General features: G+C 43.9%; 51 protein-coding genes and 1 tRNA gene (1 of these 52 running past the window's edge). 12 read left to right on the forward strand and 40 right to left on the reverse strand.

The window, feature by feature from the left end:
• A partial coding sequence (locus R7E42_RS01885) for a retention module-containing protein (protein WP_318072287.1) occupies positions 1–2,939 on the reverse strand: 2,939 nt, incomplete at its 3' end.
• Between the two features lie 861 nt (positions 2,940–3,800).
• Between R7E42_RS01885 and R7E42_RS01890 the strand changes: the two genes are divergently transcribed.
• Positions 3,801–4,052, forward strand: a complete 252-nt coding sequence (locus tag R7E42_RS01890; protein ID WP_005376619.1) for a YgjV family protein — start codon at positions 3,801–3,803, stop codon at positions 4,050–4,052.
• Between the two features lie 88 nt (positions 4,053–4,140).
• Here R7E42_RS01890 and R7E42_RS01895 read toward each other — a convergent pair whose 3' ends face one another.
• Positions 4,141–4,422, reverse strand: coding sequence for a DUF2218 domain-containing protein (locus R7E42_RS01895; protein ID WP_005376622.1), 282 nt, complete (start codon positions 4,420–4,422; stop codon positions 4,141–4,143).
• Positions 4,423–4,463: 41 nt separating this feature from the next.
• The gene (locus R7E42_RS01900) at positions 4,464–6,470 is read right to left on the reverse strand and encodes a TonB-dependent siderophore receptor (protein WP_318072288.1); all 2,007 of its coding nucleotides are present in this window, start codon (positions 6,468–6,470) and stop codon (positions 4,464–4,466) included.
• Between the two features lie 116 nt (positions 6,471–6,586).
• On the opposite strand from R7E42_RS01900, the gene R7E42_RS01905 reads away from it, so the two are divergent.
• Together R7E42_RS01905 and cueR are read left to right on the forward strand one after the other, a co-directional pair.
• Positions 6,587–7,555: a helix-turn-helix domain-containing protein gene (locus tag R7E42_RS01905; protein ID WP_053307613.1), complete on the forward strand. Its 969-nt coding sequence runs from the start codon at positions 6,587–6,589 to the stop codon at positions 7,553–7,555.
• An 87-nt stretch (positions 7,556–7,642) separates the two neighbouring features.
• Positions 7,643–8,029, forward strand: a complete 387-nt coding sequence (gene cueR, locus R7E42_RS01910) for a Cu(I)-responsive transcriptional regulator (RefSeq protein ID WP_005376627.1) — start codon at positions 7,643–7,645, stop codon at positions 8,027–8,029.
• Positions 8,030–8,071: 42 nt separating this feature from the next.
• Here the strand turns inward: cueR and vctC are convergent, their stop codons facing one another.
• From vctC to rbsD, 13 genes are all read right to left on the reverse strand, one after another.
• Positions 8,072–8,827, reverse strand: coding sequence for an iron chelate ABC transporter ATP-binding protein VctC (gene vctC / locus R7E42_RS01915; protein ID WP_017635379.1), 756 nt, complete (start codon positions 8,825–8,827; stop codon positions 8,072–8,074).
• A 2-nt stretch (positions 8,828–8,829) separates the two neighbouring features.
• Positions 8,830–9,780: an iron chelate uptake ABC transporter permease subunit VctG gene (gene vctG / locus R7E42_RS01920; protein ID WP_005376631.1), complete on the reverse strand. Its 951-nt coding sequence runs from the start codon at positions 9,778–9,780 to the stop codon at positions 8,830–8,832.
• Entirely contained in the window at positions 9,773–10,708 is a 936-nt protein-coding gene (gene vctD / locus R7E42_RS01925) for an ABC transporter permease (protein WP_213899165.1), read from the reverse strand. Before vctD ends, vctG begins: the two co-directional genes overlap by 8 nt.
• Before the next feature lie 22 nt (positions 10,709–10,730).
• Positions 10,731–11,639 carry a siderophore ABC transporter substrate-binding protein gene (locus R7E42_RS01930; RefSeq protein WP_005376635.1) on the reverse strand — a complete coding sequence of 303 codons (909 nt, stop codon included), beginning with the start codon at positions 11,637–11,639 and terminating at the stop codon, positions 10,731–10,733.
• Between the two features lie 163 nt (positions 11,640–11,802).
• A complete protein-coding gene (locus R7E42_RS01935) occupies positions 11,803–12,483 on the reverse strand; it encodes a Crp/Fnr family transcriptional regulator (protein ID WP_318072289.1) in 681 nt (226 codons plus the stop codon).
• 134 nt (positions 12,484–12,617) lie between these two features.
• Positions 12,618–13,349 (reverse strand): nucleoside phosphorylase, encoded by a 732-nt coding sequence (locus tag R7E42_RS01940; RefSeq protein ID WP_171344892.1) that lies wholly within the window; start codon positions 13,347–13,349, stop codon positions 12,618–12,620.
• Positions 13,350–13,359: 10 nt separating this feature from the next.
• Positions 13,360–14,091, reverse strand: a complete 732-nt coding sequence (gene pnuC / locus R7E42_RS01945; RefSeq protein WP_025767870.1) for a nicotinamide riboside transporter PnuC — start codon at positions 14,089–14,091, stop codon at positions 13,360–13,362.
• A 499-nt stretch (positions 14,092–14,590) separates the two neighbouring features.
• Positions 14,591–15,613: a substrate-binding domain-containing protein gene (locus R7E42_RS01950; protein ID WP_025767871.1), complete on the reverse strand. Its 1,023-nt coding sequence runs from the start codon at positions 15,611–15,613 to the stop codon at positions 14,591–14,593.
• 35 nt (positions 15,614–15,648) lie between these two features.
• Positions 15,649–16,566, reverse strand: coding sequence for a ribokinase (rbsK, locus tag R7E42_RS01955; RefSeq protein WP_047101385.1), 918 nt, complete (start codon positions 16,564–16,566; stop codon positions 15,649–15,651).
• A 223-nt stretch (positions 16,567–16,789) separates the two neighbouring features.
• Positions 16,790–17,668, reverse strand: a complete 879-nt coding sequence (gene rbsB, locus R7E42_RS01960) for a ribose ABC transporter substrate-binding protein RbsB (protein WP_005373143.1) — start codon at positions 17,666–17,668, stop codon at positions 16,790–16,792.
• 85 nt (positions 17,669–17,753) lie between these two features.
• A complete protein-coding gene (gene rbsC / locus R7E42_RS01965; RefSeq protein WP_318072290.1) occupies positions 17,754–18,737 on the reverse strand; it encodes a ribose ABC transporter permease in 984 nt (327 codons plus the stop codon).
• Complete coding sequence (gene rbsA / locus R7E42_RS01970) at positions 18,734–20,239, reverse strand: ribose ABC transporter ATP-binding protein RbsA (RefSeq protein ID WP_005373147.1); 1,506 nt, start codon at positions 20,237–20,239, stop codon at positions 18,734–18,736. The genes rbsC and rbsA overlap by 4 nt, the downstream gene beginning before the upstream one ends.
• Before the next feature lie 23 nt (positions 20,240–20,262).
• A complete protein-coding gene (gene rbsD / locus R7E42_RS01975) occupies positions 20,263–20,682 on the reverse strand; it encodes a D-ribose pyranase (RefSeq protein ID WP_005382620.1) in 420 nt (139 codons plus the stop codon).
• Between the two features lie 473 nt (positions 20,683–21,155).
• Between rbsD and R7E42_RS01980 the strand changes: the two genes are divergently transcribed.
• Positions 21,156–23,516: an EAL domain-containing protein gene (locus R7E42_RS01980; protein ID WP_318072291.1), complete on the forward strand. Its 2,361-nt coding sequence runs from the start codon at positions 21,156–21,158 to the stop codon at positions 23,514–23,516.
• Between the two features lie 139 nt (positions 23,517–23,655).
• On the opposite strand, the gene R7E42_RS01985 is transcribed toward R7E42_RS01980, so the two are convergent.
• Positions 23,656–24,231 (reverse strand): imm11 family protein, encoded by a 576-nt coding sequence (locus tag R7E42_RS01985; RefSeq protein ID WP_053349404.1) that lies wholly within the window; start codon positions 24,229–24,231, stop codon positions 23,656–23,658.
• A gap of 863 nt (positions 24,232–25,094) precedes the next feature.
• Here R7E42_RS01985 and R7E42_RS01990 point away from each other — a divergent pair.
• The 3 genes from R7E42_RS01990 (at position 25,095) to R7E42_RS02000 (ending at position 26,931) form a co-directional block, all read left to right on the forward strand.
• Positions 25,095–25,736, forward strand: coding sequence for a murein L,D-transpeptidase catalytic domain family protein (locus tag R7E42_RS01990; RefSeq protein ID WP_033906463.1), 642 nt, complete (start codon positions 25,095–25,097; stop codon positions 25,734–25,736).
• 326 nt (positions 25,737–26,062) lie between these two features.
• Positions 26,063–26,521, forward strand: a complete 459-nt coding sequence (locus tag R7E42_RS01995) for a hypothetical protein (protein WP_017633653.1) — start codon at positions 26,063–26,065, stop codon at positions 26,519–26,521.
• Positions 26,522–26,607: 86 nt separating this feature from the next.
• Positions 26,608–26,931 carry a hypothetical protein gene (locus tag R7E42_RS02000; RefSeq protein WP_042522561.1) on the forward strand — a complete coding sequence of 108 codons (324 nt, stop codon included), beginning with the start codon at positions 26,608–26,610 and terminating at the stop codon, positions 26,929–26,931.
• 125 nt (positions 26,932–27,056) lie between these two features.
• Here R7E42_RS02000 and R7E42_RS02005 read toward each other — a convergent pair whose 3' ends face one another.
• From R7E42_RS02005 to R7E42_RS02015, 3 genes are all read right to left on the reverse strand, one after another.
• On the reverse strand, positions 27,057–27,737 hold the full coding sequence (locus R7E42_RS02005) for a DedA family protein (protein WP_151515654.1): 681 nt from the start codon (positions 27,735–27,737) through the stop codon (positions 27,057–27,059).
• 51 nt (positions 27,738–27,788) lie between these two features.
• Positions 27,789–28,169 (reverse strand): hypothetical protein, encoded by a 381-nt coding sequence (locus tag R7E42_RS02010; RefSeq protein WP_225478221.1) that lies wholly within the window; start codon positions 28,167–28,169, stop codon positions 27,789–27,791.
• 144 nt (positions 28,170–28,313) lie between these two features.
• A complete protein-coding gene (locus R7E42_RS02015) occupies positions 28,314–28,832 on the reverse strand; it encodes a DUF4136 domain-containing protein (protein ID WP_005382627.1) in 519 nt (172 codons plus the stop codon).
• 371 nt (positions 28,833–29,203) lie between these two features.
• Between R7E42_RS02015 and R7E42_RS02020 the strand changes: the two genes are divergently transcribed.
• Positions 29,204–29,278, forward strand: a tRNA-Gly gene (locus R7E42_RS02020).
• Positions 29,279–29,294: 16 nt separating this feature from the next.
• Here R7E42_RS02020 and R7E42_RS02025 read toward each other — a convergent pair.
• Both R7E42_RS02025 and R7E42_RS02030 read right to left on the reverse strand, forming a co-directional pair.
• Complete coding sequence (locus R7E42_RS02025) at positions 29,295–30,152, reverse strand: sterol desaturase family protein (RefSeq protein WP_005373167.1); 858 nt, start codon at positions 30,150–30,152, stop codon at positions 29,295–29,297.
• A gap of 7 nt (positions 30,153–30,159) precedes the next feature.
• Positions 30,160–31,170, reverse strand: a complete 1,011-nt coding sequence (locus R7E42_RS02030; protein WP_053307607.1) for a DUF2804 domain-containing protein — start codon at positions 31,168–31,170, stop codon at positions 30,160–30,162.
• Between the two features lie 305 nt (positions 31,171–31,475).
• On the opposite strand from R7E42_RS02030, the gene gdhA reads away from it, so the two are divergent.
• The gene (gdhA, locus tag R7E42_RS02035) at positions 31,476–32,828 is read left to right on the forward strand and encodes an NADP-specific glutamate dehydrogenase (protein ID WP_005373174.1); all 1,353 of its coding nucleotides are present in this window, start codon (positions 31,476–31,478) and stop codon (positions 32,826–32,828) included.
• A gap of 76 nt (positions 32,829–32,904) precedes the next feature.
• Here gdhA and R7E42_RS02040 read toward each other — a convergent pair whose 3' ends face one another.
• From R7E42_RS02040 to R7E42_RS02050, 3 genes are all read right to left on the reverse strand, one after another.
• Positions 32,905–33,372 (reverse strand): OsmC family protein, encoded by a 468-nt coding sequence (locus tag R7E42_RS02040; protein ID WP_017820322.1) that lies wholly within the window; start codon positions 33,370–33,372, stop codon positions 32,905–32,907.
• A 99-nt stretch (positions 33,373–33,471) separates the two neighbouring features.
• A complete protein-coding gene (locus R7E42_RS02045) occupies positions 33,472–35,829 on the reverse strand; it encodes an ATP-binding protein (protein ID WP_318072292.1) in 2,358 nt (785 codons plus the stop codon).
• Positions 35,822–36,790: a cytochrome-c peroxidase gene (locus tag R7E42_RS02050; protein WP_017820324.1), complete on the reverse strand. Its 969-nt coding sequence runs from the start codon at positions 36,788–36,790 to the stop codon at positions 35,822–35,824. Before R7E42_RS02050 ends, R7E42_RS02045 begins: the two co-directional genes overlap by 8 nt.
• 498 nt (positions 36,791–37,288) lie before the next feature.
• Here R7E42_RS02050 and R7E42_RS02055 point away from each other — a divergent pair, with 498 nt between their 5' ends.
• Together R7E42_RS02055 and R7E42_RS02060 are read left to right on the forward strand one after the other, a co-directional pair.
• Positions 37,289–38,665, forward strand: a complete 1,377-nt coding sequence (locus tag R7E42_RS02055) for a nodulation protein NfeD (RefSeq protein WP_318072293.1) — start codon at positions 37,289–37,291, stop codon at positions 38,663–38,665.
• A gap of 10 nt (positions 38,666–38,675) precedes the next feature.
• A complete protein-coding gene (locus R7E42_RS02060) occupies positions 38,676–39,458 on the forward strand; it encodes a slipin family protein (protein ID WP_005382637.1) in 783 nt (260 codons plus the stop codon).
• A 41-nt stretch (positions 39,459–39,499) separates the two neighbouring features.
• Here R7E42_RS02060 and R7E42_RS02065 read toward each other — a convergent pair whose 3' ends face one another.
• Complete coding sequence (locus R7E42_RS02065; RefSeq protein WP_206954252.1) at positions 39,500–39,934, reverse strand: globin; 435 nt, start codon at positions 39,932–39,934, stop codon at positions 39,500–39,502.
• Positions 39,935–40,177: 243 nt separating this feature from the next.
• Between R7E42_RS02065 and R7E42_RS02070 the strand changes: the two genes are divergently transcribed.
• Positions 40,178–40,834 carry an NAD(P)H-dependent oxidoreductase gene (locus R7E42_RS02070; protein ID WP_064354707.1) on the forward strand — a complete coding sequence of 219 codons (657 nt, stop codon included), beginning with the start codon at positions 40,178–40,180 and terminating at the stop codon, positions 40,832–40,834.
• 96 nt (positions 40,835–40,930) lie between these two features.
• On the opposite strand, the gene choV is transcribed toward R7E42_RS02070, so the two are convergent.
• From choV to R7E42_RS02140, 14 genes are all read right to left on the reverse strand, one after another.
• Positions 40,931–42,109, reverse strand: a complete 1,179-nt coding sequence (gene choV / locus R7E42_RS02075; protein ID WP_042523602.1) for a choline ABC transporter ATP-binding protein — start codon at positions 42,107–42,109, stop codon at positions 40,931–40,933.
• Between the two features lie 2 nt (positions 42,110–42,111).
• Positions 42,112–42,954: a choline ABC transporter permease subunit gene (gene choW / locus R7E42_RS02080; protein WP_005392552.1), complete on the reverse strand. Its 843-nt coding sequence runs from the start codon at positions 42,952–42,954 to the stop codon at positions 42,112–42,114.
• A gap of 75 nt (positions 42,955–43,029) precedes the next feature.
• Entirely contained in the window at positions 43,030–43,968 is a 939-nt protein-coding gene (locus R7E42_RS02085; protein ID WP_005382646.1) for a choline ABC transporter substrate-binding protein, read from the reverse strand.
• Between the two features lie 36 nt (positions 43,969–44,004).
• Positions 44,005–45,720 (reverse strand): choline dehydrogenase, encoded by a 1,716-nt coding sequence (gene betA / locus R7E42_RS02090; protein WP_005373209.1) that lies wholly within the window; start codon positions 45,718–45,720, stop codon positions 44,005–44,007.
• A gap of 180 nt (positions 45,721–45,900) precedes the next feature.
• Complete coding sequence (gene betB / locus R7E42_RS02095; protein ID WP_206970150.1) at positions 45,901–47,361, reverse strand: betaine-aldehyde dehydrogenase; 1,461 nt, start codon at positions 47,359–47,361, stop codon at positions 45,901–45,903.
• Positions 47,362–47,379: 18 nt separating this feature from the next.
• A complete protein-coding gene (betI, locus tag R7E42_RS02100; RefSeq protein WP_017820329.1) occupies positions 47,380–47,979 on the reverse strand; it encodes a transcriptional regulator BetI in 600 nt (199 codons plus the stop codon).
• A 605-nt stretch (positions 47,980–48,584) separates the two neighbouring features.
• Positions 48,585–50,606 carry a tetratricopeptide repeat-containing diguanylate cyclase gene (locus tag R7E42_RS02105; protein ID WP_031812775.1) on the reverse strand — a complete coding sequence of 674 codons (2,022 nt, stop codon included), beginning with the start codon at positions 50,604–50,606 and terminating at the stop codon, positions 48,585–48,587.
• A 462-nt stretch (positions 50,607–51,068) separates the two neighbouring features.
• Positions 51,069–51,827 (reverse strand): SDR family oxidoreductase, encoded by a 759-nt coding sequence (locus R7E42_RS02110; protein ID WP_005373217.1) that lies wholly within the window; start codon positions 51,825–51,827, stop codon positions 51,069–51,071.
• Between the two features lie 9 nt (positions 51,828–51,836).
• A complete protein-coding gene (gene mmsB, locus R7E42_RS02115) occupies positions 51,837–52,733 on the reverse strand; it encodes a 3-hydroxyisobutyrate dehydrogenase (RefSeq protein WP_171343167.1) in 897 nt (298 codons plus the stop codon).
• 19 nt (positions 52,734–52,752) lie between these two features.
• On the reverse strand, positions 52,753–53,883 hold the full coding sequence (locus tag R7E42_RS02120) for an enoyl-CoA hydratase/isomerase family protein (protein ID WP_318072294.1): 1,131 nt from the start codon (positions 53,881–53,883) through the stop codon (positions 52,753–52,755).
• A gap of 10 nt (positions 53,884–53,893) precedes the next feature.
• A complete protein-coding gene (locus R7E42_RS02125; RefSeq protein WP_017633670.1) occupies positions 53,894–54,670 on the reverse strand; it encodes an enoyl-CoA hydratase in 777 nt (258 codons plus the stop codon).
• Between the two features lie 49 nt (positions 54,671–54,719).
• On the reverse strand, positions 54,720–55,874 hold the full coding sequence (locus R7E42_RS02130; RefSeq protein WP_149150630.1) for an acyl-CoA dehydrogenase family protein: 1,155 nt from the start codon (positions 55,872–55,874) through the stop codon (positions 54,720–54,722).
• A gap of 93 nt (positions 55,875–55,967) precedes the next feature.
• Positions 55,968–57,461 carry a CoA-acylating methylmalonate-semialdehyde dehydrogenase gene (locus R7E42_RS02135; RefSeq protein ID WP_053304725.1) on the reverse strand — a complete coding sequence of 498 codons (1,494 nt, stop codon included), beginning with the start codon at positions 57,459–57,461 and terminating at the stop codon, positions 55,968–55,970.
• 70 nt (positions 57,462–57,531) lie between these two features.
• A protein-coding gene (locus tag R7E42_RS02140) for a thiolase family protein (protein WP_046264876.1) crosses the window boundary here: on the reverse strand, positions 57,532–57,671 show its 3' portion. Its footprint extends 1,039 nt past the window's final position; the window shows 140 of its 1,179 coding nt (coding positions 1,040–1,179); its start codon lies beyond the right edge, outside the window; it ends in the stop codon at positions 57,532–57,534.

Here is a 57,671-nt window from a genome sequence, read left to right on the forward strand (position 1 = left end):
AGGCCAGCTACTGGTGTTGCAGACGCGTCAAGCTGATAGCTCACCACTCGGTCAGAGCCTTGTGTGGTGGTGAAGTTACCATCAATAGAAATCGGGTCAGTCTGGTCCGAACCAATCGTGCCTAAATCATCTTCATCAACAGTAATCGCATCAACATCGGTAATAGTTGGCTTATCATCCACGATGGTAACAGGCAATACGATTTGACTTGTGTCACCATCAAAGTCTGTAGCAATAACGCTAAAATCAAGGGTTAAGCTGTCGCTATTTGCCGCATGGTCAATTGGACCTTGCAGCTCAAAACTGTACGAGCCGTCGGTATTCAAAATTAATGTGAAAACTGCACTGCCATTTGCCGTTGCGCTGTAGGTGTAACTGCCATCTGCATTTTGCGTTTCGGCAATGGAAACGGTTTGACCTTGAGATTGCAGGCCATTTAAAGAATCAGCGTTTACATCCAACTGATACTGTACGACGCCATCAGAACCTTGAGTCGTCGTGAACTGACCTTCAACCAATGTTGGCTGTGATTGGTCTGAGCCTACCGAACTTAAGTCATCTTCATCGACGTTAAGAGCGACAACGTCATTAATAGTTGGCACATCATCAGTAATGGTAACCGGTAGAACAAGTGAGCTGGTGTCACCGTCAAAGTCCGTTGCGACAATAGTGAAGTCTAGAGTTAAGCTATCGCTACCCACAGCATGATCGATTGGACCTTCAAGGGTAAACGAATAAGTACCGTCAGGGTTAACTTGTAAGGTGAAAATAGCGTCCCCTTCTGCCGTTGCAGAATAGGTAAAGCTGCCATCTAAATTGGTTGTTTCCGTCAGAGAGATAGATCGCCCCTGCGATTCCAACCCATTGAGTGGATCAGTGCCGCTCTCTAATTGATAACTTACAACACGGTCTGAGCCCTGAGTCGTCGTGAAGCTACCTTGCGCGAACACAGAGTCGCTTTGATCGGAGCCAATGCTTGATAAATCGTCTTCATCGACGGCTAGCGCATCAACGCCATCAATCGAAGGAACGTCATCTTGAACTTGAATGACAATTTGCGCAGCTTCTGGTGTGTTCGAACCTTCGGTAATAGAGGAGCGGTCACCATCCGCATCTACCGCGTAAACTGGCAGTGAGAAAGTGAGCGAGTCATCGTTAGCACCCGTATGGTCAAGTTGTTCATACAAGTTGAATTGGTATTCGCCCAATGCAGGTGCATCAATCGCCACATCAAATACGGTAATACGCACACCATCCAGCTCAATGAAGCCTTCGTAAGTACGTACGCCGTTACTCTCGGACGCTAGTTCTAGTTGAACAACCTGCCCTTGAGATTGGAGTTCTCCACCAACATTGAACTCTGTAGGTTCCAACTCATAGTGATCAATGATGTCACTACCGACCGCTGTCGTGATCGCCCCAGTACCACTTGTTACTACCGCGCCTTCCTGTGAACCTTGGTCAACACCCGCCTCGTCTAAAGACAATCCCGTCACGTTCTCAATCACTGGATTATCGCCATCAAGGATGGTCATCGTAAAGGTGTTGCTTGCTGTATCTTGGTCAAAGTCGACGATTGTGGTTGGCAAAGAGAGCTCAATCGTATCTTCACCGTTTGTTTGTTCTAACGGCTTAAATTGCTCAAATTGGTAGGTACCATCAGTATTCAGACTGATGGTTAAGACGGTTTCATTCGAGCCAGCAATGGACAAGGTGATAGTACTGCCGTCTTCAGAGAGTACCGCTTCTGTCGCCTGATTATCACTCAATAGGCCATCGAACTGACTAAGTCCTTCTTGATTAAACGTGACCGTTGCCAATTGATCACTACCAATATCAACAAAGGTGCCAGTGATTGGTGTAGAAGAAGATTCAACGTTTTCAAAAGTAACGTTTTGCGGCGCAGGATCATCGCCATCAATAACGGTTGTCGTAAAATCAATAGGCGCTTGAATGCTGTTCCCACCAATATCTGCGCCAGTAATATCAAAAGCGATATTGATTTGATCACCGACGATAGATACTTGGCCATCAGCGATGGACGCCACATGGTCAATACCCTGGCTAATCGTGGTAACGACCTCTAACTCTAAATCACGGCCTAAAGATGTCGCTTCGATCTCGATACGAAGCACTTCGTTACCACCTTGAGTGCCGATAATGGCATTTTGCGCTTCGTCGTAAACGAACGCTACTGGCTGACCACCAGAGGTAATGTCACTATTTAACTCGGTTAACAAAGACTCTAATGAGGACGTTTCAGGTACAAATGAAGCAGTATCAAGTGCGAGATCCCCTGCTTCAACCAGCACACTAGAAGAAATGGTTTGCGGGTAGCTAGATAGAGAAATTGAGCCTTCTGTTACGCTAGATTGCAGTGACTGCCCACCATCAGCAAAGATCGTGACATTCAAACCGTCATCTTCGTCGCGATCATCTTCTCCGCTGCGAGTCGCAGACGTTTCAAAAAAAGTAGACGCGAGTACTTCCGGGTTATTATATTCAACCGTCACGTAGCCAGCATTAGCCGAGCCTTCAGCACCTGCGCCAGCAGCTGTTGCTTCTAAGATAGCGGTAGGGTCAGCTCCGTCTAAAATAGCTTGCTGGATAGCGGCAATATCGTTGGCGTCGAAGTCAGCACTTCCAATAGCCGTTGGGTCAAAAGTCACCAAGCCATTAACTGGAGATTGTACCAATACTGGTTCTAGTGATTCAGAAGAAGGCAAAGGAAGACAAGCAACACAATTTGCATCGACCAGATAAAGCTCATTATTTATCTGTACGTCGAGAGAAGCATTATTTTCTGTGATAATAATCTCGCCAGGTCTTAACTCATCCCCCGCTTTTATGACCTTAACGTTTCCATCCAGGCCCAAAACCAAAACTTCACCTTTGACAGCATTTACAATCGCGCTCTGCGGTACCGTGTGCGTACTCATCTGACCTCCGCTAATGGCTTACGTTTCCCATTAACCTTTTTAGATAATTTCTTATTAATTTAGTGCGGCATACTGCACACCTTTATGCGATTAAACTAAGTATTGAATCATTAAACAATCGATAAATACCCTACTACCGAGCAACATAAGTAAAACTTACTCGTAGTCACAGAAATGTGACACATGTGCTAACACGTAGATATCGAATAATTATATGAAATTGATACCTTATTCTAATTAAGTGTAGTTGTTTTAAGAAAAGAAGAGAGATGAAATCATTCAGTTAAACGCCAGACTGCCGGTTGCGATCAATAATGGAAGAAAAGCAATGAGAATGTTGTATACACCGGAGCGTGATGACAGCTTAATCAATATCGGTGACGAAAAAAACGTAACGATTAAATATTGAACAACATAAATTGCAGGACAAAATGCAACGATAAAAATGTGGCTTACGATATGAATCCCCGCACACCACGAGTTCGGTTTTGTTCTGATATACAGCAAAAAAAACACGAGCAAGCTAATAATAAAATACATAAACACAGCACTTGAAAATAATTATCATTTTCAATCATATGTAAATATTCCCTTACTTTCAATGGTGTTTGAGCTATTAATGTCATCGTTATTATCAATCAACACAATAAGTAAAATTATCAGTAATTCCAGTCCTAAACGTTTGCGTAATCGCTAACCTTCTCTTAACCTTGATTTGAGGCTTTTATCACGGTTTTTCCATTGATATAGTGCGTCCATACAACAAAAAAAGACCATTCGAGGCATGGAGCTTCCTCATTAATCTCAAGATGAGAAGAATTGGTACCGACAAAATTCGGCAGATTTTAAGAGGGTCAAAAAATGGACATGAATATGGTTGAGATTTTAGGTTATGCAGCTTCAATCATGGTCGCTATTTCGCTAACTATGAAAGATATTGTTAAGCTTCGTATCCTTAACTTTATTGGTTGTGCGCTATTTACTGCTTACGGACTAATGATTGATTCTTGGCCTGTAGTACTAACTAACGGTTTTATAGCTTGCGTTAACATCTACTTCCTAGCAAAAATGCAGCAGGAAAAAAAAAGCCTAGAGCCTGAGAAAGCGCAATAGCATTCAAACAATAAAAGCCCGCAAATCATAAGATTGCGGGCTTTTGCTTTTAACATTCCCTTTCTATCACAGCATCCTTAAACGAGCGCTAACGAACCCAGCTAAGTGCTAATGTTTCTCGACGAGAAAACATGTCCACATGCGATGAAATGATCGCCTTAACCGTATTCAGTTTCTCTTCTGAATCCGCCTCACAGGTTATAGTTAAGCTAGATGCACAAAGGTTAAACTCCGCTTTTCCCGTCGGAAATGTCACCAAACCGCTATTTTCATTCCAAGTAGCAGGAACTTTTCGTCCAAAATGCCGACAAAGCGTCACTAAGTATTTGTCAGCGTGTTCGCTATCTATTCGGGTGCTTTCTTTAATCATGAACTTACTCGTTACTTTGAAACGTCCTATGAAGAACCTTGTTAGAATTGATAAGCTGCAGAGAGCTTGAAGTTGCGACCCGGCTCGTAGTCATCAAGCGTGAAGCCACGTGCAGTACCCGAACGAGACGCATGAGAGCTGTACAACTCGTCAAATACATTATCAATACCAAAGGTCACCGACAGTCCATCAATATCAGACGGCACCCATTGAGCGTATAGATTATGCACATCATAACTTGCTTTCTTTGGCTGACCATCAAAGACGTTGTCTTCCTCTAGAACAAACATTGAGTTCCACCCGAAGATCGTTTCTAAAGCGTCTGACTGGTAATCCAAAGTTAGAGCAATGCTATCACCCATATCAATGCTACGCCCATTGCCCCCAGCAACAGGACCACCAGTATTCTTGTTTTTGGTGTCCGACTTAGAGTAAGAAAGTTTGCTGTTAAACTTGTCGTAACCATAAGAAGCACTTGCCTCAAAGCCTTTAATCTCAACATCACCTAAGTTGTAAATCAGGTAAGTTTGAGTCGCGTTTTGGTACTGATCTGCAATGTAATCATCAATTTCCGTTTGGAATGCCGTAATATTCGCCCCAAAGAAATGCTTATCAAAGGTTTTATCAAAACGAACACCACCCTGCGTGTTCAATCCCGTTTCTGGCTTTAACCCATCCTCTAAAAATGCAACGTCTTGGTAAGCAATAAAGGTTTCCATTAGCTCTGGACCTTTAAATAGAGAACGTGCACTCGCAAACAACGTCCAATCTTGAGTCACCGCCCACTCTGCTGCTAGAGCCCAAGTCACATCATCATAATTACTGGTTCCTGTCTCAGCTTTGCGTTTGTAATCATCAAAGCGCATACCTGCGGTAATAAAGAAGGCATCAGAGAAGAAGAACTGATCTTCTACAAACAGTGCGGTTGAAATCGCCGATTCGTCCATAAACTTACGACTACCGTAGTAACTCGAAGACGTTTTATCCATGTAGTCGAAGCCATAAGTGACTCGATTATCAAACTCACCTAACATAACATCTGACTGGAATTTGCCATTCAAACCAAAGTTTTGGTTTTTGGCGGTGTTCTTTGATAAACGGTTCGAGGGCCAACGAGGGGCCATCACCGTTTCGTCACGTTTAATTTCTGTCTCGGTATTATAAAGAGTGACGTTTCCTTGGTGTTGTTCGCCTCGCAACTCGTAACTCAAGGTAACGGTATCGCGGTCATAATCCGTAGGGATAAGTAACTTGCTCGACAGGCTATTATTTGCACTACCCGACATATCAGGACGCGGACTGTAATCTCCACTGTCTCGGTACATGTCATAAGAGAGCTCAAAACGATGGATGTCATTTAGTTCATACCCCAGCTTAGCCAGAATGTTGTAAACATCACCTGCAGCACCATAGGTTTTATTGCCATCACCATCTTCAAAATCATCACGTGTAACGTAATGGCCATAGACCATCGCATCAATGTTTTCGGACAAAAGTCCGTACAGTGTCAACGAACCTTGTTGGTTGTCGTTGGATGCATAGCCGCCATAAACACGCGCACCAAACTTTTCATCGTAACGAAGTAAGTCACGAGCGTCTTTCGTTTCAAAGTAGACCGAACCGCCTAACCCGTTTTGAGTCACAGAGTTATTACCTACCTGAATGTCCGCAGATTTGAGAATGTCAGGGTTCAACGTCAAGTTACCAATATGATGGAACATACTCGCATGCTGAGAAGCTCCGTCAAGACGAATGTCCAAATCGGTTTCGCTCAAACCACGAATCGTAATACGTTGATTCACAGAGTGTGTTCCACCAACATCTACACCGGGAATATCGCGCAGTAAATCAGACATGTGATCCGCTTGCTTCAGTGACATGTCGTCCGCAAACATCGACTCAGTGTTGCTGGAAACTTTCGTTCCCCATACAACGACCTCTTCAAAATGTGACTCAGTATCTTGAGCTAAAACAGGGGTTGATAGCGCCATTCCCACTGCAAGGCAAAGGCTTGAAAGCTTGATAGGTGAACAAGCAGGGCTTTCCATAACTTAATTCCTAAATATTAATGATAATAATTCTCAGGTATAATAAGCATGAGTTTTATAAATACAAAGGCGATTTGGTTATGCGAAATCGCACAAGTGTTATGAGGAAGTGTCAAATGCAGGAAGTCACAACAAAACGAACTAAAATTGCCAAGATAGCTTTAACCCAAAGACTAGAGGCGACAGAGAAACAATGGATTGTCACGCAAGGCCAACCTTGTCAAACTCAACTGGCCGAAGGTAAGTTCCTATCATATCAGTACAATGATCAAATTTTTGTTCATGGCGGGCGTTGTCTAGAACTTATTGATTCGAATATTGTTTCTACTGCACACGCCTCACTGCTGGTCACTATTCTTTTAGAAGGTAGACTCTCGTTTGGCTACGACGATTTGCAATTTGATTTAGACGCGAGCGACGGCCCTAAGGGTGTAGTGGTGAACTTACTCAAACCTGCAAATTTTCGTCGTTCACTGCTCAAAGATAACCTCATTAATAAGATCAACATATTGGTTAAGCCCCAATGGCTAGAGGCCCGCCTTGAGCAAAATTGTAGCCATCGAGCCTTTTTTAACTCTCATCAGGCGTTTCAACAGTTGGAGCTTAACCAGACGCTATGCGAACTGGCTGAAACGTTAACAAATAGAGAAACACCGCAAGAGTTCCAAGAGAAGCTAGAAGTCGAAAGCTTGATCTATCAAATATTACATCAAGCCACCAAGCAAATTCCTAAGAATTTCAGTGCTAAAAACAGCAGTATTGAACGACACATTGATGGTCGGATTGAGGATATTGTCAGCTATATTGAAACTCACCTTGATCAAGAACTACGCTTGGAAAAGTTGGCGAGCCAATTCTCAATGAGTGTTTCAAACCTGCAGCGCCGATTTAAACAATCACTTAATATGACCATAAACGGCTACATTCGTTTTCGACGTCTTGAGATTGCTAGGCAACATTTGGAACGTGGCCTAGTGACGATAACAGAAGCCGCCTATGAAGCCGGATACCACCACCCTTCTAACTTCACTTATGCCTTCAAAAAGGCATTTGGTGTGCCACCACATGAAGTGATTAAAGAGTAAGGGGACTCTAGGTAACTGACTGTTATTTAGGAGTGTCTTATCCACAACATCGGTATATACTCGCCTTAAACGTTATGGAGGTTAAACATGAATATTGGTGCTGTCGCGAAGCTCACAGGGCTTTCATCTAAGTCGATTCGATTATATGAAGACAAAGGGATCATATCTCCACCAGCGCGTAGCGACTCTGGCTATCGCGAATATTCAGATAATCATATTCAAGAGCTTAACTTGGTATCACGCGCAAAAAGCGCAGGCTTTTCGTTGCAAGAATGCAAAGAGTTCGTACAACTTGCTCATAACCCCAACCGCAAAAGTAGCGAAGTAAAAGCAAGAACCATGGACAAACTGAGAGAGGTTGAAGAAAAAATTGCACACCTCATGGAGATCAAAACGCAACTTGAAGGTTGGGTTTCTTCTTGTCCTGGAGATGCAGAGAGCCGATGCCCAATCATAGACGAGCTCACCAAGTAAGCCCGCCTATCTATTGATCTCGTTAAAAACGAACTAGCTCGCTTAATGATAAGTACACATGCGCTTACCGTTTAACTCTATGATGTTAAATGGCGTTTCGTAGATGTCCTCTAGCGTAGACGCTTGAATAACCTCTTCAACCGCACCACTCGCCACAACCTTGCCTTTCTTAAGCGCCAATATGACATCTGAGTAACACGCCGCGAAATTAATATCATGAATCACGACCACCATGGCTTTATTCATGTCATGGGCTAACTGCTGCACAACTTTCATGATCTGAAGAGAGTGTTTGATATCTAAGTTATTAAGAGGCTCATCAAGAAAGACATAATCTGTATCTTGTGCAATCACCATAGCAATAAATGCAAGCTGTCGCTGACCACCACTTAATTCATCCAAGTATTTGTCTTGAATATCTTGCAAATCTAAGTAGTCGATCGCTTGTTCTATGACCTCATGATCTTCTTTAGTCAGATTTCCTTTAGAGTATGGGAAACGACCAAAAGAGACTAACTCTTTTACGGTAAACCGCATTGTAATCGAGTTAGCTTGGCGAAGTACTGCCAGTTTTTTCGCTAGCTCTTTTGTGTCCCATTCCGCGATTTCCTTGCAATCAATGATAACACTACCGCCATCTCGCTCCGTTAAGCGCGAGGCCATAGATAACAGCGTGCTCTTTCCCGCGCCATTTGGACCGATAATCGATGTTACCTTGCCCTTTTCAAACTGAGTATTGGCCTCGTCTACGACTTTGTTTGAACCGAAAGCCTTCGTTAATTTGTCTATTACTATCATATTTATACAACTTTGTTTTTCAGCAGCAGGTATAAGAAATACGCACCGCCGATAAAGTTAATTACGACACTCAACGTCGTCTCAAAACTGAACACGTTTTCGATTATCCATTGCCCAGCAAGTAATGAACTGATGGATAGAAACGAACATCCGACCAATAGCGTTTTATGTTGGTAACTTCGGAACATTTCTCGGCTTAAGTTGGTCACTAGTAAACCAAAGAACATGATTGGCCCTACCAAAGCCGTAGAAATAGCAATCAAAACCGCCGAGATAATAAACACATTTCTCGTCACTTTAGGTACATCAACACCCAAACTTTTCGCATTGTCTTGGTCGAGCCAAAACACATCTAAAGTGCGATGCATCCTAAACAACAACCAACATGCAAACATCAAAGCCGGAGCACTAAAGTAAACCAAGTTCACTTTGACATTATTGAAACTGGCGTACAGTTTCGACTGAACAATTGCATATGTGTTTGGGTCCATCAGCAAAGAAAAGAATGACGCCGCATTGGAAAATAGCTGACCAAAGATCAAGCCGACCAATAGCAACGTAATCAAGTTCTTGCTGCCTTTTGAAAAGTAAAACCCAAACAGCAGTAGCGAAAACGACACCATTACAATTACTGCAATCGCGAAATTGACGTACAAGTTAAGAACTAAGGTACTCAACCCACCAAAAATCAACACGATCAAAATTTGGGTTAACACATACAGCGCATCAAAACCCATGATACTTGGCGTTAAAATTCGGTTGTGCGTAATGGTTTGAAATACAAGTGAAGACTGAGCAATGGCCACACCCGCTAGCACTATCGCCAATACTTTAGGAACTCTACGAGACAAAAAATATTGGTAGTTGTCAGCCGTTAGCCCAATACCAATAAACAGACACGCGAAAAGAATCGCAATGCCACCTAGCAGCAGGATTTTCGTTGAATCACGCATGTTGCTTACCTCGCAACAACATAGCGATGAATACCACGCCACCCAATATGCTGATCACGATAGAGATTGGCATTTCATGAGGGAAAATAATTAAACGACTCACCAAGTCGCAACACAACACTAAAATGGCCCCATACATGGCCGTAAGCGGAATGTTCTTTTTGAGGTTATCGCCATAAAAGTGACTCACGAGATTCGGTACAATCAGCCCTAAGAATGGCAACTGGCCAACAATCATCACGACACTTGCTGACATGATGGATACCAATAGCACGCCAATCGTCACAACCTGCTGATAATTCAAACCCAAGTTAATCGCGAAATCTTTTCCGATACCTACGGCAGAGATCCTTGCGGCAAAAAGATAGCTGAGGATAACCATTGGTACCGCGATGTACAGCAGTTCAAAATCACCACGCAAGATGTTGGCGAAGTTTGCGACTGTCCAAGCATTCAGACTTTGAAGTGCATCATATTTGTAAGCGATAAACGTAGTCATGGATTGGATGACATTGCCGAAAATAATCCCGACAAGAGGCACAAAAACCACGCTCTTAAATTGAATGCGCTGAATAAAGAAAACAAACGCTAGCGTCCCAAATACCGAGATGCCGAATACGAGCAAAAGGTGATTGTCGTTACCAAAGAAAACCACGCTCAGTACGTAGCCCAGCATGGCACATTCGATCGTACCAGTTGTAGAAGGTGCAGCAAATCGGTTCTGGCTGATTTGCTGCATGACAAGACCCGCAATACTCAAGCCAGCACCAGCAAGCAGTATGGCAAATAAACGTGGTATACGGCTAGTAAAGAAAAGCTCTAATGCTTTCTCATCACCTGAAAAGAGTTGTTGGGGCGTCATGTTTGCCACCCCAACAAATAACGAAACCGTGCTTAAAACCACAAGGGTTAGCAATAACTTCTTCAAAGTTAACCTCTGCTATCTTGGATTACAGTTCAACGGTTTGCTTTATCTCACTGACCATTTTTTCTGTTGCTGTCACACCAGACATCGACAAGTACCACGCGTCCACATCTAAATAAGTGATTTTATGATTTTTATATGCTGCGGTCGCTTTGACTAAGTCGTTATCCATGGATTTACGAATATCGTTATCCGGCGTACCTGTCAGAGAATTACGGTCAACCACGAGAATATTTTTCGGGTTAGCTTCACGAATAAACTCATAAGAAATGACATCTCCGTGAGTGCCCGTTTTCACGTGCTCAACCGTTTCCAAGAAGCCAAAGTCGTTATAAATGACGCCAAATCGCGACTGGGCACCAAACGCGCTGATGTTGTCACCCATGCTTAAAATCGTTAGTGCATCATTTTTGTTCGATTGGTTGTAGTCACGGATTGCTTTGAATTGAGCATCTAGCGCTTCAATTTTCTGCTCTACTTTTTCTTCGATATTGAAGATCTTACCAATATTTCGCCATTGCGCTTGCGTGCCTTCCCAATAGCCTTGGTTCTCTTTCGCCGCAAAAACAACTGTAGGGGCAATTTCACTCAGCTCTTCATATTTCGCAGACGCTCGCGGACCAACCAAAATCAAATCCGGTTTTTGCATGTAGATGGTTTCAAAATCAGGTTCAAACAAACTACCCGCAGAGGTGTAGTTATCTTTGCTGTATTTTGAAAGGTAACTAGGAAGATTAGACGAGTTAGATACTGCAACGGGATCGATACCAAAGTTGTCCAGCGCATCTAGCGGGCCAAAGCCAATCACAACCACACGCTCTGGGGATTGTTCTAGCTCTGTTTGACCCATGTAGTGGTCAATCACAACTTTAGCAGCGAAAGAAGGAGAAACAGTAAATAACGACAGCATAGCCGCACCGACGAATTTTTTCATTTTGTTAAGCCTTAATGAGATCTATTATCATACTCGTTCGCAATATAACGCTACTCTTTAATGCATTCAACAAAATTTAAGGTACTTTACATTAGTTACGTTTACTCAAGACTTAGATATATCAAAGACTTATAAAACCCATCAGTTTCAATACCTGGGCGTATCATTCATGCGCTTCAATAAACGCTTTGAGTGCCAGCTCATCAATAATCTCCAAACCGTTGTCCGTTTTTGTAATCAATCCCTTTTCAATCAAGTCCTTAACTGCACGTCGATAGACTCGGCCTGAGGTGCCAAACCGCTCAGCCTCTTGGTTCACTTTATCAAAACCACCAAGCAACTTATCCGTCTGATTACGGACGAGAAGATCATAGGCAATGTTGTAAGTAATGGGATGCAACAAACGATTAGTGTAGATATCCATGGAGTCTTGATAATCCTCAGCCAATGCTGAAGCGAAGAACACCATCATTTGGGGATGATTTTGCAGTGCTTCGGTTAGTTTTTGGATACAGATAACATCAACCTGCATATGTTCATCTGCTATCACATTCCATTGACAAGGGGTCTGAGTGAAGAACTCCATTTCACCATAAATATGATAGTCGCAGTTAGCTTCCCCTAATTTAAAACGTCGTCCATTTGCGGCCAATATGTTCATCGAGACTCGACCTACTGGCACAACATACAAGTACTGAAGTTGCTCACCTTGGCGGAGAATTGCTTCCCCAGCATCAAAGTAACGCGAATTTATTTGGCATTGATAAATCAAATCGCGAAAGGTGGCACTCTTTTCTTCAAGGTATGTTTTGAAGCGACCAGTCGGATAAGGGCTGATTTTCATTTTCTGCTCTCTCAGAAAAAGTTACGGACAACTATTTAAGGTGGATTGTACCCCGTAACTCCAAATAAAAAAGCGACAGTGACCTGTCGCTTTACATCTATTCTGTTTATGTGACTTACTGAGATAGAGACTGGCTAACGCTGAGCAACCAAGGCTTCTAATGCCGTAATCGCGGCACTCTTCTCACCTTGCATCATTACTTTGGCCTCATCAACGTACTGACCAACCCCTTCTTTCACATCTTGTTGATACAGCACCACGTTGTTTAATATCGAAGCCACATGAAGGCCTCGTAGTCGACCGACCGTAAACAGCGCAGAGGTTTCCATATCTGCACCTAAGATGCCTTTCTTGTTCCAATGTTGGCATATTGCATCCTCGTCATCGGTATAGAAACTGTCGTGAGAACGCACCACACCAAAATGATAATGCACTTTTTGCATCGACAAGTAACGCTCAACTTCCTTTAACAGTGAAAAGCTTGCGTAGGCTGGATAAGACGAATCGACATACGCTTTAGAGCCGCCCTCATCTCTTACCGCGCCTTCGGCAATGATCAACTCGCCAATATGAATGCCTGATTGCATTGCCCCCGCCGATCCAACGCGTACCACATGAGTCACACCGCACTGTTTTAGCTCTTCCACTGCGATGATCATCGATGGCGCACCTATACCTGTACTACACACTGAAACAGGCTTGCCTTTGTAGTTGCCGGTAAACACACGGTACTCGCGGTTTTCCGACACCATTTCTGCATCATCAAATAATGCCGCGATACGATTCGCTCGATCTGGCTCGCCGCATACAATAACGAGGGGAGAGATTTGTGTTTCATCCACTCCGATATGAGGTTGTTTGGCCATTTTTCGTTCCTTACGCAGCAGCGTGCGCTAAGGTTTTATCGCCATTGCGCTTAGCGCTACGAGCCCACTCACGCGTGCCATTGGCAGCGATGAACATAAGAATCGCGTACTGAACAGACATTGCGTAAACACCTTGCGTCGCGTAGATACCCACACTGATAATGTTAATCACAACCCATAGAATCCAGTTTTCGACGTATTTACGTGTCATCAGAATTTGTGCAACAACAGAAAGTACTGTCATGGTTGCATCCCAGAACGGGAACGCGTCAGGCTCAAGCACCGGTTCAGCCAAGCCAGCACCAAAGAGATTCAAGCTATCAACAGCAATGTTTGCTAGCGCAAAGAAAAATGGGTCGATATAGATCGTTAATAATGCGATACATGCAACGCTAATAGAGGCAGTAGTAATAAGTTTCTGTTTATTTAACCAGCGAACTTCCAGCGTTTCACCTTGTGCATTTGGGCGGGTCCACGCATACCAGCCGTAAATGTTCGCACAGAAGAAAAACAATTGAAGAAGCAATAATCCGTATAACTGAATTTGAAAAAAGATAACGGCAAAAAGCGTGACATTCAGCAAACCGAATAAGTAGTTGATGGTTTTTTCTTGGCTGGCAAACCAAATGCAAAGCAGTCCAAAAACGGTACCGAAAGCTTCGATCCAACTCATTGCGTAGCCGTCGCCGATCGGAATGTTAACGAGAGTATTATTAATATCGAGTAAGGCAAAGAGGTCCATAACATGTCCTTTATTATTTTGTTTGGAATACGCTTATATTAGAGCGTGATCCCCAACAAAAAGGAGGACATTTGTCCTCCTCTTGATGCACTCGATCATAATTCAGTTCAATGTTTACTTGAAAGCAATAAATGATGCTATTGAACGATGTTGGAAATAGACGTGCCTATGAATCCAAGCCTAGATAGCGTTTTTTGAATGCAGAAGCTGATGCAAATAAAGCTGACGCCAAAAGTGTAATAATAAAGCCAATTGCGTACTCAAATGCTTCATTAACCAGTAGCTGATAGCAGCTCACAAAAAAAATCAATACAACTGTAATAACATTAACTCGGTGAAACCAAGGGTGTTTTACAGATAACTTAGCGTAACCTTTTGATAACATTTAACTAATCCGCCAGACAACAATTAATAGTTTTATTTATAATCAACGACGATAGTAAGGCTTTATCGTATAAAGAGAAACGACTTTTTTAATTTTTTAGCTCAACATCACACGTCATTCAGTGACGTTTGACTTTAACCTCTTGACGCTTTTTCGTTCCACTAGAGTCGGTTCTAATTGTACGACCTGTGCCTCTGTTGACTTTTCATCCAACTTTCGGACAAGAGTCTCAACGGCAGCCTGCCCCAAACGGTACTTAGGCTGATGAATGGTAGTTAGCGATGGCGACATAAATTTCGCGATATGGATGTCATCGTAACCAATAATGGACAGGTCGTCCGGCACTTTAATATCGAGCTCATTTGCGGCGTTAATCACCCCCATCGCCATCATATCGTTAGAGACGAAAATCGAGCTAGGTAATGCGCCACGCTGAGCCATTTTTTTGAACGCTTGATACCCACCCTCACACTCGAAGTCCGATTCAATGATCCAATTGGCATTAAATTCCAAGCCCGCTTCGTTCATTGCTCGCTTATAACCTTCGTATCGCATTTGCGCTTGGTGTTTAATCAAAGGGCCAGTGATGCACCCAATTTCGGTATGGCCGCAATCAATTAAGTATTTCGCCGCTAAGTAACCGCCACGAAGTGAGTTGTCTTGGATTTTATCGCTTGTAAATAGCATCGGCCCCCAGTCCATTACCACTACTGGGATATCTGGGTAACGCTCAAATACATCGATACGCTCTCCTTCTAGCGACGAACACATCAAGATCAAACCATCGACACGCTTTTGCAATAGCGTATTAATGGATTGACGCATACGTTCGTTATCACCCTCGGTGTTACATAAAATGAGGCTGTAGCCTTTTTGGTAGCAGCTGCGTTCGACGCCTTTTACGACTTCGCCAAAGAATGGGTTGGTTGAGGTTGTCACGAGCATACCAATGGTTTTGGTACGATTGACTTTGAGGCTACGCGCCAACGCAGAGGGCGCGTAGTAGTTAAGCTCTTTTGCGGCATTGTTAACGCGTTCAGAGATCTCTTCGCTCACAAAACGCGTCTTGTTAATAACATGGCTCACTGTTGAAGTGGAAACCCCTGCCAGTTTTGCGATGTCTTTCATCGTCGCCATGTTACTACTCCTATTTTAATGAGGCGTTGTGCGCCTTATTGTTCCGCGAGAAACGCGTCCACCTCTTCGCGGGTTGGAATCGACGTTTGCGCGCCAAAGCGGGTCACAGAAATTGCAGCCGCCGCATGTGCAAACTTAATCGCTGATTCTAAAGGTAAATCTTCTAGGAGACCAGTGACGAATGCCCCATTAAATGTATCGCCCGCAGCGGTAGTATCCGTCGCTTCAACGCGGAAACCCGAGATGATTTCGCCTCGACCGTTTTGGCTTAACCAAACGCCTTTTGCACCGAGTGTGATCATGACAATTTCTATACCTTTACCATGTAGCACATTCGCCGCTTCTTGCGCGCTTTCGTTGTCTGTTACAGTAATACCTGTCAGAACTTCAGCTTCCGTTTCATTTGGTGTAATCACGTCAATGCAAGACAGTAATTCATCTGACAGTTCGCGAGCTGGCGCAGGATTCAAAATGACATTGGTTTTGGCATCTTTCGCTACACGCGCAGCTTTCTCAATGCCGCACATCGGCGTTTCCAATTGCATTAGCAAGTAATCTGCTTGGCGAATGCGCTCTAAATCTGGCTCAATCGCTTCTGCTGTCAGTTTGGCGTTCGCTTCAGCTGAAATGCAAATGCTGTTCTCACCACTGTCCGACACTTGAATCATCGCGATACCTGTCGGGCAATTTGGCTGCATCTTCACACCAGTGATATCGATGCCGTCCATTTTGAAGTTTTCGCGAATGTTAATGCCGAATGAGTCGTCGCCCACACAAGCGATAAAACCGATGTCTGCATTTAATCGCGCCGCCGCGACGGCTTGGTTGGCACCTTTGCCACCTGGGATAACTTGATAGTTGCGACCATGCAGCGTCTCGCCTGGGCGAGGGAAAGAAGGCACTTGAAGAACATGGTCAGCGTTTACACTACCTAACACCACTAACTTATTCATACGGTTATCCTCGGTTCTGAATGAACCCTTTTTAAAAACTGTTTAGGAAAATACATTAGATGACTTTAACTTCTCTTCCTGACGAAGGAGTCTCGATAAAAAACCAAAGGCATCTATACCCCACACTTTGCAGTATTTTGGGTAAGTTTGCCCTCACCTCCTAAACGACAGATATAAACGGAGGAGAGAGCAAAAATTAGGATGATTTATTGGAACTTGAAACTTACTTAGTGACTACTTTTAGTGGTACTGGGATGTACTCTTCTACTTCTTCACCTTTCAAAACTTTGTCAGCCGTTTCAACACCTAAAGCACCGATAAGGTCTGGTTGCTGAGCAATAGTTGCCGCTAGTTTGCCACGGTTAACTGCTGCAATGCCGTCTTCCGTACCATCAAAACCAACGATAACGACATCTTTGCCAGAAGCTTGAACTGCGCGAAGTGCACCTAGCGCCATTTCATCATTCTGTGCAAATACCGCTTGTACATCCGGGTTAGCCGCTAGCAGGTTTTCCATTACGTTTAGACCTTTTGTGCGGTCAAAGTCAGCTGGTTGGCTAGCAAGAAGATCCATATCGCTGCCCTTCACGGCATTCATAAAGCCTTCACCGCGCTCACGCGCTGCCGATGTGCCCGCAATACCTTCAAGTTGAATGACTTTTGCTTTTTCGCCGACTTTTTCCATGATGTAGTGGCCTGCCATTTCACCACCAATTACGTTGTCCGACGCGATGTGACTCACAACTTCACCACGGCTTGCACCACGGTCTAATGTCAACACAGGGATCTTAGAACGGTTCGCCATACGAATTGCATTAGACACTGCATCAGAATCCGTTGGGTTGATAAGAATTGCTTTTACGCCGCGAATACTTAAATCCTCGATGTTCGACAGTTCTTTACTCGGGTCATTTTGCGAGTCCAGTACAATTAAGTCGTACCCCAATTCTTTCGCTTTTGCTTCCGCACCGTCTTTCATCGTTACGAAGAACGGGTTGTTTAGCGTCGAAACCACAATCGCCATGGTATCTTGAGCTTGCGCCGCTACCGATACGGTTGAAGAAAGAAGTGCAGCAGAGATAAGAGTTGCAAGTTTTTTCATCGTTCTAGTCCTTTGTGTAGGGTGAGCCAGTACACGTCCCCTGACTCGGTTTGTATTCACTGTTATATATACAGATTGTTATGAATTACTTGTTTTTGTTGTCTACCAATACCGCAAGCAAGATAACCACTGCTTTTGCAATCATTTGGTAGTAAGAAGAAACATCAAGTAGGTTAAGTGCATTGTTCAAGAAACCGATGATCAGCGCACCAATCAAGGTACCCATGATACGGCCTTTACCACCCATCAAGCTGGTACCGCCAAGAACAACCGCTGCGATAGCGTCTAGCTCGTAGCCCATACCTGCTGTTGGCTGCGCCGAAGAAAGACGAGACGTTACAATAATACCTGCAAGCGCTGCTAACATACCGCAGATGGCGTAGACACCAATCTTCACTCGGTCTACATTGATACCTGATAGGCGAGTCGCAGACTCATTGCCGCCTAGTGCGTAAACATAGCGACCAAAGCGCGTGTGGTTAAGTAAATACCAAGCCGCAGCGAACACAACCACCATTAACCAAACAGGAACTGGAATGCCTAGCGCGTAGCCAGTACCAAACCATGCGAACGCATCCGCGGTGTCAGTAAAGCCTGTCGAGATTGGTCGACCTTCGGTGTACACCATGGTCACACCACGTAGTAACGTCATGGTAACCAGCGTAGCGATAAATGCCTGCACCTTACCCTTCGCAATAATGATACCGCTGATCGCACCTAACGCTGCACCTGCGATTAAAGCAGTTGGAACCGCCACCAGCACCGGAACCTCAAGCGCAATCATGCTTGCCGCAAAGGCACCACACAATGCCAATACCGAACCAACACTTAAGTCGATGCCTGCTGTTAAAATAACTAATGTCATACCCACTGCGATAATGGCATTCACGGAGGTTTGACGAAGAATGTTGAGAATGTTGTCGACCGTAAAAAAGTTCGGGTTCAAAAATGACACAACAACGATCAGAAAGATCAAAGCTATCAGTGATTTTTGCTCAATCAGCCACTCTTTTGTGAACAACTTCTTGTTGCCAGTTTCGGTTGGTTTGCTCATGGTATTCGTACTCATGCTGCTTCCTCATTGATCTCTTTGCCTACGGCACAGGCGAGTAATTTTTCTTGATCGGCGTCTTTCGCATCAAATTCGCCAGTGATACGACCTTCATGCATCACTAAAATACGGTCGCTCATGCCGAGCACTTCAGGCATCTCGGAAGAAACCAAGATGATGCTCATGCCTTCGGCCTTAAACTTGTTGATGAGCTGATAAATCTCTTTTTTTGCTCCGACATCAACACCACGTGTTGGCTCATCCAGAATCAGAACTTTAGGTTTCGTCATTAACCCTTTCGCAATCGCAACTTTTTGCTGGTTACCACCAGATAAGTTGCCGATGATTTGATCTCGCGTTGGGGTTTTAATGTTGAATAACTTAATAAAATCTTCCACAGCAATCACTTCGTCGCTGTGTTGAATCTGGAAGCCTTTGGTCAGCTGGTTTAGCGAACAAAGTGACATGTTCTCCTTAACTGAAAGACCTAAAACCAAACCATCGCCTTTGCGATCTTCAGAGATGTAAGCGATACCATTTGCCAAGCCATCTTGCGGGCTAACCGGGTTAATAGTTTTGTTGTCAAGATTGATAACACCATGCTCACTAGGTAATGCGCCGTAAATGACTTTCATGAGTTCAGTGCGGCCTGCGCCCATCAAGCCAGAAATTCCGAGAATCTCACCGCGCTTGAGAGTAAAGCTCACATCCTGAACGCCAGACCCAGTCAAACCAATGACTTCAAGACAGGTTTCGCCATGTTGGACATCAATACGTGGATATTGCTCTTCTAATTTTCGGCCAACCATCATTTCAATTAGGCCATCTTCATCAGTGTCGGACACCTTGCACTCACCGATAAACTTACCATCACGAAGCACTGTAATATCATCACAGATTTCAAAGATTTCTTTAAGACGATGCGAAATGTATACGATGCCGCATCCTTGCTCGCGGAGCTCATTAATCACTTTAAACAGTGATTCCGTTTCGGTATCGGTCAGTGCGTCCGTTGGCTCATCCATAATGATGACTTTCGACTCAAACGAAAGTGCCTTTGCAATTTCCACCATTTGTTGTTCACCAAGGCTTAAATCGCCAAGCAATGTTTTTGATGAATGCTTTACATTGAGACGTTTTAAAAGCTTGTCAGCTTCGTCATACATTTTGCCCCACTGGATACGCCCTAAGGAGCCGGTGAACTCTCGTCCCAAGTAAATATTTTCGGCAATCGTCAGTTCAGGAATCAGGTTCAGCTCTTGGTGAATAATGCTAATACCAGCTTCCTGTGAATCGCGTGGACCTTTAAAGGCCGCCGGCTGACCTTGATATTGAATGCTCCCCGCATCCATGTGGTAAATGCCTGTCAACACCTTCATTAACGTTGACTTGCCTGCTCCATTTTCACCCATCAGCGCCATAACACGGCCTGGATAAACATTCAGGCTTGCTTTGTCGAGTGCTTTTACGCCCGGAAACGCCTTCTCAATTTCGCTTAGTTGTAGAATGGCTTGAGTCATAATCTGTCCTCAATATCTCTGGCTTAAAAAACCACGCCCGCTTGGAAAATAACGTTCGCATATGGCGAGCATTCGCCGGTTCTTACGATAGCGCGACTTTGGGCCGTGCGTGCTTTAAACGCTTCATGTGACACGTAGCTCACCTCAATAGATTTGCCCGTCTCTTCACTCTCTTTGCTCAGTTCGTTGAGCAACGCTTCATGCAAAACTGGGCTTGCATCAGAGAACTCTTCCGCAATGATGACCCCTTCGATTTGGGACTCAGATAGAATTACGCGAACAGTATCAAGAAAACTTGGTACCCCATGCGTTAGCGCCAAATCGATTCGCTGAACATGCTCTGGGATTGGTAGACCAGCATCACATATAGTGATCTCGTCGGTGTGGCCTAGCGTCGCCACCAAGTAAGAAATATCTGAGTTAATTAGGGTACTTTTTTTCATCTCATCGACCTTTCGGTTACACGTTCATACAACCATGAGCGCCTGTCTTAAAGTGTTTTCGTTATTAACAGAAAACTCATCGAAACGTTTCGATGAAATAATAATTCGTCATCGCAATTTGACCAGTGTGAGATCGATAAGGTGTGAGAATGATCTGTAATTCAATTGTCATTGAATAGGAAAAGTGCACTTGAGTCACACTTTACCATCGAAACGTTTCGATGATGGTATTTCCCTGTCATTACGGTTAGGTTTTATACAGGGAGGAAGGAAAAGAGACGTCCAACTACTGAGAAAACCTCTAGTTAATAAGCTCGAAACCTTTCACGTCATCACAATTCTTAGATAGCTGCCTGATTTTGGAGAACGCTCACCTTACAATCTGGTTACAATTTGCCAAAACACATCATCCGTTCAGTACCTTACCTGGTACGCGACGTTTGTAGGGACACAAACGGAAACTAAGAACCATAATGAAGTTAAGCAATAGAGTCATTTTGCTTGTCGCGCCAGTGATCTTATTAAGCGCGTTAGTATCTAGCTATATTATTTATAGCATTCAAAAAGTGACGCTCATCAAGCGGGAAGACAGCTATATTCAGTTGCAGATGGAAAAGCTGGCCGGGCAGTTTCGACAAGCGAATATTTTTCTTAATAGCTATGCCTATACGCTCAGTAAAAGTGATGTATTACAAGACTATTTGGTTAATCATAACAACCCCTATCGTGAGCGAGTCTTGTTTAATCGATTAGACGAGACCGCTGAAGTATTGAGCCATGGTTACAAAGGCGATGCGAGCATGGCGATCCTCGACGGCAAACAAAACCTTCTCTACTACACAGAAAACAAATATTACGAATCATCGGGCGTGGTCGACCCAAAGGTGTTAGAGTACATATCACGAAGTTTCAATGAGAGAGAGGCTTTCAGTCACACTGGCTTTATTTATAACTCCAGTGGACAAAGCATTCTTCTTCAATATGAGGTCGTCGACAAAAGAACGGGGACTCACCCTTTGAGCTTTGACTCGAAAAATGTGTTTTTTGTGGTAGTTTCCGTATCACTTGAAGCCTTTAACGAGATTAAGCATGAAATCGAGTTTGACACACACAGCGTGATTACTTTCGCCGACAAACCCATTTATCTTGATATTCCTCTCGCTCAAACCATTGAGCTGCTGCCGCACTTTTATGCCGTGCTTTCTCCTGCCGAATATTTAATGTGGAATAAAGTCGATAAAGTGTGGCTAGAACTTGCTTTCTCCTTTGGCGTAGCGGCGTTTTTCACCATCACATTAATCATTTTGGTGTTGTACCGCTATGTGTTGCGCCCTGTTTCTCGCCTTGATAAGCAGCTGAACGAACTTGAATCTAATCAACGTGACAATATTGAAAAGCTAGAAACAAACGATGAAATAGGACGCCTCTCTGCACGCTTTTTTGATATGTATGAGGAACTTAATGTCATCTATAAAAAGACAAAACGCCTAGCTGAAACGGATCACCTGACGCAACTCGCCAATCGCCATCGTTTTCATGAGCTTGCCACTCGTGAACTTATCTCCCCTTCGCAGTTTCTGTGGGTTGTTTACGTCGATCTTGATAACTTTAAATACGTGAATGATAAATACGGGCATGAATTGGGAGATAACTTATTAAAAGTGTTCTCATCACACATCAAGAATGCCTGTCAAAAGTTCTCGCACGATTACAACAGCCCCTGCTTTGCCGCCAGGTTATCTGGTGACGAATTTGCAATTTTGCTGAGCTCAAATCAAGAGGTAAAACGCTTGCCTGATTTGCTTGCATCAGAGCTGCTAAAACCGATTAGTAATCTCAGTTCATCTTGGAGTAATTCATTTCCCGTTACGGCAAGCGTAGGTATTGCACAATATCCTCAAGACGGTACTGACATCGCGAAGTTACTCTCCAGTGCCGATGCGGCTATGTATCAAGCAAAACGGGCAGGGAAAAATCAATACGCCTATTATTCAGCCGCTCTCAATATTGAGTCTCAAAGACGAAGTCAACTTGAACGTGCGCTCCGAAAAAGCAATGTAGAGGAAGAATTCCACCTTGTTTTTCAACCCTATATGAACAATCGAAGCAACGAAATTGAGGGGTTAGAAGTCTTGTTGCGCTGGGAAGCCGAAGGTATCGGCCCTATCCCTCCAAAGGAGTTTATTCCAATTGCAGAGCAAGCCGGATTATTTGATAAAATTGACCGCTGGGTTTTCGCCAATGCAACGGCGGAATACCATCAATTAAGGAATATTTTCGGTAAGGACATTGTTCTTTCGGTCAATTTATCATCAGCGGAGCTAAACTCGATAGAAATGGCAAACTACATCCATGAACAAGCGACACTGCACCAGGTTAAACCAGAATGTATTGAGATAGAAATAACCGAAACCTTTGCCGCAGAACAACAAGGCACGGCCCTACTTGATGAGCTATCAAAACGTGGCTACCGTCTTGCAATTGATGACTTTGGTTCTGGTTACACATCGTTAACTCAGCTCGTTCAGTATCCGGTTCAAAAAATCAAATTTGATCGAGAGTTCCTCGTTACATTGATGAACACCAATAACGGCCATGTGATCAAACCTATTATTGAGCTATGCCATGCCCAAAATAAAACGGTTACAGCAGAAGGTATTGAACACAATATGATGCATGAATGGCTATCGGCATACCGCTGCGACTATATGCAAGGCTATTTATTTGGCAAACCAATGACTAAAGAACAATTGAGCTTGTGGTGGCAATCGGCAAATGACGACAGTCGATTTGATGCGTCCATGGTCAGCTCAATTAGGGTTTCAAGAACATAAGTTAAGGGGAGAAGTACAGCAGTCACAACTGTGGCGGCTGTATTTAGTTGTATATGAGCTTCATTGATAGATGCTCAGCTTTTGTTCCCCCATACCTATATCTATGACTTTAGTCGAGTAAATCACTATTTATTCGTTTTTAAACCAGCACTTCCTTGAAATCCAAACCGGTCAAATTCAGCGCTTTGACGCTATCGTACAAGCCACCTTTTTTGTCCGTGCAAAACGTTCTGAGCCCAGCACCTTTTACTCTGAACAAGTCAGATTCATTAACGGCTTCTCTATTCAAAACGAGTTTCTTAAACGGTCTAGCACGACTTAGCTTACCATGACGAAGATTATACTCGGTAGCAGAGGTATCAATGGCATCAATTTGAGTGACAATGTTTAATGCTCGCCAAGGCTTTCCTTGTAGATTTAATGGTAAAAATTCGACATTCTCGCTCAACACATCGAGCTTATCCGCAATAGAAGCGGATACAGCAAGAGTAAAAGATCCCCATGCTGCAATATCAGGCCTGGGTAATGGCTTTTCACCCTTAACGTCTAACCATTCAATATCAATACTTTTCCAACTGGCTTTAACAGACTCTCCATAGAGTTGGATAGGTTTGCTTGCCGTTACTTGAAGAGACATTTCCAATGGCGACTCTTGCAACATTGCAAAATCATTAACATTGGGAGTGACAATAAACACTTTATTAAATGCTGTCATAACCGTCCTTAAATAAATTTGAGCGCTTTTCTTAATGAGACGAGCGCTTTCACACCAAACCAAACCAAACCAAACCAAACATAATAGATAGAGTTTACTTCCATGTTCAAAAATTTAATGAATTAATATCTGGCGTTCTTATCTTTTAATTTCTAAGTTTTATTATTTATATATTTTAATCCACACGATAGAATTATTTTTTCAATTTTTACTATGTACCCTTCCTTATGTAATCGAATAAATTAGAGAATAAACAATAGCACGCATCACTTCACTTTTGTCGAGCTCATCACTCTCACTTAAACGATACATTCACAAGTTCAATTTTTGTACGACTTAGACTTAGCTTTGTCAATCGTGAATTAAAAACAACCGATTCACCGTTGTTTTACTGCCTTTTCTTACCACCCTGTTGTTTATTCATACATTATAAATGCATTTATACACATAACGATTCGGCGTTACGATTTGTTACGAGTTAAATCACAAACTTTTGAGGTATTGGATAAAGCGTAGAAAAAGAAAACACATTGAAATAAAAAGAGTTTCTAAAGTACGAAAAATAAAACGCCGTTTTTATAAATTAGCAACTTCACAAATATCCTTAAACACAGTTTTATTAATTACATATATCAGATATTATTTACGCCGAAGTTTATAGAAACCATCGTTAAACTTCATATTTTATATAAGTTTCAATTAGTTAGTTTTTAACTCGAAAACTTATCGTCAACCCAATATCAAGCACCTAAGCGTGCAATAAGAAACATTGGGAATAGAATTATATTGATGTGCATGTTGTTTTAACGAATGCATGAAGCAATCGGTAAATTTGTAACACCATAGAGTTTTATTTAGCCAAGATGAAAAAGTTAATTTTATTATTTACATGTGCGCTGTTGTCTGTCTCACCTTTTGCTTTTGCAAAACAATCAGATAACGAACCCAGGGATCATTTACGACCAAAGCAAGCTGAACATGTGTTTAAACAAGCCAAGCTAGATGGCATAGTAGACTTTAAGTTGTTCAGTGACGCTTACATCGCTTATCAGAAGACACCCGATAGAAAGAAGTCGGTACTAACGATCATCGACTATAGTAAACCATCAACTGAAAAGCGTTTTTATGTGGTTGATTTAGATAAAAAGAAGCTAATCTACAATACGTATGTTTCTCACGGCGTGAATAGCGGAAAGAAAACAGCGACACAGTTTTCAAATGTCGTGAACTCGCGAAAAACATCATTGGGCACTTTTTTGACTGATACCACTTACTACGGCTCAAATGGCTATTCACTTCGATTAGATGGGCTAAGCTCTGGATTAAACGACAAAGCTCGCGAGCGTTACATTGTCGTGCACGGCGCCGATTACGCAAACCCTTCCTTCATCAAGAAGAATGGATACCTCGGACGCAGTTGGGGTTGCCCTGCTTTGCCAGAGAAGTTGTCTCGCGAGATCATTGACACCATAAAAGGCGGCAGCGTTATTTACGCAAGCGCATAATATCGATGCGACACATATGGGGAAGAAAAAGAAGATTCTATTTCTTCCCTAGTAATAATCCTGTTAGCTTAATCGTCCTGTGCAACGACTCTCTTTCCATTTTCGCTTACTCGAAAGCGAAAATTATTGTGTTATTAGCTGATATACCTAAGTGCGATCAGAAAACTCTGTTCATCCCCCTTCCATCTCGTTAGTATACGCTGAGTTGATCAGACACTGGCTTTCATCGTTATCATAGTGCCACTAAGATTCCTTAATCATGGTGGGTAACTGTGGCTTTATATGTTTAGGGTTACTTCTTGCGTTATCTACACCGTATATTATTGATGCTTTCTTTGTCCCTGCTCTCAGGGCTCATCACAGCTTCATATGCGCATGAGTGGCACCACACCAAACATTACACTTCCGAGCGCCTACTTAAACTCTCTCAACAAGACGATTTTGAGCTAGCACACACTGATTTTCATGCCTCAGCTTCTCTGAGCTCTTGGGGTTCAGAAAGTTACTACCTACATATAAAGCGCGAGTTGTTCGGGCTTGTCTCCTGTCGCCGAACATCAGCTACTGATGGCGTTTTATCATCAGATTTTACTCCTGATTATTTTTTACTTATTGCTTTCTCTTCTCCACCACTACTGGAGTTGGCAAAACAAGCATCTCGCTTACCTCTAGACAGTTATGGCGGACTCATGAGTCAACGCTCTCTTTATCGCCTCTCAGGAAGAAAGGAAGCGAACTTAATGTACGTCTTTACTCATGGTCGCAACGCCTTCTCTGTTGTTTAACTTTTTATGACATACAGAGAACACGAAAATGTAACGATAAGAGCCAATATGCTCATTGTTACTAGAACCAATTTGAGGTCCATATAATGACAAGAATCGCTACAACCATCGCACTAGCATTACTATTTTCAGCGGGCTCAACCTTTGCAAACACAGAAACTAAGCCAGAAGAAATGAGTAACGACACTCTGTTAGAGTGTGCCAACGTTTCTAACGCACGTATTGCAGTTCCGGAACACAGAGCGATGTTCAGACACTACTTAATGTCTGAGAGAGACTACAGCTTTGACCAGCTATCGTCTGCCGAACTTGAATTTAAAGCAGCAGATAAGAATGAGTCTGAAGTAGAGAACATCTACAAGTCTCAGTGTAAAGAAGTTGGCGAATACCTATATAGCATTGGCTATTAAATTCGAAACTCTAACGACACTCAAAAAGAAAGGCGCAATGTATGCGCCTTTCTTTTTACTGACAAAAACCTGTCGATTAGAGGTCTAATCTGCATACAAGCTTAAAAGTGCAAATCAAAGTAAACTTATTGGGAAAACTCTGACACATCCTTGGGTTTACAGGTCGCTCGACGTGCTTTAACAAACAAGAAACTAAACACTCCAATCACAAGAGTAATTATTGGTGCCGCCATTAATAGCATTGTGATTGCTTTGCTCATATTTTCTGGTAGCAAAGGAAGTAATGAACCAAAACCGCACAATACCAGCGTCCATAAAATCGCACTCAACCACGCAAAGTAATGGAATTTACTAATACGTTTCACTCGCAACCCCATCATTAATGGCAATAGGGAGCGAACAACCGGAATAAACCGCGCACAAAAAAGCGCAATCAATCCATGTTTACTGAGTAATACGTCGACTTGTTCCAAACGCTTTTGAGGAACCGCGCTCACCCAGCCTTGGACCTTAGGTAAGCGATTTAGCCACTTGCCTTGTAAATAAGCCGCCCAACTTCCCAATCCCGCACTAACAGCTATCACCAACATGATCATAATTGGGTCAAGGACGCCAACCGCCGCCAGCGTACCGGATAATACGACGACACTGTCGCATGGGAAAGGTGCAGCAGGAATAAAACCACTTTCCAAAAAGATAATCACTGCAACAACAAAATAAACCAAACCTGCACTGCCTGGCGCCATTAACGCCGTGAAATCTTGATGCCAAAAAGCACTCAAGACCTGAATGATCGAATCAAACATAAACCGCTCCTAAGCATAATTAACCAAAAAGTTGCAAAAACATGGAATGTGTTAGCGAGCATGTATAAAGCGGTATATGAAATTCGATTCTTTTCTCACTCCGATTCTGTATTTAAAGTGAGTAAAAATACTTTCAATACAACAACCTAAAGCCTCATTGCCGATGCGTTTTAGCCGCTTCATCGAGTAAATTGCCGAACGATGCGCCCACCATGCTACATCAAGCATTTCAAACCATTCGGGTTCTACATCGTCGTTCGAGCTCATTTCCTTAGCATGGCTAACCCTCAATCTATTCCGGCTGTTTAAACTCGGATAGTCTTGTTGTACTGGAGAGATAGGATGTTCTGAAAAGTGCTTCGACTTAGCGTCAACAGCAATATTCTGGTTATGAAAGGAAAGAAAATTTGGGTGTGAGTACGGCAGGCTCATGCTCGGAGCCAACAAGCAGAAAAGTAGTCCGAGTAAAGCAATCAGAGTCGTACGCACAAAGGTAACCAGAACCAAAATGATAAGTTCTTTTAACCCTGTGCGTAACTATTGGCAATTAGTATTCTTAATCGTTAAGAATACTAATTATTTTTCACCGTAAGGGTAGCTTTCAAACATCTTCGCGATTTCTTCTTGGATGAGAGATTCTCGTTTCTCAGAGCTCATTGACTCAGACAGTTTACGACTTGAAACGCCTTTCCAAACGACTTGATTAGCCTTTGCATCAACCAGTTCAACCACCAACTTCCCATACTTACGTTCTTTATATCTTTCTGGGCTTGAAGTGATCACACCAAAGCTATTCCAGCCATAGCCAAAGCTCACCGACGATCCTGAAGAAACAAGCTCGGATTCTTCTACGATATCATGATGTACGTAAAGGTCACCGCCACTATTTACCTTAATTAAACCCTTACCCTCAAGCTGTTCAGCAAGCCCTTGCTCAATACGTCGACCATCAATACTGGTAGGAGCTTCCGCCTGAGCACCGAAGTCAAACGTTCTGTAAGCTGAAAAGTCGGCTTGTTTATCTACATCGGTTGTAACGGTAGTACAAGCAGATACCAGCATCACCACCAGCCCTAATATCAAACCTCTCATCATGTTAAATCTCCTTTGGTTAAGCTGACTGTTTCAGCAGAATTACCCTGTGTTATACATACGCATCAACAGTAAAAAGTAATCATTTCAATATCTAGTCTTGACCATGAAACGTGACTGTTCAATAAACGAGATTAACCTTTACACAGAAAATCTTGAATATCATCAACATCTAAACACCTAAGAATTCGGTGTTTACGACCTAATTGGAAGCCCCTAGGCTTAGTAGCGGAATCGCGAGTGCCACAAAAAACCAGAGACAATGAACACTTTAACATCAGTCCGCTACTTTTTTAGGCAACTGACAAACATTTGATGAGAAAAGACTTTTCTTTTTCGTCCAGTGTGGCATATTAACTGAGTCCTATCGATGCGCGGGCATCGTATAATGGCTATTACCTCAGCCTTCCAAGCTGATGATGCGGGTTCGATTCCCGCTGCCCGCTCCAATCTCTTTATCTCAATTTACTCATAAAAATCCGATGGCGGAGCGAACAAACGGCGGCAGCGTTGTTTCCATGATAAGTTTGGTCGAGTTACGTCATAAAACATGTCTTTCCATTCTGCAAACGTCACGCGGATGGGATTAAAGCTGTTTACAGGTTTAGAAACCCCATACCGAACCGTTTCCACCTCTGGTTCAAACGTTCCGAACATTCGATCCCAAATAATTAATACACCCGCATAATTTTTGTCGATGTACTGACGGTTCACACCATGATGAACGCGATGATGAGACGGCGTGTTAAATACCCACTCTAGTGGCCCGAGCGAACGAATTGATTGGGTGTGAACAAAAAACTGTAAGCCCAGATTAAACAACACAACGAAGACAACCCATTTTGGCTCAAAACCAATAATCACCAAGGGCAACCAAAAAATCCACATCCCCGCTAGCGGATACATTAAACTTTGACGAAAGGCGGTACTGAAGTTCATTCTTTCCGAACTGTGATGAACAACGTGCGCGGCCCACATCCAACGAATACGATGGCTAGCCCGATGAAACCAGTAATAGAAAAAATCTTGCAGGACAACAAGTAAAAGAAAAGCTGAGACGCTCATTTCGATATCAAACAAACGCCAATCAAACCACCACAAATACAACTGAGCAATCAGTAAACCCGTGAGTATGTCTGTCGCTTGGTGTAAGCCCGCAAGAACAAAATTACACGCTACTTCAGGGAAGTAATACGTCGCGCTTTCAGGCAAGCGTCCCCTTCTTTGTCCGAACCAATATTCGGCAAGCATGCAGAAAAAGAAAACTGGAGCCAGAATCATCAGAAGTAATTCTGGGCGGTCCATCAATTGCGTCCAATCCATTGTGTTTCTACCATTTTGCATAGTGATCTTCAGTAAGACCCATAACTTCTTCTAACTGATGTTTGATGCCATTTCCATCGATAAGATAGCCAGAGAAATAACCGATGTACTGACGAAAGTTACTTTTGAGAAGCCAAAAATTTTTCTTCTCTGAGCGTCGATTCAAAGGCGTGAACTGTAAGTTAACTCGTTTATCTTCCGACGTAATATGCCACTTTTGCCCTTCATCACTTCGTGAAAACTGAAACTGCACAGGTTGCAAAAAGTGACGCTGACCATTAATCCACAATACATTTTCGCAATAGCCAGTTTCATTAACGCCAGCTGCCAAGTTCAACCCCAGACGCCTGTCATCCTCAAAGCAATTGATACTCGCCCAGCGCCAACTTGTTTCTCGCCGCATGTACCCAGCGGAAAAATCGTAACCAGCAGCCACCTCTGAAAGATCTTGCTCTTTTCCTAATATGAACAAGTTACCGTCTACTGCTAACGCATTGTGCTTCTGAGTATATGTCCAACCCGCATAACCTGTTGGCGTACACAACATTAATGGCAAACTCATATTTTCTGGACGTAAATAGAGATCCGCATTGACTGACTCTGTCACAAAGTGGACGTGCCAAATACCATCCTTAATAGAAAACTGAACTCTTTTGTTAGCAAGATGGGCAAGACTGCACCAACTGGAAGGCTGAGTTTGATAACCTATATTAAAAGGTTTCAACCATTGTTGCTCAATCAACTTATTCTTTTTAATATCAAACAGGTAGCAAAAGCCGGATGCTAAATACCGTATATCAGCAATCGCTACTCCAATGACGTAATCAGGTGTGACCAAATTGACGAACTGAAACTGCTTATAATCGCGGTAACGGCGCCACTTAGACACCGGCTTATCCATCTCATCGAGGTAGGTAAATTTATCTAGCTGTAACGATGTTGGAATTCCATCAAGGTGGCCAAACGCTGGTAGGCCATTCTGCTGAATAAACGAGTTCAGAACCTTAAGCTCATCCATATAGTTGTCTTTTCACAAGTTATCACACACAAAAACTTTAACATGACGTTAACATAAACAATTTGCGTAACTGCACAACAACATCGACTAAAGTGATTTCTGCTTGTTATATGTGAAACTGATCACTCAACCACCCGCTTACTTAGCTCGCCCTACCTATCTCAACCAACACAGCCTGGGTTAGAAGCTGCACATTCTCATCCGCAGGAAAGACCACTACAACCATTGAATCTTGGTCAAAATCACTATTTAATGGAAATACATTCATATAAACTGATTGCTTATTCACATCAAGGAAGAAATCTATGTCATACATACACGATACTATTGTTGCGTTGCAACACAGTAGCCCTGCGCAAAAAGAATTTTACCAAGCGGTAGAAGAAGTATTAACTTCTCTCGCGCCGGTAATAGAAGGCAATAATAAATATAAGGAACAAGCGATTATCCAGAGGATCGTCGAGCCAGAACGTCAAATCATGTTTCGAGTTCCTTGGGTTGATGATGCTGGAAATGTACAAGTAAACAAAGGTTATCGAGTTGAATTCAACTCTGCTTTGGGGCCGTACAAAGGAGGATTGAGATTCCATCACTCAGTCAATGCGAGCATCATAAAATTTCTCGGCTTTGAGCAAATTTTTAAAAACGCACTGACTGGCCTTCCTATCGGTGGCGGCAAAGGCGGTTCAAACTTCGATCCTAAAGGAAAATCCGACGGCGAGATCATGCGATTTTGCCAATCATTTATGAACGAGTTGTACCGTCACATCGGTCCTACCACCGATGTGCCCGCAGGCGATATCGGTGTCGGGGCGCGCGAAATTGGCTATATGTTTGGTCAATACAAACGATTGACGGGCCGCTACGAAGGTGTGCTTACAGGCAAGAGTCTGCTTTGGGGTGGCTCACTCGCCAGAAAAGAAGCGACAGGATATGGCGCCGTCTATTTTGCAGAATGCATGCTCAACGACCGCAACGATTCATTGAAAGGGAAAACTTGCCTCGTTTCTGGTGCTGGCAACGTGGCTATCTACGCCATTGAAAAACTGTACCATATGGGAGCAACGCCAGTCACATGCAGCGACTCTCGAGGTACGATCTATCATGAGCACGGTATTGATCTTAAGCTCCTAAAACAACTAAAAGAAGTGAAAAGAGCAAGCTTAGAAGAATATTTGGAAACTTATCCTGAAGCAGAATACACACCAGAGGGCGACTATCCTAATGAAGGACATGCTGTTTGGCGATATCAGGCTGATGCTGCCTTCCCTTGTGCGACTCAAAATGAATTAACGTCAGACGACGCACTGGCTCTTATCGAAAACGGATGTATTTTGATTAGTGAAGGGGCGAACATGCCAACCACCCGTGATGCTGCCAATATTATCGTGGACTCAGACATAGCTTATGGGCCTGCAAAAGCAGCCAATGCAGGCGGCGTTGCAACCAGTCAACTTGAAATGGCGCAAAACGCCAGCATGCAAAACTGGACGTTTGAACAAGTGGATAGTCAGTTGCAAACCATCATGAAAAATATTTTCATCAATGCAAACGAAACCAGTAAAGAGTTTGGCCAACCTGGAAATTTAGTTTTAGGCGCCAACATTGCAGGCTTTAGAAAAGTCGCTGATGCAATGATTGAGCAAGGTGTCGTCTAGATGAACGAGCCAGCAGGATGACTGTTGGCTTAATATAACTCCGCAATAGGCCGCGCTTTTTGATAAAGAGCTCCACTTAATTCGCAATAAGCGTTGTCACTTCTGTTTTAACGGAGTTGGCGATAAAGCAATTCTCATGGGCCATGTGGTGCAGTTTTTCTAATTGAGATGGTGTCGGTTGTTTTTCACCTGAAAATGTTATCTTAGGGTTTAACGTTACCTTTGATACCCACTCTTTTCCGTTTTCGCCTTTTTCAAGCTCCCCTACCGCTTCATCGAAGTAACTGTCCACAACGTAACGCCGCTTTGCTGCAATAGACAGGAAAACGAGCATATGACAACTAGAAAGTGCCGCGACAAACGCTTCTTCTGGATCAACGTTTTCTTCTACGGATAGTGGTAATGGTACTACGTGGGGAGATGGAGATGCTGGGACTTGCAACCCTCCATCAAATTGCCAAATGTGTGCCCTACTATACTTATTATCACTAAACTCTTCGCCAGCTTTACGATGCCATTTGATTAAAGCGGAATGCTTACTCATTCTAACTCCCTGATTTTCCGACGACGAATCAACACTATCCGTCCTTGCCACAGTAAACCACAACAAAATGAGTTAAGGAAAGCATCGCACTCACAGGGACTATAAAATCTGTTGAGGATCGGCATTGTTCTTCTGGATATCATCCAAAAGTCTATGAGACTGATGGATGTTGACCTGTAACCGATTGATCAGCATCTGCAACTGCTCAATCTCGGGACTTTGGTTGGCTTTAAGTTGAGTTTCCAGGGCCTCCGTTTGGCTCGCCAAAATAGGTAAACTTAGGTTCAGTGCCATCCCTTTCGTTTTGTGCAACGTCAGCTCTAATGAAGCAAAGTCTTCAGCCATAAAGTATTCAATAAGTTCATCAACAGAAGTCTCAAAATCGACAATAATGCTTTTTAGCAACTCGTCGAGCGCTTCTGGCTCATCTCGTAAAGAAGTAAACATGCCTGAACGGGAGAGTTCTTCCTCTGTTAACCTTAAGTTCTCGATTGGCTTACGTTGCAATTGAAGCACATTGCTGTCACTCGTTAGTGGCGGATTCTGTTTCGGTTCGAGTCTGGCGGCAAACTGTTTGAGAGCGTCTGAAAAGCTCTCATGCTGTAGCGGTTTCGTAAGCACATGGTCTGCTCCTGCTTCGATAAAGCTATCGTGAGCTTCACGAAATACGTCTGCCGTGTACGCAAAGAGTAATGTCTTGATACCTAACTCTTGTCGGATAACGCGTGTCGCCTCAACGCCATTCATCTCGGGCATATGGTTGTCCATCAAGATCAGGTCGTACTCGTTCTCTTTCGCCTTTTTAACCGCGATTAATCCATTTTCTGCAACATCCACTTCATGCCCAAGCTTTTCGCAAAACCCTTTTGCCACAATGGCATTCACACGGTTATCATCAGCAAGTAGTATCTTGAAATGGTGTGATTTTGCGCGAGGTTTCGGTGCTTCTTGCTGCTTTTTCGGAGCAGATTCTACCCAAGGAATCGGCAACTCAACGATAAATTGACTTCCAACGCCTTCTATACTCTTCAGAGTAATATGGCCACCCATCAAATCGGTTAGTTTTTTGACGATGGCTAACCCAAGCCCTGTTCCGCCGAACCTTCGAGTCGTTGATGAGTCTGCTTGCTCAAACGAGTTAAAAATATGCTCGTGCTTGTCTGGCGCAATACCAATACCGGTGTCGCTCACGCGCATGACCAACAACTGATTCGATTCATCTAACTCAGTTCTAACCAGCACATGCCCTTCATTGGTAAACTTCACCGCGTTACCGGCGAGATTAAACAAGATCTGTCGTAAACGCGCACAATCTCCAGTAAATTCAGTATATTCAGAAACCTCGTTTTCCAAGATTAACTCGATATTTTTTTCATCAACAAGTGGTTTTATTGCGCTACACACCGGAGAAAGCACTTGATCGAGCTTAAACTTAGCTTGCTCAAATTCCAGTTTGTTTTCTTCAACTTTAGAAAAATCCAAAATATCGTTGAGGATAGTCATCAGATGCTGGCCAGAATCAAGAATAACCCTAATATGCTCTTTCGTCGTCGGCTCTTTGGTCTCTTCTGCAATCATTTGAGAAAGCCCTAGTACACCATTCATCGGCGTCCTTAGTTCGTGACTCATTGCAGCGAGAAAATTTGATTTCGCTTTTGCCGCTCGCTCGGCTTTGTTTCTCGCCTCTTCAATTTCAAGATTCAACTGTTTTAAGTTATGCATTCGGTGATGTGACTGATAAACAAACGCGCTAACTAGAAACATCACCGCGATAAATACAAACAACCACGTAAAACGCGCCTCACTTTGAGCAATATTGAGTAACCGATGCTCTGAGCTTTCGACAAACTCAATATAAGTGTGATCAAGCAGTTCATTCGTCAGCAATTCAATTCTTTTATCACTCGTTTGAAGCCGTTTAAGGAAGTTCGCTTCCTTTTCACTCTCAACTTCAGTTTGTGTTAGAAGCAACTGGTTGAGAAATTCAAAATAACGACTGCCACCCAATGATTGACCGCTATCGATAGAAACATCTTGCTGATACAAATTGAACAACATGAGTAATGCATACCGATTTTCTACCTGAACACCAATTAACATATCAAGCTTCAACGTTGTTTGAAGCACTCGCTCCTTAAACTGTTCAAGCGTATCCCTAACTTTTATACGATTGGGTGTCACGGGAAACCAAACTGATGCCTTTGATGATTCCAACAGTGCCTGTGCTGCGATTTCTATCTCTACTAAAGATGTTGTTAACTCATAGTTTTTCCTATCTTCAACGGCATATCGGTTCACGATAACATCACGCTCTTCAATCAATTCGTGTCCGATATTCATTAGCTCTGCATGAAATTCTTGAGCGTTTTTTGAGTTCATATACGACATATACGCCAGTGTGCAGCACGCCAGTATCCCAATAAAAAAGCACAAATTGATCAGTTTGAATTTATTCATTTTCCAACACCTCTAAAATTATGGGTCTAGGTGCTGTCAACGACTGCAAGAATGCTTCAATGTCCGCGACATTCTCATCGTTCATCGTTATACCGAGCTGGGTTTTAGCCATGATTTGTATCGCGTCGGATAACTTATCGACTTGCCCATTATGAAAATAAGGACTCGTTAGCGCGACATTGCGTAAACTGGCTACTCTAAAATAGAATCGCTCTTCATCTTCTATCGTAACGAGTTGCCTGCCCGAGTCCTCTACTACTGGCTTATCCTTGAAATAGGCGAACCTTTGGATCATCGCTCCGCCGATATTTTTGCCCTGATGACACTGCACACAACCTGAAGTCTGAAATGTTTTCCAACCTCTGATTTGCTGTTCACTCAGTACATGCGTGTAACCCAATAAGTAAGCATCGAATGGTGCGCCAGGCGTCTGCAGCCCTTCAACAAACTCCACAATAGCGGACTTGATATTATGAACGTTAATCGGCAATTCACCGTCACGATTAAATAGCGCTTGATAATGTTCACTCTCTTTTACATATTGCTCTATCGTTTGCCAGTTTGAGTCCATTTCCATTGGATTATGGATTGGACCATCAATCTGAGCCATCAAGGTGTTTTCCGTACCATCCCATAAAAAACGATAATTTAACGCTGCATTAAACACTGTTATAGAATTTCTAATTCCATCACCTTTCACCCCCGTAGAGACTGGTGTATTTTCAGCGCCATTGGTTTGCAGATTGTGGCATGTCGCACAGCTGACATTACCATTTGACGATAATTGAGGATCGCGGAAGAGATGCCAGCCAATTCTCGCTAGCTTAATATCCACATTAGGATCACCCTGTATGGGCTGAACTAGAGAGATATCACCTAACATCTTCGCGTTTCTTGCGGTTGTTGTTTGGCTCAAAATGAGTGTTACAACAGCTAGTGCGATTGCGCTGAATTGCCTCATCAACTACATACCTTAAACTTGTCATTGATATGAATTTAGTTGCATTTTGGCGTTTTTTCCACCGACAGGAAGTTGAAAAAACGAGTTAAGTATTGCTTTGTTTAAGGCTTTGGTTGAAGAGGGAGTAATAAGGCGAATAGGAAGAAACCTATCGCCTTATGAGGAGCTAACGTATTGAAATCTGAGTTTAGTGTAGAAAAGCCAAAAACCGTTGAAACCAAGTCACCTCTCCATACGAGATCAGATCGAAAATAGTAAAGAATACGGCACAGATAACTGCCAACTTAATCAAACGCTGAACAATAAACATAAACGTCACAATTACCAATAATTTGCTTTAGTTTACTATCTCACACAGCGTTTATATATAAAAAAGTAGTCTCCTAATTAGCCTCGGGAACTTATTCATTAGAACCTATACTCAAGCATCTCTAAGTTATTTGGATATACTTGAATTAGGATTTCAAAAAGTCCCTGTGACTACACAATGAGGACTGCATGAAACGACTATGGATATGGTTCTTACCTTTACTCTTGATGGCCAGTCAAGCACTGGCGAATACTGTTTGGATTGTTCCTGTCAAAGGCGCTATAGGGCCTGCTACTAGCGACTATTTATCTCGTGAAATAGAAGAAGCTCAACTAAACGGTGTCAGTTTAGTGATCTTAGAGATGGACACACCAGGCGGCTTAGATAGCGCAATGCGAGATATTATTCACGCGATTACCACCTCCTCCACTCCAATTGCGACTTGGGTTGGCCCGTCAGGATCTAGAGCGGCTAGCGCAGGGACATACATTTTACTCGCCAGCCACGTTGCCGCAATGGCCGAAGCCACCAACCTTGGCGCGGCAACGCCCGTCGCGTTAGGTGGTGCCCCTCAGCCCCCTTCATCGGATGATGGCAAAGATCAAAACGCGGAAGAAACGTCAGAAGGAACCAACGAAGGTTCAGAGAAAGTTCCCGCGAAAACCGCAATGGAGAAAAAGGTGATTAATGATGCTAGAGCCTATATTAAAGGCTTAGCAAAGCTTCATGGCCGAAATGCAGAGTGGGCAGAGAAAGCAGTGAGCGAAGCAGCGAGTTTGGACGCCACAGAGGCATTGGAATTAAACGTTATTGATTATATAGCCAACTCACCAGAGGATTTAGTCAAAGCCATTGATGGACAAACTGTTAAAGTTAACAATCGTGATGTGACATTGTCACTGGAAAATCCCGTATGGATTGAAAGAACACCCGATTGGCGAGCAGAAATGCTAGCCGTTATAACCAATCCAAACGTTGCCTACATTCTAATGCTCATCGGCATCTACGGTTTACTTCTTGAATTTTACAACCCAGGAATTGGCTTACCCGGTGTGCTAGGTGGGATTTGTCTGCTTCTTGCCATGTACGCACTACAAATGATGCCCGTCAACTACGCAGGTCTTGGTCTGCTGTTACTCGGTATTGCACTAATGATAGCGGAAGCATTCAGCCCGAGCTTTGGTATTTTGGGCTTAGGCGGCGTTGTCGCCTTTGTACTCGGTTCGATATTTCTCATGGACAGTGAGTTACCAGGATTCCAGATCGCCCTTCCTTTGATTTTTGGTATTGCCATATTTTCCGTGGCTCTAATCGTGCTGACTGTCGGCCTGCTGCTCAAAATTCGTCGCCGGCGTGTAACGACGGGTTTAGAGACATACCCTGGGAAGGTCGCCGTGGTAAGCGATGACTTTATCCGTGGCGAAGGACGCGTTCAACTCAACGGTGCGTTATGGCGAGCTAAAGCCAAAGACCATCAACAATTCAAACAAGGTGATCACGTCACCATTGTTAATGTTAAAGGGCTGACCTTAACTGTGATGCCTGATGACCGCCAAAATAAATAGGAGGCGCTTTATGATGCTCTATACCGTTGCGGTGATCGTGGTGCTGCTGTTCGCACTAGCGACCCAAATGTTCAAGGTTTTGAGAGAATACGAACGTGGGGTTGTGTTCTTTCTTGGTCGATTTCAAGAAGTCAAAGGACCTGGTTTGATCATCCTTATCCCATTTATTCAGCAAATGGTGAGGGTTGATTTACGTACTGTCGTTTTGGATGTGCCGACACAAGATTTAATTACAAAAGATAACGTTTCTGTGCGCGTCAACGCGGTCGTTTATTTTCGCGTAGTCGATCCTCAAATGGCGATTAACAATATTGAAAGCTACAACGATGCCACCAGCCAGTTAGCACAAACCACGCTGCGCTCGGTATTGGGTCAGCATGAACTCGATGAATTGCTATCAGAGCGAGAACGCCTCAATAAGGATTTACAATCCATTCTCGATCAACAGACTGATGACTGGGGAATCAAGATTGCTACGGTTGAAGTCAAACATGTTGATTTAAATGACAGCATGGTCAGAGCCCTAGCCCGTCAGGCAGAAGCAGAACGTAACCGTAGGGCGAAGATCATTCACGCTACTGGTGAGTTAGAGGCTTCAAATAAATTAAAAGAAGCAGCGCAAATGCTCAACGAAGCACCGAATGCACTGCAATTACGTTACATGCAGACACTCACTGAAATCACTACAGACAAAACATCCACTATTATTTTTCCAATGCCGATCAATCTTGTCGAAGCTGTCAGTGATATCGCCGAAGCGGTGAAAAAGAATAAAGAGACACAAGATAAGTAAGGTTCTGACCCTAGGAAGTAACGACCACTCACGTTACTTCCTTATTTGGTACTCGCTTTAAGGAAGTGCCCATCTTCTTTATCACATTCTTGTTTCATTACTTCTAAGCCCGTTTTAAAGCATGTTCGCCAAGCGGTTTCAACATCGGCATCGTACCCGGAATCACACTGTCGAACCGTTTCTAACAAACTCTCAAGCCAAACATCAAAATCCTGCGGCTCTATACCAATTTCGGCACTTGCATGCTTTTTCCCATACTTTTCCACCATTTTGTGCGCTTCGGTCGAGGTATCTGCCATCATAAAAAACACGATAGACCCTCTAAGCATTCTCACTTGTTGGTGCATGTCTATACCGTCAAACTTCTGTCTAAAGTTGGCGCTTTTCGACCATAAATTTTTGTAGAACAAGTCGAAAAACTCCTGATCTGAAGTACAACGTTCATAGCTATCATTAAAAACTTCAATCACGTTCATGTTGCTTTCCCCTACGCCTCAATATGAGTTTAATTTAATATCAAATAAAAGCTTCCAAATAAGGACTTTTAAGTTTCAAATCGATCAACTCACATCGATTTTCAACAAAAAGTAAAAAGTGATTTAAATAAACACCCTCTTATCAATGAAAAAATATCCATTATCATGAACCCATATTCGAGGTACGCATGGTTGTCGATGCTAGTGCATCCTCATCTGTCATCACATAAAGAGGATATAAACGTGTCCCATCAAATCATTACCGATCTAAATAGCCGTTACACTGCAAAAAAATATGATGAAACCAAGCGCGTTTCTCAAGAAGACATGGCGATAATCAAAGAAGCACTGCGTTTGTCGGCGTCTTCTATCAACTCACAACCATGGAAATTCATCGTTATTGAAAGTGATGAAGCGAAGCAACGTTTCCACAATACGTTTGCAAATATGCATCAGTTTAACCAACCACACGCGAAAGCCGCATCACATACGATTCTGTTTGCTTACGATCCTAAATTTACTAAAGAGAAATTTGCGAAGCGTGTGGATGCAGAAGTAACATCTGGCCACTTGCCAGCGGAGATGTACAACAACTTTATGGGTGCTTACGCTTTTGCCGATGCAAATACGGACGAAAATGGCTTCAACGGAAACTGGACAAAAGCACAAGTCTATTTGGCACTAGGCAACCTACTACACACATTGGCACGACTAGGCATTGATTCAACACCGATGGAAGGTGTCGATCCGGCTCTGATTGGAGAAGAGTTTAAAGAAGAGCTCGAGGGCCATATTTGTGAAGTTGCGCTGGCGATTGGCTACCATAAAGATGGGGAAGATTATAATCATGGTCTTCCAAAAGCACGCCTTGCAATGGATGACGTAATTACGACTCTATAGTCGACCATTGTCTTAGCTTAGAGACTTAACTCATTGTTTAAACTAAAAAGAGCCGCATTAATGTGCGGCTCTTTTTTACTTGGTTCTGCGTCAACGTTACGCAACTTGCTCTGACTTAAAATTACCAAGCAATGCATCGTAAAGCTCATTGTCGCTTAACACACCAACCAACTTATTATCTTCAACCATAAGCAGAGGCTGATTGCTACGCTGTTTAAGTTCAATCGCTTCTCGCATACTGATTTCTGGACTAACCTGAACCAGAGAGTTTTCATTAACTTCGTCAAGGTTCGAAGAGTCGCTCTTCCATTGAATCAACGATTTATCTTTATCCGCTAAACTTAACCCCTTGCTCTCTTGTATCACCCAAATATCTTTGTCAGGGCAAATTAGAACACGCGTATCTTCGCGAACCAAATCGTCACGCATTAAGGAACGTCCCTTCAGCACATTTAATGGATTAGTGTGAGCAACAAAGTCCGCCACATAATCGTTTTCTGGAGCAAGAATGATCTGTTCTGGCTTGCCATGTTGAATCAGCTTTCCTGATTCCATAATGGCGATGTTGTTACCGATTTTAAGTGCTTCATCCAAGTCGTGACTCACAAAAAGAATGGTTTTGTTTAGCTTTTCCTGAAGCAGAATCAATTCATCTTGAAGCTGAGCACGAATCAATGGATCAAGTGCTGAAAACGGCTCATCCATTAACAAGATATCTGTGTCCATCGCGAACGCTCGCGCTAGGCCAACACGCTGCTGCATACCACCAGAGAGCTCGTGCGGGAATTTCGTTTCCCACTCAGACAAACCGACCATTTCGAGCTGTTCACGCGCTTTTTTACGGCGCTCAGCTTTACCAATGCCTTGCATCTCTAGGCCAAACGCTACATTGTCTAACACCGTTAACCATGGCATCAATGCAAACTTCTGAAACACCATGGACACGCGGTGCGTACGAAGGTGGCGCAGCTTCTGTTCGTCACAGTTAGAGAGCTCAACCATATCGTCGCCATCTTTGATTTTCAGAGAGCCACGAGAAATATCGTTCAATCCGTTAACCGTTCGCAGCAAACTTGATTTACCCGAGCCCGAAAGCCCCATCAAGACACAGATCTCACCCTGTTTCACGTTCAGCGAAACATTATCAACCCCAACCACTTGGCCAGTTTCATCAATGATTTCTTGTCGAGACTTCCCTTGATCTAGTAGTGCTAGCGCCTGTGCTTGTTGCTGACCAAAAACGACATCAAGATTTTTAATAGTAATAGCGTCCATGATTATGCCTCCTTCTGGTTTGGTGCTTTACACAAGCGATCAAGAATGATGGCAACGAGTACAATCGCTAAACCCGCTTCAAAACCTTGTGAAATGTTTACCGTATTCAGTGCACGTACGACTGGCTTACCAAGCCCATCAGCACCAACAAGCGCCGCAATGACAACCATAGACAAAGACAACATAATACATTGCGTAACGCCAGCCATAATACTTGGCAATGCCGCAGGTAACTCCACCTTAAACAGTAGCTTCATGCGGCTGGCACCAAATGCTTTACCCGCTTCAAGTAGCTCCTCCGGCACTTTAATAATGCCGAGGTACGTCAATCGAATTGGCGCAGCGATAGCGAAAATGATGGTCGAGATTAGACCAGGGACAATACCTAAGCCAAACAGAACCAAGGTTGGAATTAGGTAAACGAATGTCGGTACGGTCTGCATCAAATCGAGTATTGGCCGCAACAAGGTGTATAACCAAGGACGGTGCGCCGCCATAATGCCCAACGGCACGCCAATTAATACGGAAATCGTTGTCGCTGCAAACACAAGGACAAAGGTTTCCAGCATTTCTTGCCAGTAACCAAGGTTGAGAATTGCGAGTAAGGCCAACACGATAAATACGACAAGAGGAATGCTGCGATGTAAGAACCAAGCAATTGCCGCCGTCATAATGATTGGCGCTGCAGGTGGCATCCATTTAAAAATGTCCACCACGAAAAGAATGATCGTTTCAAGTGTAATAGAGATTGCATCGAAAAAACCCGATGCATTGATGGTTAACCAATCGACGCCAGTTTCCATCCATTGGCCCAACGGTAGTTTGTTGTCCGTAATAAAATTCAAAATAAAACCTTTGTGTTAATGAAGCGGGCAAAACTGCCCACTTTCTTTTAAAAAAACGAGCTCAAATACTGCTTATTAAGCGTTTGTTTTTAAGTAGTTTGTAATAGCTGTTAGCGCATCTTGGCCATCCACCGTTTTCACGCCCTCTAGCCACGCTTCAATTTGCTCTTGGTTTGCATTCAACCATGCTTGCGCTGCTTTTGATGGCTTCTGTTTCTGGTTAAGAATCGCTTCCATCAGTTCATTTTCCATTTCTAGGTTAAACTCTAGATTTTTCACTAGCTGACCTACATTTGGACACTCAGCGAGGTAATTTTTACGTACGTTTGTGTAGACGTTCGCGCCGCCGTAGTTAGGACCGAAGAAGTCATCACCACCCGCTAGATATTCCATTTCAACGTTACTATTCATTGGGTGCGGCGCCCAACCTAGGTACACAATCCATTGATTGCGGCGTGCGGCACGTGATACTTGAGACACCATGCCAGCTTCACTGGACTCAACTAGGCTGAAATCTTTTAGGCCGAATGCGTTACTATCAATCATTGACTGAATTAAGCGGTTACCATCGTTTCCAGGTTCAATGCCGTAAATGCGGTCTTTAAATTTGTCGGCATGTTTTACTAGGTCAGCGAAGTTGGTTACGCCTGCGTCATAAACGTATTTTGGAACCGCTAGCGTGTACTTTGCGCCAACGAGGTTCGCGCGTACGGTTTCAACAGTACCTGCATCACGGTATTTCGCGATATCACCTTCCATCGTTGGCATCCAGTTACCTAAGAAAATGTCGATATCGCCATTAGCCATAGAGGAGTAAGTTACAGGCACAGACAGAAGATCGGTCTTCGTTTTGTACCCCAACCCTTTAAGTAACTCTGATGTAACGGCAGTGGTCGCTGTGATGTCAGTCCAACCTACATCTGCGAAACGAACCGTTTCACATTGGTTGGCGTAAGCGCCTGTTGCTAAAGTACTTAGTGCAATTGTTGAGAAGATTTTTGTCATCTTAGACATGTTGAATTCCTTGTAATGATTACTGACTTTTTCATTTTATGAGATCGAATCGAGATCTCTTTTTGGCGGATGCATTCGTTGCATCTCTTGCCAGTCCGGTGCAATCCAAACTGGTACGTTGTTCGACGTTTCTAGGGCGTTATCCAAAATCATGTCCGCGGCGCGTTCTGCCACCATAATCGTTGGCGCATTTAAATTACCGTTCGGAATGGTTGGGAAAATAGAAGAGTCCACCACACGCAAGCCTTGAATACCGCGTACTTGGCATCGCTCATTTAAGACGGCTAATGGGTCATTATCTGCGCCCATTTTGCAGGTACAAGATGGATGGTAAGCACTCTCGACGTTTTGCTTCACCCATTCATCAATCTGTTCATCCGTTGTGATGTTCAGACCGGGTTGGATCTCATCCCCACGAAACTCATCCATGGCTGGCTGATTGAGGATCTCGCGAGTAAGGCGAATACAATCACGCCAATCCTGCTTATCTTGTTCAGTGGAAATGTAGTTAAACTCAATCTTCGGCTTATCATTCGGATTCGCAGAGACAACTTCGACCGACCCGCGACTTTCTGGCTTGTTAGGTCCAACGTGCACTTGGAAACCATGACCATCAAAAGCAGCTTGCCCGTCATAACGCATTGCCGCTGGCAAGAAGTGATATTGAATATTTGGCCACTTTAGTCCTTCACGAGAGCGGATAAACGCACACGATTCAAAGTGGTTAGTAGCACCAAGGCCTTTGCGAGTTAATATCCACTCAGTGCCAATCAAGCCCTTGCTCACCAAACCTAATTTGCTGTTGAGCGTGATAGGTTGCTTACAGTGATATTGGAAGTACACTTCTAAGTGATCTTGCAGGTTTTTACCTACCCCCTCCAACGAGTGTTTCACCTCAATGCCCGCTTTTTCTAATACTGCCTTAGGGCCAATGCCTGAAAGCTGCAACAGCTGAACGGAGCCAACCGAACCCGCACTCGAAATCACTTCATTATTCGCAAAACATTGCTGAATTGAACCTGACTTTTCAAATTCAACGCCTACCGCTTTCTTTCCTTCTGCACCAGTTTCTTCTAATAAAACTCGATGAACCGTCACCCTCTTCATTAGGGTGAAGTTTTTGCGTTTTTTAGCGCGGCTTAAGTATGCATTAGAGGTCGAAGCGCGTACGCCTTTGTCGACGGTCATATGCATTGGGCCAAAGCCCTCTTGTTGATAACCGTTGTAATCTTTTGTTTCTGGGTAACCCGCTTCTTTGCCTGCATCAATAAAAGCTTGGTACAGCGGGTTGAGCTTCATATCGTTGCCGTTACATGTGCCGACTGGACCGTGATCGCCCCGATATTCATCAGCACCACCAATCCAAGACTCTGCTTTACGGAAATAAGGCAAACACGACTGATAGTTCCAGCCTTTCGCGCCTTCCTCTTCCCACTGGTCAAAGTCACAAGCGTGTCCGCGAACGTAAACCATGCCGTTGATAGATGAGCTACCGCCCAGAACTTTTCCGCGAGGACAATGAAGTTGGCGACCATCCAACCCTTGCTCTTCAACCGTCTCAAACTGCCACGCGTATTTTTCAGTGTTCATCGGGTAAGAAAGCGCTGTTGGCATTTGGATAAAAATACTTTTATCCGACCCACCCGCTTCGAGTAATAGGACCGAATTTTGACCACTTTCACTTAAGCGATCCGCTAACACACAGCCGGCCGAACCCGCACCGACGATGATGTAATCGTAGTGTTGTTGCATTTTTATTCTCCTAGGAGTTAATACTCATCACCGTAGATAAGTGAGCGAAATTAGCGTAGGAAAAATGCTTGAGAACAAGGCGGAAATTTTGATAAGTAGTTAACCTACAATCAAAATTGACAACGTAGTTATCGAGCATTTTAACAAGCTAAAGTGGTCAGTTATCTACTATGAGTAGTATCATTTGTAAGGGCTTTCGAAGTCGCTTAGCTGAACCAGAACACTCTTCGTTTGCGTGTAATGTTTAAGGGTTTCGACTCCGTTTTCACGGCCAACACCTGATTGCTTGTAGCCGCCAACTGGCATTTCCGCAGGTGAGTCACCCCATGTGTTCACCCAACAAATACCCGCTTGAATTTGATGGATCACACGGTGCGCACGAGATAGGTTTTGAGTAAATACACCTGCCGCTAAGCCATAATCGGTGCCATTTGCACGCGCAATCACTTCCGACTCATCGCGGAATTTCAGAACTGACATTACCGGGCCAAAGATTTCTTGTTGAACGTGGCTCATGTCATCATCGCAATCGACAAATACGGTTGGAGCAACAAAGTTACCATTGGCTAGGCCATTGTCTGTTGCTTTGTAGCCGCCAGTCAGTAACGTCGCGCCACTCGCTTTCGCGGCTTCAATCGCTCCTAGAACTTTCGATTCATGATCTTTAGAGATTAGCGCGCCAATTTGCGTGTTCTCATCAAGCGGATCGCCGACGACTAACAGCTCGGTTCGGGCTTTAAGCTGTGCGATAAAGTCGTCATAAATACCTTCATGGACAAATACACGTGTACCGTGCGTACAAACCTCACCTTGGGTGTAGAAGTTCGCCACCATGGCCGCAGAAACGGCATCGTTTAACTTCGCATCATCAAAAATAATCAGTGGAGACTTACCACCAAGCTCCATCGTTACTTGTTTTAGTGTCTTAGCGCTGTCACTCATGACGACTTTACCGGTGCCTGACTCACCCGTGAATGACACTTTTGCGATATCAGGATGCGCCGTTAGCATCTGTCCTACTCGGTAATCCCCTTGCACGACATTAAATACGCCATCTGGCATGCCCGCTTCTGAATAAATTTCGGCGAGCTTAAGCGCCGTTAATGGTGTTTCTTCTGATGGCTTGAAGATCATTGCGTTGCCCGCAGCCAGTGCTGGCGCCGATTTCCACATCGCAATTTGAATTGGATAATTCCAAGCGCCAATACCCGCGCAAATGCCCAATGGCTCACGACGTGTATAGAAAAACTGATCGTCGCTGAGTGGCTGCTGTTCACCTTGTAGACTTGGAGCAAGGCCAGCGTAGTACTCAAGAACATCGGCACCTGTTGTGACATCAACCGCGATAGCTTCTTGAATGGGCTTACCAGTATCTGCCACTTCCAATGCAGCCAACTCGTCATTACGCTCACGTAAAATGGCAACGGCTTTGTGTAAAATACGGCTGCGCTCAATCGCAGTCATCGCCGACCATGCAGCAAAACCTTTTTTTGCCGATTCAATCGCTGCTTGAAGATCGTCTTGGTTCGCTTGTTTAATGTTGGCCAATGGCTCACCATTCGCCGGATTGTAAGTGGTGAAGTGTTCATCTGAACACCCGTCGTACATCGCACCATTGATATAGTGTGCTTTCATTTCCATTTTGAAGACCTGTAACTTTTATATTTTTTCAGAATAAAACGTAAGTTGTTTTTCGAGATAATCGTTGATGATGATTCTCGCTCTTTCTGCATCAATGCCTTGCGGGTTGAGCGTTCCGCGCAGCCAAATTCCATCAATAAGTGATGCAATACCATGAGCAACCAATTCAGCCTGCTCTGCATTTAATAATGCTTTGAGTTCTTTTCTTAGGTGGGACAATAGACGTCGTTCGTTGACACGCTGTAAACGCTTGAGCTGCTCGTCATGCATTGAGTACGACCAAAACGCCAGCCAAGTCTTAGCAACTTGGTTTTCTGCCTGATAGCCGACAAAGTTACCGTCAATGATTGCATTAATTCTTTGGTGATGAGCATCACTTGGCAGCTCACGTAACTTCTGTGTGATAGTGGACGAAAGCTGACGCAAGATTTCTCGCATCGTTTCCTCCAGCAATCCGTGCTTACCACCGAAATAGTGGTTGATAATCCCCGTTGATACACCGGCTTCTTTGCTGATTAACGAAATACTCGCCGCGTGTAAACCGACTCTATCAATCACTGACATTGTCGCTTTCACAAGCTGCGGTTTTCTGATTTCAGGCATCCCCACCTTTGGCATTTTGCGTCCCTGTTATTTTTAATTGAACGGTTAGTTAAATATAAAATGCCTGAAAATTAATTCGAACTCAAATTATTTTTAAAGAAAAATGTTAGTAAAAAAGGATGAAAAGTTGAGGGTGTACGAAAAATCGCTCGGTAAGAACTTGTCGGGATAACTAGATTTTAGTTTAAGAACAAACAAACAAGAAAAACAAAATCAAATACTTAACTCTTACTCTATTTTTAAAACGATTATGAACGAGTTGATTTTTGAACAACAAAAATCTGTGCCACAAAAAATTTATATCGACCACTAATCATTTCACCTGTACACGGTTTATTTGTACAAAGAATAGACACACTAGTTTGTTATAGTTTTGTAGACACAAGTGGCATTCGCACTTTGAAGGTGAAGAAGGCAAAGAGAGAGGTTATATTGAACGCCATGAATATGCGATTCGATATCCTTAAGCCATTTTTAAGTAATATCGCCAAGTGACTTTAAGATGTTAGATTCAGCGTTTTATATTCGAAGCAAGGATCTCAAAGTCACTTGGCTATCAAAGTAAATGGGAGGGATAAGTTCAGATTCATCGTGCGATGAGCCTGAACTCTTGATTTCTGTTACGCTAGCGAGCGACCTTTCACGCAGTTGCGTCCGTTCGCTTTCGCTTGATAAAGCAATTTATCGGCCTGATCGCAAAGTGATTTAAAACTCATCTCATTATCTTCAGTGGTAACGACTCCAAAACTACAGGTCACTCTCACTTCTTCTTTCTGTTCCGTAACAAAGCCATGTAGGGATAAAGCGCTACGTAAACGTTCTGCAGTAATAAGGGCGTTTTTATGGTCTGTATTGGGCATAACAACAACAAACTCTTCCCCACCAAAGCGAGCAACAATGTCGTTCTCACGTACAGTTTCCTCCAACACTTTGGCAACGCCCGTTAGTACGGTATCTCCAAACACATGCCCATAGGTATCATTTACCTGCTTGAAATAATCCACATCGATTAACGCTAAAGTTACTGGCCCCGATTGTGGTTTATTTGGCACCATTTTCTGTTTATCGAGTTTGCTATCTACCCATTTATTTAAAGCTAGATAACCGTACTTAACTTGCTCGACTTGCTCAAAAACAAAGTGTTGTATCTTTTCTTGCTTAGATTGAGGTACCGGTTTCTCTTTTCGCTCACGCCTCACTTCTACTGGCTTAGTGAACCAGTCCTCTAAAAAACGGCGATTGAACAACCCTGTCAATGTGTCTGTCTTTGCGAGGCGACGCATTCTCAAACGCGAGCGATTGACGACGAGAAATACTACCGCCATCAAAAATAGAACACCGATGAGCGCAAGTAGCGCTTCACCCAATAAGTAAAAAGTACGACGGTTATTTTCTAGCTCCATACGCTGCAACACATTGTTCCAGTTGAGATCTTCGTTCTCATATTCAAGTCGTTCCAATTCAAATAACGTCTGCTGGCGCTCAAGATTTTCAACTTCTCTTTGATTACTAAATTGGATAAATTTATCGTGATAGTTACCGTAAGTTTCGAATGCTAGTTTAAAGTCATTGCTCCCCGCATAGGCCATAGCGGCGACTTTTAGTAGCTCCATTTGCTGTTGCTTGACGTATCGACTCTCTATAATCTCCGGCAGCATTGGCGCGATCATCGCTAAAAGTATTTCAAATTGCTGCTGCTCTAACATATATTCGGCTTGTAACAACTTAAATGTTGCCAAATACGCGCTAGACGTTTCTCTGTACTGTAAATTCTCCGCCAGCTTCAAGTGGTTAACCATCTTCTTTTCTTGATTCGTCTCGCGATATAAAGCTGCAAGTTCAAGGTTAACTCGAAATCTAAAGCGTCCATCACCGATAATTTGAGCCAGCTTTAACGCTCGCTGATATGACGCTATCGCCTCTTCGTATTGGAACTGTGCTTTATGAAGTTTCGCTATCGTCAAAACGCTCAACAACTCATTGAACGACATACGCCTATCCCTAAAATAGCGATATGCTTGTTCCAAAAGCGCCTCAGATCGGTCGTAACCCTGAATTTTGACAAGTACGTCACCTAGCTCTAGTGCTGCACGTTCGACCAGCCCGTGAACACCTGAAGATTCAGCCACATCCATGGACGACATAAGTGCAGCATAGGATTTTTTAAACTCACCTTGCTCATCGTAATAGCGTCCTTTTAGCAACAGGATTTCTGATTCAAGTTGCTTATCACCATTCTCACGCGATGTTTCCAACAAGCTATCCAACGCAGAAAGCGCGGTATCGATATCGCTCTTTCCAACCATAGTTCGCATCTGAATCAACTTAAACAGGAGATACTCATGGCTCTGTGGACGCACAAGCTCCAATCCTTTTTGAACGACACTCTGACTCTCTTCTACGCGCCCTAGCAGCTCTAAAACCGTGGCCTTGGCAAGCCAGTAACGCACCAACAGCGCTGTTGGTTGGTTTTGTAGTAAAGACTCTTCTTCTAACGCTTCAATCAAAGCTAAAGAACTCTGAGGTAATGCGTAAATTTGATTTTCGATGCCTTCTAACGACTGTAAAAACTTACCTTCCTGTTCCACCTTTTCTGTGGAGGCCTGAACAGAAAAACACAGACACCCCAATAATAGCGGCATCGTCCTAAGCGAATGAAATAGTGACATTATTGCTCTTCCCTAATGGGTAGTTACTTCAGTGTAATTGAGAATTCTGATTATTTATTATTAAGACAACTGAAGGTTATTCAGTCAGCCTCATATTCCCATGTATTTTGCGCTGAATAATAAATCACCATCTTTAGATGCCGAAATAGTTTTCGGTTACAATATGACCAATAAGAGTGTTTTTTACACACCAAGAATGACGATCTCGTTAGTGAGACAAAAGATCGTCTTAGTTGTGAGTTGATACATTTACATGACAAGCAATATAGAACTAACCATTCACATTAGAAATAGAATCAATTTTTATACCGTTCGATGAGATAGCAGTCGACGATGCATCCAATACATTTTTCAGATAGAAGCAATAAAAGAAAGGAGAAAATGGAAGGAAGCGGACAATCAAACTCGCTCCCCTTTTTTATGTTGCAGAAGGGGTTACATTCGCATTCCGCCATCGACTTCGAACACTCTTCCGGTCACGAATTCGTTGGTTAACACGTATTTTATGGTCGATGAAATTTCATCCGCCAAACCTAAACGTCCAACCGGAATCATTCCGATTAAACGTTCCATCGCTTCAGGTTTTATTTGGTCTGTCATGGCAGTTTTGATGACACCCGGAGCAATCGCCACTGAGCGAATTCCGAAACGCCCTAACTCTTTCGCCCACACCGTTGCCATGGTGGCTACCGCCGCTTTAGATGCTGAATAGTTGGTTTGACCAATATTCCCGGCACGCGCAACGCTGGATATGTTGATCAGAACCCCTTTGCTATCGGTGTTCAGCATTACCTTGCTCGCTTCACGGCCACACAGGAAAGTGCCTGTTACATTCACATCTAGAACAGACTGAAATTGTTCCAGCGACATCGTGTTAACCTGACCATCTTTGACTTTAATGAACATACCATCACGCATAATACCTGCGTTATTGATAACGCCATTGAGCTGCTTGAAATCTGCCTCAATTTGCTCAAAAGCAGTGCACACCTGCTGTTCGTCAGTCACGTTCGTCACATAAAAACGAGCGGTAACGCCGAGAGATTCACATTCCGCTTTCGTTTCAGCCAGTTGATCTGAATTGAGGTCGATAAGCGCAAGATGAACGCCATTTTCCGCCAGTGACAGTGCCATTTGTTTACCCAGCCCCTGCCCTGCCCCCGTGATCGCAATGACCTTATTTGCTAACTCCATAAGCGCTCCTTAGGCCTGATTTTGCTTTTGGTAGAACTCAAACAAGCTTGAAAAATCTTTTTGCCCGTTGCCCTGACCGTTGTGAAAATTAAACAGATTACGAGCCAAGCTGCCCATTGGCGTTGATGTTTGACTGGCAACCGCCGCTTCCATCGCAAGACCCAGATCTTTAGCCATTAACTGGCTCATAAAGCCGCCTTGATAACCATTGCTTGCAGGCGTATTTTCCATCACACTTGGACAAGGGTTATAAAGCTCTAGCGCCCAGTTACGTCCTGAACTTTGCAACATGATGTCGGAAAGCACTTTGGGATCGAGTCCGTTTTCCATCCCTAAATTGAGTGCTTCACAGGTGCCGCTCATCAAAATGCCCAACATCATGTTATTGCAGATCTTCGCCACCTGACCAGCTCCAGCATCACCAGCATGGAAGATGTTTTTACCCATGTGGCTAAGCACCGCTTTGGCTTGAACAAAGTTCTCTTGTGAGCCGCCAACAATGAAAGTTAACGTACCTGCTGCTGCGCCCGCAACGCCACCAGATACTGGTGCATCAACAAAACTGATACCAAGTTGCGATGCTTTTTCGCCAACCAAACGAGCAGTCGTAGGATCGATGGTGGATGAATCAATCAGCAAGGTGCCTGATTCGACGCTATCTAAGATGCCATCTTGACCAAGATAAACGCTTTGAACGTGTTGGCTCGCTGGCAGCATAGTGACAACCACCTCCACACCTTGTACTGACTGCTGAACGGAATCGGCACTTGAAGCGCCCAATGCGGTCAACTCCTCAACTGCGCTTAGGTTCAAATCAAATACTTCGACATTCAAGCCCGCTTTGAGTAGATTCTTAGCCATAGGCGCACCCATGTTACCAAGGCCAATAAATGCAATTTTGTCCATATCGTATTTCTTCCTTGTACTAAAGTGCCGCTATAGCTACCGACGATGCGGTCAGTGGGTATTCTGCTGAGTCAATTGGCGAGAAGAAGCGCTCCAAAACTTGTGGCGTTACGTCAGAAACCGTGCGATGTTGCCAAGTCGGTTGATTGGTTTTATCAATAATCAGCGCACGAACCCCTTCTCTAAAATCACCTTCTAAGCCACAACGTAGTGTTAGGTTAAATTCCATATCAAAACACGCTTTCAAAGAGAGTTTTTGATACTGCGTTAACTGCTGATAAGTGATACTGAGCGACAACGGACTGCCATAGTTCAGTGCTTTTTGCGCATTGACGAACCACTTGCTATCAACGTTAGCACAGCTGATTGCATCAACAATTGACGCTAAGTCACCCGAACATAACTGCTCAATCAATTCCGCATAGGGCATCAACATCCCTTCGGTTGGCTCGTCCACGTGTACCGAACGCAGCGTAGTGGCGATTTTTTCGTTGATGTTCGCTTCACCTTTCCAACTTACCGATGCAAGCAGATCCAGCAGCACTTGCTTGTTTTCTGGCTGTGCAATCCATTGGCTTAACCCCAACGCTTTCATATCTGTTGCGTTAATTTGGCAAGCTGTCAAACTCAGGAAAAGTGCCAAATGTTTTGGCAACTGGTTTAGGAAGTACGTCGCGCCTACATCTGGGTAAAGGCCAATTTTAATCTCTGGCATTGCAAAGCGTGTGGTGGTTTCTGCTACGCGATGGCTGGCACCCATAAACAGGCCAACTCCCCCGCCCATCAAATAACCATGTCCCCACGCGATGATCGGTTTTGGATAAGTATGAATAAGATGGTCACAGCGATATTCGAGGTCAAAGAAGGTTTCCATCGCTGAAAACGCAGAATCAAAGTCTTGCTCTTTGTTTTCAAGTGCACGGTAGATCGCTTGAATATCACCACCAGCACAAAACGCTTTTTCACCTTGAGCATGCAAGAATACCGCGATGACGCTGTCGTCCGTTTGCCATTCATTAAGCTGTTTGTACAACTTCTCAATCATCACGTAACTCAACGCGTTGAGAGCTGCTGGGTTATCAAGCTCTAGCACACCAATAACAGAGCCATCAGCGCACTCAAGTTTTGAAACATTTACTGTACCTGTCATTTGGCCTCCGCTAGCTGTTTGTCCATTGTGGCTTGCGCTTTTGCAAAAACGCATTCACACCCTCAGTCTGATCTTGTGTATTGAACAGCTGCAAAAACAGTTCACGCTCCAAAACCAATCCAGCTGCATGAGTTTGGCTGCGTCGACCTTGAATTAGCGTTTTGCACGCAGACACAGATTTCGGTGATTGACCTGCAACACGCTGTGCTAGCTCCATAGCCGCTTCGAGTGCTTGACCTTTCGCCACCACCTCTTCGACTAACCCAATTTTTTCCGCTCGCTCGGCCGTCACACGCTCGCCACACAGGATCATACGCTTCGCCCAACCTTCACCTACCAACGCGGTCAGGTTTTGCGTCCCTCCCGCACACGGCAACAAACCTACCGATGCTTCAGGAAGTGCCATTTGTACTTGTTCTTCTGCGATACGAATGTCACACGCCATCGCCACTTCCAGACCGCCGCCCATCGCGTAACCATTAATCGCTGCGATAGAAACCCCATCGAATGCAGAAAGCGCTTCAAACGCTTCACCAAATGCGAACGCCATGTTTGCTGCTTGTGATTTATCACCCGATGCAAAGTTATTAAGATCTGCTCCAGCAGAAAAGAATTTCTCGCCTTCGCCTGTTAAAACCAACGCATAAATAGAGCGATCATTGCTAAGTTCAATCGCCAACTCTTTTAGCTGATTCAAAGACTCAAGCGTCCAAGTGTTCGCTGGCGGATTGCTAATCGTGAGCTTGGCAATATGCGCTTCGCGCTCTAATTTGATTTGTGCCGTCATAATCTTTCAGTCCTTTTTAATTTCTTGAGGTAAGGCTGTGTCTCGCTGACTAAAGCAGCTCAACGCCTTCCGTTAGTAATCGTCTTGCGACGATCAGACGCATGATTTCGTTGGTACCTTCAAGGATTTGGTGAACACGAACGTCTCGGAAATGGCGCTCTACTGGATATTCTTTGATGTAGCCATAGCCACCGTGAATTTGCAGCGCCTGATCGCAGACTTTAAAGCCCACATCAGTAGCAAAGCGTTTTGCCATGGCACAGTACGCACTTTTTTCTGCGTGCTGGGCATCGAGTTTAGCGGCAGCGAGTCGCACCATTTGACGCGCAGCGACCAGCTCAGTCGCCATATCAGCAAGCTTGAACTGCAACGCTTGAAATTGCGCCAGTGAACGGCCGAACTGTTTGCGTTCGTTCATGTATTGCTTGGCTTCGTTCAGTGCTTGTTGCGCAGTACCGACGGAACAAGTAGCGATATTGATTCGACCACCATCAAGGCCAAGCATGGCGAACTTAAAGCCTTCTCCCTCTTCACCCAACAGATAGTCAGCCGGAATGCGGACATTTTCGAAGGTAATCGTGCGAGTTGGCTGGCAGTTCCAACCCATTTTGGCTTCTTTTTTACCGTAGCTAATGCCTTCGCAATCAGCAGGAACAACGAATGCAGAAACGCCACCCGCTCCTTCACCACACGAACGCGCCATCACGACCAATACATCTGTATCACCGGCACCCGAGATAAACACTTTTGCACCATTGAGGACAAACTCATCGCCATCACGCACTGCGCTAGTCGTTAGAGAAGCGGCGTCAGAGCCGGCATTAGGTTCGGTTAAACAGTAGGAAGCGAGCTTTTCACCCGAAATTAGATCCGCGCTAAATTGCTGCGCCACTTCGGCTTTGGCAAAGCTGGTGATCATCCACGTCGCCATGTTGTGAATGGTCATAAACGCAGTAGTCGCGGTACAACCCATAGCCAACTGCTCGAAAATGATCGCCGCATCCAAACGAGATAACCCCAAGCCACCATGCTCTGGCGGCGTATAGATGCTCAGAAAACCAAGTTCACCTGCTTGACGCAGTACGTCTTTAGGGAAATGATGGTTTTCATCCCACTCGGCCGCATGAGGCGCTAACATTTGGTCTGCAAACTGCTTTGCTACTTCGGCAAACGCGAGTTGATCTTCGTTTAATTCAAAATCCATCTTGAAGTCCTAAGGTCTAATTCGTTGCATTTGTATCCGAGCCAAGCCCACTTAAACGGTGGCGCTTGGCTAGAGGTGTCGCTAATCCAGTAATTAGCTAAGTTGAATGGTCATGTTTGGACCGCTTGGAATGTCATCTTCAAACCAACGCGCGGTGACAGTTTTCGTCTCGGTGTAGAAGCGAACCGCTTGTTTACCGTAAGCATGCAGGTCGCCGTAGAAGCTGCCTTTCCACCCAGTAAATGAGAAAAATGGCAATGGCACTGGAATCGGCACGTTGATGCCTACGTTACCTACTTCGATATTGTGCTGATACTTTCTCGCGGCAGCGCCGTTCGCCGTGAAAATAGACGTACCATTACCAAAGCGGTTTGCATTGATCAGTTCAATCGCTTCATCTAGGTCATCCACTTCCATAGTTAACAGCACAGGCCCGAAAATTTCTTCCTGATAAATCGACATGTCTGTGGTCACGTTGGTAAACAGTGTTGGCCCCACCCAGTTACCGTTCGGAAAGCCAGGCACTTGGCAGTCTGTCCCGTCCAGAACACAATTCGCGCCTGACGCTTTGCCTTCATTAATCAGATTCACCACTCGCTGCTTCGCTTGAGGGCTAATCAGCGGACCATAACCGGCGGTTTCATCATCCCACGCGCCAGGCTGAACCTGAGCTAACGCCTCTTTAAGCTCTGGAATCCATTCTTTGGTTTCGCCGACAAATACGGCAACCGAAATCGCCATACAGCGTTGGCCTGCAGCACCCACTGACGCGCCAACTAGGTTATTGATGACTTGCTGTTTGTTTGCATCCGGCATGATGACCATGTGGTTCTTAGCACCTGCAAATGACTGCACGCGTTTCAGGTTGTCTGTACCTGTTTTGTAGATGTACTCACCAACGGGCACAGAGCCAACAAAAGAGATCGCACGAACAACTGGATCAGTCAGAATGCGGTCGACTTGCTCTTTGGTCCCGTGAACAACTTGCAATACGCCTTTTGGTGCGCCAGCTTGTTCAAACAGCTCCGCCAGTTTCATTGCCGTTAGTGGCACTTGCTCTGACGGCTTCAAAACAAAGGTGTTGCCACAAGCTATCGCCATCGGGAACATCCACAATGGGATCATCGCAGGGAAGTTAAACGGTGTAATGCCAGCACAAACGCCGAGCGGTTGAATGTAAGAGTAACCATCAATATTGGTCGCGACGTTTTCCACCGTTTCGCCCATCATTGAGCTACAAATGTTTGCAGCTTGCTCTACCACTTCAATTCCGCGCCAAATGTCACCCTTTGCATCCGCGAGGGTTTTGCCTGTCTCACTTGAAAGCAGTATCGCCAACTCATCGTGTTGCTCTTTTAGCAAATGTTGGTAACGCAGCATCAATCTAGCACGCTCCGGCGCTGCAACTTCTTTCCAGCGTTTGAACGTTTCTGTTGCGCTGGCAATCGCCGCATTCATTTCCGATTCCGTGGCACAAGGTACTTGTGCAATCACTTCGTTGGTTGCCGGGTTGGTTACATCTAGCCATTGTTTTGAATCGGAGATGGCAAATTCACCACCGATATACTGCTTTACTTGTTCTGTCATGATGACATCCTTGTATTTTTCAGCTTGTTACTGACTACTGTTATGTAAGTGAAACTTTGTTGAGAGTGATTTAGCAGATTTCAATCGCGATAGCGGTAGCTTCGCCGCCGCCAATACAAAGCGATGCAACGCCACGCTTACCACCAGTTTGTTTTAGCGCATGAATCAAAGTGACAAGGATTCGATTGCCACTTGCGCCTATTGGATGCC

The sequence above is a fragment of the Vibrio sp. Vb1337 genome (assembly GCF_033338715.1).
GTDB classification, from domain to species: Bacteria; Pseudomonadota; Gammaproteobacteria; order Enterobacterales; family Vibrionaceae; genus Vibrio; species Vibrio alginolyticus.

Excerpts from the sequence above, each read along its gene's own strand:
- R7E42_RS01890 (WP_005376619.1), top strand. The coding sequence starts at position 3,801 with ATGGACATGAATATGGTTGAGATTTTAGGTTATGCAGCTTCAATCATG.
- R7E42_RS01895 (WP_005376622.1), bottom strand. The coding sequence starts at position 4,422 with ATGATTAAAGAAAGCACCCGAATAGATAGCGAACACGCTGACAAATAC.
- R7E42_RS01900 (WP_318072288.1), bottom strand. The coding sequence starts at position 6,470 with ATGGAAAGCCCTGCTTGTTCACCTATCAAGCTTTCAAGCCTTTGCCTT.
- R7E42_RS01905 (WP_053307613.1), top strand. The coding sequence starts at position 6,587 with ATGCAGGAAGTCACAACAAAACGAACTAAAATTGCCAAGATAGCTTTA.
- cueR (WP_005376627.1), top strand. The coding sequence starts at position 7,643 with ATGAATATTGGTGCTGTCGCGAAGCTCACAGGGCTTTCATCTAAGTCG.
- vctC (WP_017635379.1), bottom strand. The coding sequence starts at position 8,827 with ATGATAGTAATAGACAAATTAACGAAGGCTTTCGGTTCAAACAAAGTC.
- vctG (WP_005376631.1), bottom strand. The coding sequence starts at position 9,780 with ATGCGTGATTCAACGAAAATCCTGCTGCTAGGTGGCATTGCGATTCTT.
- R7E42_RS01930 (WP_005376635.1), bottom strand. The coding sequence starts at position 11,639 with ATGAAAAAATTCGTCGGTGCGGCTATGCTGTCGTTATTTACTGTTTCT.
- R7E42_RS01935 (WP_318072289.1), bottom strand. The coding sequence starts at position 12,483 with ATGAAAATCAGCCCTTATCCGACTGGTCGCTTCAAAACATACCTTGAA.
- R7E42_RS01940 (WP_171344892.1), bottom strand. The coding sequence starts at position 13,349 with ATGGCCAAACAACCTCATATCGGAGTGGATGAAACACAAATCTCTCCC.
- pnuC (WP_025767870.1), bottom strand. The coding sequence starts at position 14,091 with ATGGACCTCTTTGCCTTACTCGATATTAATAATACTCTCGTTAACATT.
- R7E42_RS01950 (WP_025767871.1), bottom strand. The coding sequence starts at position 15,613 with ATGGCGACGATGAAAGACATCGCAAAACTGGCAGGGGTTTCCACTTCA.
- rbsK (WP_047101385.1), bottom strand. The coding sequence starts at position 16,566 with ATGAATAAGTTAGTGGTGTTAGGTAGTGTAAACGCTGACCATGTTCTT.
- rbsB (WP_005373143.1), bottom strand. The coding sequence starts at position 17,668 with ATGAAAAAACTTGCAACTCTTATCTCTGCTGCACTTCTTTCTTCAACC.
- rbsC (WP_318072290.1), bottom strand. The coding sequence starts at position 18,737 with ATGAGTACGAATACCATGAGCAAACCAACCGAAACTGGCAACAAGAAG.
- rbsA (WP_005373147.1), bottom strand. The coding sequence starts at position 20,239 with ATGACTCAAGCCATTCTACAACTAAGCGAAATTGAGAAGGCGTTTCCG.
- rbsD (WP_005382620.1), bottom strand. The coding sequence starts at position 20,682 with ATGAAAAAAAGTACCCTAATTAACTCAGATATTTCTTACTTGGTGGCG.
- R7E42_RS01980 (WP_318072291.1), top strand. The coding sequence starts at position 21,156 with ATGAAGTTAAGCAATAGAGTCATTTTGCTTGTCGCGCCAGTGATCTTA.
- R7E42_RS01985 (WP_053349404.1), bottom strand. The coding sequence starts at position 24,231 with ATGACAGCATTTAATAAAGTGTTTATTGTCACTCCCAATGTTAATGAT.
- R7E42_RS01990 (WP_033906463.1), top strand. The coding sequence starts at position 25,095 with ATGAAAAAGTTAATTTTATTATTTACATGTGCGCTGTTGTCTGTCTCA.
- R7E42_RS01995 (WP_017633653.1), top strand. The coding sequence starts at position 26,063 with ATGCTTTCTTTGTCCCTGCTCTCAGGGCTCATCACAGCTTCATATGCG.
- R7E42_RS02000 (WP_042522561.1), top strand. The coding sequence starts at position 26,608 with ATGACAAGAATCGCTACAACCATCGCACTAGCATTACTATTTTCAGCG.
- R7E42_RS02005 (WP_151515654.1), bottom strand. The coding sequence starts at position 27,737 with ATGTTTGATTCGATCATTCAGGTCTTGAGTGCTTTTTGGCATCAAGAT.
- R7E42_RS02010 (WP_225478221.1), bottom strand. The coding sequence starts at position 28,169 with ATGAGCCTGCCGTACTCACACCCAAATTTTCTTTCCTTTCATAACCAG.
- R7E42_RS02015 (WP_005382627.1), bottom strand. The coding sequence starts at position 28,832 with ATGATGAGAGGTTTGATATTAGGGCTGGTGGTGATGCTGGTATCTGCT.
- R7E42_RS02025 (WP_005373167.1), bottom strand. The coding sequence starts at position 30,152 with ATGGATTGGACGCAATTGATGGACCGCCCAGAATTACTTCTGATGATT.
- R7E42_RS02030 (WP_053307607.1), bottom strand. The coding sequence starts at position 31,170 with ATGGATGAGCTTAAGGTTCTGAACTCGTTTATTCAGCAGAATGGCCTA.
- gdhA (WP_005373174.1), top strand. The coding sequence starts at position 31,476 with ATGTCATACATACACGATACTATTGTTGCGTTGCAACACAGTAGCCCT.
- R7E42_RS02040 (WP_017820322.1), bottom strand. The coding sequence starts at position 33,372 with ATGAGTAAGCATTCCGCTTTAATCAAATGGCATCGTAAAGCTGGCGAA.
- R7E42_RS02045 (WP_318072292.1), bottom strand. The coding sequence starts at position 35,829 with ATGAATAAATTCAAACTGATCAATTTGTGCTTTTTTATTGGGATACTG.
- R7E42_RS02050 (WP_017820324.1), bottom strand. The coding sequence starts at position 36,790 with ATGAGGCAATTCAGCGCAATCGCACTAGCTGTTGTAACACTCATTTTG.
- R7E42_RS02055 (WP_318072293.1), top strand. The coding sequence starts at position 37,289 with ATGAAACGACTATGGATATGGTTCTTACCTTTACTCTTGATGGCCAGT.
- R7E42_RS02060 (WP_005382637.1), top strand. The coding sequence starts at position 38,676 with ATGATGCTCTATACCGTTGCGGTGATCGTGGTGCTGCTGTTCGCACTA.
- R7E42_RS02065 (WP_206954252.1), bottom strand. The coding sequence starts at position 39,934 with ATGAACGTGATTGAAGTTTTTAATGATAGCTATGAACGTTGTACTTCA.
- choV (WP_042523602.1), bottom strand. The coding sequence starts at position 42,109 with ATGGACGCTATTACTATTAAAAATCTTGATGTCGTTTTTGGTCAGCAA.
- R7E42_RS02085 (WP_005382646.1), bottom strand. The coding sequence starts at position 43,968 with ATGTCTAAGATGACAAAAATCTTCTCAACAATTGCACTAAGTACTTTA.
- betA (WP_005373209.1), bottom strand. The coding sequence starts at position 45,720 with ATGCAACAACACTACGATTACATCATCGTCGGTGCGGGTTCGGCCGGC.
- betB (WP_206970150.1), bottom strand. The coding sequence starts at position 47,361 with ATGGAAATGAAAGCACACTATATCAATGGTGCGATGTACGACGGGTGT.
- betI (WP_017820329.1), bottom strand. The coding sequence starts at position 47,979 with ATGCCAAAGGTGGGGATGCCTGAAATCAGAAAACCGCAGCTTGTGAAA.
- R7E42_RS02105 (WP_031812775.1), bottom strand. The coding sequence starts at position 50,606 with ATGCCGCTATTATTGGGGTGTCTGTGTTTTTCTGTTCAGGCCTCCACA.
- R7E42_RS02110 (WP_005373217.1), bottom strand. The coding sequence starts at position 51,827 with ATGGAGTTAGCAAATAAGGTCATTGCGATCACGGGGGCAGGGCAGGGG.
- mmsB (WP_171343167.1), bottom strand. The coding sequence starts at position 52,733 with ATGGACAAAATTGCATTTATTGGCCTTGGTAACATGGGTGCGCCTATG.
- R7E42_RS02120 (WP_318072294.1), bottom strand. The coding sequence starts at position 53,883 with ATGACAGGTACAGTAAATGTTTCAAAACTTGAGTGCGCTGATGGCTCT.
- R7E42_RS02125 (WP_017633670.1), bottom strand. The coding sequence starts at position 54,670 with ATGACGGCACAAATCAAATTAGAGCGCGAAGCGCATATTGCCAAGCTC.
- R7E42_RS02130 (WP_149150630.1), bottom strand. The coding sequence starts at position 55,874 with ATGGATTTTGAATTAAACGAAGATCAACTCGCGTTTGCCGAAGTAGCA.
- R7E42_RS02135 (WP_053304725.1), bottom strand. The coding sequence starts at position 57,461 with ATGACAGAACAAGTAAAGCAGTATATCGGTGGTGAATTTGCCATCTCC.